Origin of the sequence: Pleurocapsa sp. PCC 7319 (assembly GCF_000332195.1) — a bacterium.
GTDB lineage: Bacteria > Cyanobacteriota > Cyanobacteriia > Cyanobacteriales > Xenococcaceae > Waterburya.
In genome coordinates this window covers 1,037,650-1,095,320 of sequence record NZ_KB235922.1, presented here as the reverse complement: position 1 = coordinate 1,095,320, position 57,671 = coordinate 1,037,650, and the positions used below count along the sequence as shown (strand labels likewise).

At 39.4% G+C, this 57,671-nt stretch carries 49 protein-coding genes and 1 pseudogene (2 of these 50 only partly in view); 29 read left to right on the top strand and 21 right to left on the bottom strand.

Annotated features, from left to right (window positions below):
* From PLEUR7319_RS0109020 to PLEUR7319_RS0109000, 5 genes are all read right to left on the bottom strand, one after another.
* On the bottom strand, window positions 1-641 hold the 5' portion of the coding sequence (locus PLEUR7319_RS0109020; protein WP_019504896.1) for a M48 family metallopeptidase. The gene continues 214 nt to the left of window position 1, outside the view; only the first 641 of its 855 coding nucleotides appear in the window; the start codon lies at window positions 639-641; the stop codon falls past the left edge of the window.
* A gap of 93 nt (window positions 642-734) precedes the next feature.
* Window positions 735-2,015, bottom strand: a complete 1,281-nt coding sequence (locus PLEUR7319_RS0109015) for an RNA-guided endonuclease TnpB family protein (RefSeq protein WP_019504895.1) — start codon at window positions 2,013-2,015, stop codon at window positions 735-737.
* A gap of 359 nt (window positions 2,016-2,374) precedes the next feature.
* The gene (locus PLEUR7319_RS0109010; protein ID WP_019504894.1) at window positions 2,375-4,165 is read right to left on the bottom strand and encodes a tetratricopeptide repeat-containing sulfotransferase family protein; all 1,791 of its coding nucleotides are present in this window, start codon (window positions 4,163-4,165) and stop codon (window positions 2,375-2,377) included.
* Between the two features lie 262 nt (window positions 4,166-4,427).
* A complete protein-coding gene (locus PLEUR7319_RS0109005) occupies window positions 4,428-6,263 on the bottom strand; it encodes a hypothetical protein (protein ID WP_019504893.1) in 1,836 nt (611 codons plus the stop codon).
* A 965-nt stretch (window positions 6,264-7,228) separates the two neighbouring features.
* Window positions 7,229-7,510, bottom strand: a complete 282-nt coding sequence (locus tag PLEUR7319_RS0109000; RefSeq protein WP_237743542.1) for a hypothetical protein — start codon at window positions 7,508-7,510, stop codon at window positions 7,229-7,231.
* Window positions 7,511-7,851: 341 nt separating this feature from the next.
* Between PLEUR7319_RS0109000 and rph the strand changes: the two genes are divergently transcribed.
* The 5 genes from rph to PLEUR7319_RS0108970 all read left to right on the top strand — a co-directional run bounded on the left by rph (window position 7,852) and on the right by PLEUR7319_RS0108970 (window position 13,894).
* On the top strand, window positions 7,852-8,574 hold the full coding sequence (gene rph / locus PLEUR7319_RS0108995; RefSeq protein ID WP_026102408.1) for a ribonuclease PH: 723 nt from the start codon (window positions 7,852-7,854) through the stop codon (window positions 8,572-8,574).
* A 118-nt stretch (window positions 8,575-8,692) separates the two neighbouring features.
* Window positions 8,693-9,313 (top strand): VWA domain-containing protein, encoded by a 621-nt coding sequence (locus PLEUR7319_RS0108990; RefSeq protein ID WP_019504890.1) that lies wholly within the window; start codon window positions 8,693-8,695, stop codon window positions 9,311-9,313.
* Window positions 9,314-9,479: 166 nt separating this feature from the next.
* Window positions 9,480-10,580 (top strand): circadian clock protein LdpA, encoded by a 1,101-nt coding sequence (ldpA, locus tag PLEUR7319_RS0108980; RefSeq protein WP_036798798.1) that lies wholly within the window; start codon window positions 9,480-9,482, stop codon window positions 10,578-10,580.
* A gap of 141 nt (window positions 10,581-10,721) precedes the next feature.
* The gene (locus PLEUR7319_RS0108975) at window positions 10,722-12,479 is read left to right on the top strand and encodes a R3H domain-containing nucleic acid-binding protein (protein ID WP_019504887.1); all 1,758 of its coding nucleotides are present in this window, start codon (window positions 10,722-10,724) and stop codon (window positions 12,477-12,479) included.
* Window positions 12,480-12,811: 332 nt separating this feature from the next.
* A complete protein-coding gene (locus PLEUR7319_RS0108970; protein ID WP_019504886.1) occupies window positions 12,812-13,894 on the top strand; it encodes a DUF2817 domain-containing protein in 1,083 nt (360 codons plus the stop codon).
* Between the two features lie 25 nt (window positions 13,895-13,919).
* On the opposite strand, the gene PLEUR7319_RS0108965 is transcribed toward PLEUR7319_RS0108970, so the two are convergent.
* Window positions 13,920-15,116, bottom strand: coding sequence for an esterase-like activity of phytase family protein (locus tag PLEUR7319_RS0108965; RefSeq protein ID WP_019504885.1), 1,197 nt, complete (start codon window positions 15,114-15,116; stop codon window positions 13,920-13,922).
* Window positions 15,117-15,176: 60 nt separating this feature from the next.
* Window positions 15,177-16,493 (bottom strand): Rieske 2Fe-2S domain-containing protein, encoded by a 1,317-nt coding sequence (locus PLEUR7319_RS0108960; protein WP_019504884.1) that lies wholly within the window; start codon window positions 16,491-16,493, stop codon window positions 15,177-15,179.
* A 132-nt stretch (window positions 16,494-16,625) separates the two neighbouring features.
* Between PLEUR7319_RS0108960 and PLEUR7319_RS0108955 the strand changes: the two genes are divergently transcribed.
* The 3 genes and pseudogenes from PLEUR7319_RS0108955 to PLEUR7319_RS0108940 all read left to right on the top strand — a co-directional run bounded on the left by PLEUR7319_RS0108955 (window position 16,626) and on the right by PLEUR7319_RS0108940 (window position 19,393).
* Window positions 16,626-17,483 carry a sugar kinase gene (locus PLEUR7319_RS0108955; protein ID WP_019504883.1) on the top strand — a complete coding sequence of 286 codons (858 nt, stop codon included), beginning with the start codon at window positions 16,626-16,628 and terminating at the stop codon, window positions 17,481-17,483.
* 116 nt (window positions 17,484-17,599) lie between these two features.
* Window positions 17,600-18,647, top strand: a pseudogene (locus PLEUR7319_RS43445) (ISAs1 family transposase).
* Between the two features lie 263 nt (window positions 18,648-18,910).
* Window positions 18,911-19,393 (top strand): GNAT family N-acetyltransferase, encoded by a 483-nt coding sequence (locus PLEUR7319_RS0108940; RefSeq protein ID WP_019504882.1) that lies wholly within the window; start codon window positions 18,911-18,913, stop codon window positions 19,391-19,393.
* 48 nt (window positions 19,394-19,441) lie between these two features.
* On the opposite strand, the gene PLEUR7319_RS0108935 is transcribed toward PLEUR7319_RS0108940, so the two are convergent.
* Window positions 19,442-20,236: a cobalt-precorrin-6A reductase gene (locus PLEUR7319_RS0108935; protein ID WP_019504881.1), complete on the bottom strand. Its 795-nt coding sequence runs from the start codon at window positions 20,234-20,236 to the stop codon at window positions 19,442-19,444.
* Between the two features lie 16 nt (window positions 20,237-20,252).
* Window positions 20,253-20,447 (bottom strand): hypothetical protein, encoded by a 195-nt coding sequence (locus PLEUR7319_RS0108930; RefSeq protein ID WP_019504880.1) that lies wholly within the window; start codon window positions 20,445-20,447, stop codon window positions 20,253-20,255.
* Window positions 20,448-20,745: 298 nt separating this feature from the next.
* Here PLEUR7319_RS0108930 and PLEUR7319_RS0108925 point away from each other — a divergent pair, with 298 nt between their 5' ends.
* The 4 genes from PLEUR7319_RS0108925 to PLEUR7319_RS0108910 all read left to right on the top strand — a co-directional run bounded on the left by PLEUR7319_RS0108925 (window position 20,746) and on the right by PLEUR7319_RS0108910 (window position 25,952).
* Window positions 20,746-23,259, top strand: a complete 2,514-nt coding sequence (locus PLEUR7319_RS0108925; RefSeq protein ID WP_019504879.1) for a mannose-1-phosphate guanyltransferase — start codon at window positions 20,746-20,748, stop codon at window positions 23,257-23,259.
* Window positions 23,260-23,366: 107 nt separating this feature from the next.
* Window positions 23,367-23,879: a single-stranded DNA-binding protein gene (locus PLEUR7319_RS0108920; protein WP_019504878.1), complete on the top strand. Its 513-nt coding sequence runs from the start codon at window positions 23,367-23,369 to the stop codon at window positions 23,877-23,879.
* Between the two features lie 188 nt (window positions 23,880-24,067).
* Window positions 24,068-24,607 carry a TRAP transporter small permease subunit gene (locus PLEUR7319_RS0108915; RefSeq protein ID WP_019504877.1) on the top strand — a complete coding sequence of 180 codons (540 nt, stop codon included), beginning with the start codon at window positions 24,068-24,070 and terminating at the stop codon, window positions 24,605-24,607.
* 1 nt (window position 24,608) lies between these two features.
* The gene (locus PLEUR7319_RS0108910) at window positions 24,609-25,952 is read left to right on the top strand and encodes a TRAP transporter large permease subunit (RefSeq protein WP_019504876.1); all 1,344 of its coding nucleotides are present in this window, start codon (window positions 24,609-24,611) and stop codon (window positions 25,950-25,952) included.
* A 50-nt stretch (window positions 25,953-26,002) separates the two neighbouring features.
* Here PLEUR7319_RS0108910 and PLEUR7319_RS0108905 read toward each other — a convergent pair whose 3' ends face one another.
* Window positions 26,003-26,749, bottom strand: a complete 747-nt coding sequence (locus PLEUR7319_RS0108905) for a sucrose-phosphate phosphatase (RefSeq protein WP_026102405.1) — start codon at window positions 26,747-26,749, stop codon at window positions 26,003-26,005.
* A gap of 346 nt (window positions 26,750-27,095) precedes the next feature.
* Here PLEUR7319_RS0108905 and PLEUR7319_RS0108900 point away from each other — a divergent pair, with 346 nt between their 5' ends.
* Entirely contained in the window at window positions 27,096-27,737 is a 642-nt protein-coding gene (locus PLEUR7319_RS0108900) for a microcompartments protein (RefSeq protein WP_019504874.1), read from the top strand.
* A gap of 177 nt (window positions 27,738-27,914) precedes the next feature.
* Window positions 27,915-28,811: a pentapeptide repeat-containing protein gene (locus tag PLEUR7319_RS0108895; RefSeq protein ID WP_019504872.1), complete on the top strand. Its 897-nt coding sequence runs from the start codon at window positions 27,915-27,917 to the stop codon at window positions 28,809-28,811.
* Between the two features lie 119 nt (window positions 28,812-28,930).
* Here PLEUR7319_RS0108895 and PLEUR7319_RS0108890 read toward each other — a convergent pair whose 3' ends face one another.
* The 4 genes from PLEUR7319_RS0108890 to PLEUR7319_RS0108875 form a co-directional block, all read right to left on the bottom strand.
* Complete coding sequence (locus PLEUR7319_RS0108890) at window positions 28,931-29,926, bottom strand: TIGR00341 family protein (protein ID WP_019504871.1); 996 nt, start codon at window positions 29,924-29,926, stop codon at window positions 28,931-28,933.
* A 44-nt stretch (window positions 29,927-29,970) separates the two neighbouring features.
* A complete protein-coding gene (locus PLEUR7319_RS0108885) occupies window positions 29,971-30,447 on the bottom strand; it encodes a phosphotransferase (RefSeq protein WP_019504870.1) in 477 nt (158 codons plus the stop codon).
* A 65-nt stretch (window positions 30,448-30,512) separates the two neighbouring features.
* A complete protein-coding gene (locus PLEUR7319_RS0108880; protein ID WP_019504869.1) occupies window positions 30,513-31,001 on the bottom strand; it encodes a hypothetical protein in 489 nt (162 codons plus the stop codon).
* 146 nt (window positions 31,002-31,147) lie between these two features.
* Window positions 31,148-32,494, bottom strand: coding sequence for a TldD/PmbA family protein (locus tag PLEUR7319_RS0108875; RefSeq protein WP_019504868.1), 1,347 nt, complete (start codon window positions 32,492-32,494; stop codon window positions 31,148-31,150).
* A 129-nt stretch (window positions 32,495-32,623) separates the two neighbouring features.
* Here PLEUR7319_RS0108875 and PLEUR7319_RS0108870 point away from each other — a divergent pair, with 129 nt between their 5' ends.
* Window positions 32,624-33,607 (top strand): alpha-ketoacid dehydrogenase subunit beta, encoded by a 984-nt coding sequence (locus PLEUR7319_RS0108870; protein ID WP_019504867.1) that lies wholly within the window; start codon window positions 32,624-32,626, stop codon window positions 33,605-33,607.
* Between the two features lie 110 nt (window positions 33,608-33,717).
* Here PLEUR7319_RS0108870 and tnpA read toward each other — a convergent pair whose 3' ends face one another.
* On the bottom strand, window positions 33,718-34,137 hold the full coding sequence (gene tnpA / locus PLEUR7319_RS0108865) for an IS200/IS605 family transposase (RefSeq protein WP_019504866.1): 420 nt from the start codon (window positions 34,135-34,137) through the stop codon (window positions 33,718-33,720).
* 64 nt (window positions 34,138-34,201) lie between these two features.
* Between tnpA and PLEUR7319_RS0108860 the strand changes: the two genes are divergently transcribed.
* Window positions 34,202-35,671, top strand: a complete 1,470-nt coding sequence (locus PLEUR7319_RS0108860; RefSeq protein ID WP_019504865.1) for an RNA-guided endonuclease TnpB family protein — start codon at window positions 34,202-34,204, stop codon at window positions 35,669-35,671.
* A gap of 124 nt (window positions 35,672-35,795) precedes the next feature.
* Window positions 35,796-36,287: a cupin domain-containing protein gene (locus PLEUR7319_RS0108855; RefSeq protein ID WP_019504864.1), complete on the top strand. Its 492-nt coding sequence runs from the start codon at window positions 35,796-35,798 to the stop codon at window positions 36,285-36,287.
* 12 nt (window positions 36,288-36,299) lie between these two features.
* Here the strand turns inward: PLEUR7319_RS0108855 and PLEUR7319_RS0108850 are convergent, their stop codons facing one another.
* The 3 genes from PLEUR7319_RS0108850 to ftsH all read right to left on the bottom strand — a co-directional run bounded on the left by PLEUR7319_RS0108850 (window position 36,300) and on the right by ftsH (window position 40,664).
* Window positions 36,300-36,881, bottom strand: coding sequence for a YqhA family protein (locus PLEUR7319_RS0108850; RefSeq protein ID WP_019504863.1), 582 nt, complete (start codon window positions 36,879-36,881; stop codon window positions 36,300-36,302).
* A 62-nt stretch (window positions 36,882-36,943) separates the two neighbouring features.
* A complete protein-coding gene (locus tag PLEUR7319_RS0108845; protein ID WP_026102404.1) occupies window positions 36,944-38,551 on the bottom strand; it encodes a serine/threonine-protein kinase in 1,608 nt (535 codons plus the stop codon).
* A gap of 163 nt (window positions 38,552-38,714) precedes the next feature.
* Entirely contained in the window at window positions 38,715-40,664 is a 1,950-nt protein-coding gene (ftsH, locus tag PLEUR7319_RS0108840; RefSeq protein ID WP_019504861.1) for an ATP-dependent zinc metalloprotease FtsH, read from the bottom strand.
* A 246-nt stretch (window positions 40,665-40,910) separates the two neighbouring features.
* Between ftsH and rsmD the strand changes: the two genes are divergently transcribed.
* The 6 genes from rsmD (at window position 40,911) to PLEUR7319_RS0108810 (ending at window position 47,553) form a co-directional block, all read left to right on the top strand.
* A complete protein-coding gene (gene rsmD / locus PLEUR7319_RS0108835; RefSeq protein WP_019504860.1) occupies window positions 40,911-41,450 on the top strand; it encodes a 16S rRNA (guanine(966)-N(2))-methyltransferase RsmD in 540 nt (179 codons plus the stop codon).
* Between the two features lie 25 nt (window positions 41,451-41,475).
* Window positions 41,476-42,486, top strand: coding sequence for a glutathione S-transferase family protein (locus tag PLEUR7319_RS0108830; protein ID WP_019504859.1), 1,011 nt, complete (start codon window positions 41,476-41,478; stop codon window positions 42,484-42,486).
* A gap of 194 nt (window positions 42,487-42,680) precedes the next feature.
* Window positions 42,681-44,288, top strand: a complete 1,608-nt coding sequence (locus PLEUR7319_RS0108825; RefSeq protein WP_019504858.1) for a YcjF family protein — start codon at window positions 42,681-42,683, stop codon at window positions 44,286-44,288.
* 195 nt (window positions 44,289-44,483) lie between these two features.
* On the top strand, window positions 44,484-44,813 hold the full coding sequence (locus tag PLEUR7319_RS0108820) for an NfeD family protein (RefSeq protein WP_019504857.1): 330 nt from the start codon (window positions 44,484-44,486) through the stop codon (window positions 44,811-44,813).
* 52 nt (window positions 44,814-44,865) lie between these two features.
* Window positions 44,866-46,236, top strand: a complete 1,371-nt coding sequence (locus tag PLEUR7319_RS0108815; RefSeq protein ID WP_036799571.1) for a flotillin family protein — start codon at window positions 44,866-44,868, stop codon at window positions 46,234-46,236.
* A 36-nt stretch (window positions 46,237-46,272) separates the two neighbouring features.
* On the top strand, window positions 46,273-47,553 hold the full coding sequence (locus PLEUR7319_RS0108810; RefSeq protein WP_019504855.1) for a flotillin family protein: 1,281 nt from the start codon (window positions 46,273-46,275) through the stop codon (window positions 47,551-47,553).
* Window positions 47,554-47,689: 136 nt separating this feature from the next.
* On the opposite strand, the gene PLEUR7319_RS0108805 is transcribed toward PLEUR7319_RS0108810, so the two are convergent.
* Window positions 47,690-48,166, bottom strand: coding sequence for a cupin domain-containing protein (locus tag PLEUR7319_RS0108805; protein WP_019504854.1), 477 nt, complete (start codon window positions 48,164-48,166; stop codon window positions 47,690-47,692).
* A 361-nt stretch (window positions 48,167-48,527) separates the two neighbouring features.
* Here PLEUR7319_RS0108805 and PLEUR7319_RS0108800 point away from each other — a divergent pair, with 361 nt between their 5' ends.
* The 5 genes from PLEUR7319_RS0108800 to tkt all read left to right on the top strand — a co-directional run bounded on the left by PLEUR7319_RS0108800 (window position 48,528) and on the right by tkt (window position 55,481).
* Entirely contained in the window at window positions 48,528-49,895 is a 1,368-nt protein-coding gene (locus tag PLEUR7319_RS0108800) for an NAD-dependent succinate-semialdehyde dehydrogenase (RefSeq protein ID WP_019504853.1), read from the top strand.
* A 369-nt stretch (window positions 49,896-50,264) separates the two neighbouring features.
* A complete protein-coding gene (locus PLEUR7319_RS37935; RefSeq protein WP_019504852.1) occupies window positions 50,265-50,942 on the top strand; it encodes a hypothetical protein in 678 nt (225 codons plus the stop codon).
* Between the two features lie 331 nt (window positions 50,943-51,273).
* Window positions 51,274-51,522 (top strand): acyl carrier protein, encoded by a 249-nt coding sequence (locus tag PLEUR7319_RS0108790; protein ID WP_019504851.1) that lies wholly within the window; start codon window positions 51,274-51,276, stop codon window positions 51,520-51,522.
* A gap of 226 nt (window positions 51,523-51,748) precedes the next feature.
* Window positions 51,749-52,999 (top strand): beta-ketoacyl-ACP synthase II, encoded by a 1,251-nt coding sequence (gene fabF / locus PLEUR7319_RS0108785; RefSeq protein ID WP_019504850.1) that lies wholly within the window; start codon window positions 51,749-51,751, stop codon window positions 52,997-52,999.
* Between the two features lie 454 nt (window positions 53,000-53,453).
* The gene (tkt, locus tag PLEUR7319_RS0108780; RefSeq protein WP_019504849.1) at window positions 53,454-55,481 is read left to right on the top strand and encodes a transketolase; all 2,028 of its coding nucleotides are present in this window, start codon (window positions 53,454-53,456) and stop codon (window positions 55,479-55,481) included.
* Window positions 55,482-55,623: 142 nt separating this feature from the next.
* Here tkt and PLEUR7319_RS40575 read toward each other — a convergent pair whose 3' ends face one another.
* Window positions 55,624-55,893 (bottom strand): hypothetical protein, encoded by a 270-nt coding sequence (locus PLEUR7319_RS40575; RefSeq protein ID WP_144054277.1) that lies wholly within the window; start codon window positions 55,891-55,893, stop codon window positions 55,624-55,626.
* Window positions 55,894-55,917: 24 nt separating this feature from the next.
* On the opposite strand from PLEUR7319_RS40575, the gene ispE reads away from it, so the two are divergent.
* The gene (gene ispE / locus PLEUR7319_RS0108775; protein WP_019504848.1) at window positions 55,918-56,871 is read left to right on the top strand and encodes a 4-(cytidine 5'-diphospho)-2-C-methyl-D-erythritol kinase; all 954 of its coding nucleotides are present in this window, start codon (window positions 55,918-55,920) and stop codon (window positions 56,869-56,871) included.
* Window positions 56,872-56,902: 31 nt separating this feature from the next.
* Here ispE and PLEUR7319_RS0108770 read toward each other — a convergent pair whose 3' ends face one another.
* Window positions 56,903-57,671, bottom strand: the 3' portion of a protein-coding gene (locus PLEUR7319_RS0108770) for an RNA-guided endonuclease TnpB family protein (protein ID WP_019504847.1). It continues 407 nt past the right edge of the window; 769 of the gene's 1,176 nt are visible here — the last part of the coding sequence; its start codon lies beyond the right edge, outside the window — the gene reads right to left on this strand; it ends in the stop codon at window positions 56,903-56,905.

Sequence of the window (57,671 nt, the reverse complement as noted above, 5' to 3'; positions counted from 1 at the left end):
TCTAATCCAAAACGGTCTGCTTCCAATTCATCCGAACGACTATTGGGACGGCTCACAGCTAACTCTACGCCAATTTGAATTGCATTGCTGCGATCTAATCCAGCTGCGGAGAGCAAACCCTGAGAAATTGCTCTCTGCTTCATTTGTTCAACCGAATGTCGACCAACGATATGACCAATTTCATGTCCAACAACGCTAGCCAGTTCGGCTTCGTTATCTGCTGCTTTAATTAAACCTGTATTGATATAAACGTACCCTCCCATAGTGGCAAAGGCATTGATACTGTCATCATCAACTACTTGAAAAGTATAAGGAATGTCTGGACGTTGGCTAGTTTTGGCAAGTCGCTGTCCAATTTGGTCGATGTAACTTGTGATTGAGCGACTCCTGTTATATATTTTTGCTTGACCAGAACTCAATAGCTCTTGGTTGATTTCTTTGCCTAATGCGACTTCTTGAGCATTAGAAATATTAGACAATTGAACAACTTGTATGCCGCGAATCATTAGCTCTAACCAAGAAATGCCATAGCTAGGCTGAATATTGGTAAAACCGATGGCTAAAGCTAATACCAAGCTAATTAAGCCATATCGCCAGTTGCGAGAAAAACGATTAAAGAAGTCAAACAATCGCTGGAACATATTTGTCAATAACAATCAATTGAAATAGGTTTGATTATGTAATATGACGACTATAACCTCGATTAAGTTTCTAGTCTTGACGTACTCCCGCCGTTAAGCTGACGCTATAACGGGGGATTCTCGCAGGACGTTAACCCTGACAGGCTGCGTCAAGCAGACCCTAGACACTCGGCTAAAGCCTTCGTGCTTACTTTTAAATCCGATATTCAAGCTACCGTTGCAATCTGCATTAATCAGATGACCATCTTTACTCTTATACAACCCACGCTTGACTCTCACACCAGAAAACTTTCTCTTGCTGGGATTATCAGCGTTGTATACAGGAATGTCATCTTTATCTATCGCAGATGCCCTGGAGGTATAACTCTCTTCTTGCTCGACATAGTTCAACCCGTATCGTTCGCAGAGGCTTTCCAGCTTGACACGAAGGGTAAAAATCGGAATGTTCACAAAGTTTTGGTTATTGCGTTTACCCATGTTGCTGTTTTGTTTCAGCGTTGGGTTGTATCCCACAATTATCGTTCCAATTTTTCTATTGAGGCAGAAGTCGATTATATATTTAGCAGACTTATTCAAGTAGTCATTAACTTGATTCTTTCGACGATAAGAAAGCCATGCTTCCTGTTTTGTCAGATGCTTAATACTTTGCTTGTCTTTGTGATGAACCAGTTTAGCTCGACGTTTATTGAACCATTGGTTTTTAGACTTGAGCCAAAGCCCATCAATAATAAAAGACTCGTTAGTAGTCGAAATTACTGTAGCAAGGTTATTCAGTCCCAAATCAATCGATATTGCGCTACTTTTATCCACATTTACTGGTTGGTCATTCGACTCATAAACAAATGCAGCATCCAAAAACTTACCTTTTTGCTTTGGCAGTATTCGGATTTCCTTGATTCGATACTCTCTCAAATTAGGAGGCACTGTAATGTAGACAGAGCCATTTTCTCTAGTATATTTGCGAGATGTTGGAATTTTAAACTTCCAGTCATCTTTGGCAAAATCATGACGCTTTCTAATTGGAATTATCAAAGGGAAGTACCCATCTTTAGCAAGATATCTTGGGAGATTGACACGCTCTTGATATGTCCCTTCTTTTCTCATAGAAAGCAATTTGAAAAATACCTTAAAACATCTGTCTACATACTTCAAGGTTTGTTGACCGCAATCTGTAGCCAAGAGTTGATAGTTTTCATTTTCTTTGCACAAATGGTAGTTCGACTCATAACTAAGATATTTTTGCTCTTGAAAGAAATATTGACGCACCATGTAAAGCCCAACATTAAACAAGTTTTTGGACAAGTGACACAGATTAGTCAAGATATCTTTTTCGACATTATTCTGTTTGAGTCTGACCGTTTGAGTCAACAACATATGTGAAGCGGTATTCTTTAGGATCAGCTTTGTCCGCTAGATACTGACTATTATAGCGGATTTGATAACCTTGTAAACATCATTAGAGGCGCGCATTCCTCTCGCGTTAAGTCCTACGTACCTGGGACTTTAACGGGAGTCCCCTGCGCGAAGACAGATGGCAACTTGGCGCAAGCCAACGGGTTATAGTCCTTAAGGTGTTGTATAGCCGTACAAAGTTGTATTAGGACAAGTTTATTTGATTGCTCATAAGTAATGAGTAATGAGCGTCCTAATGTAAGTCCGTATTGCTATATGCTTACAAATCAAAATTATTGCGATCATTCTTATCTATTTTTCTTCGAGAATTTAAGCACTGTTTAAGCTGTTTGGTAAGCAGGTGCGAATTCACCTAGTGCTTCCATCAAGGGAGTTAAAAACTTTTCATATTTGCGCCATTTATTAACCGAAGTTGTATAGATCGGTTTTCTAATTTGCTCCATACTGGCAGTTTTGATTTGACGTTGATTTTCGTGAAAATTGAGACAAGCATCGTCCCATTCTAAACCGACAAAATCGATTATTTTGCGGCTCATAGCTGCTGGATTTTGCACCATTTCTTCATATTGAACGTCTAAAATTGGCATAGGTAATACCTTTTGCCAGTGAGCCATTAAGCGTTCGTAATTTTGATAGTAGTGTCCTAAGTCTTTTAGGCTTCTGCTATAGCTCATTACGTGGGTAAAGCGCTGAGTGTAACAGGAAAGGCAACTATCCATCGGATTGCGACGACAATTAATTAATTTGGCTTTGGGCAATAATAAGGCAATCAGACCAAGGGAAAAGAAATTTCCAGGCATTTTATCGGTAATTCGCAAAATATTGGCTTTATTATCTGTTATTAAAGCTTTTAGCCGATCTACATAGCTTTCGCCTAAAGTACAAGCTTTGATTGCATCTAAATATTTCAAACAGGCGGGATAGCCAACATCATTTCTTTCATGAGAAAGAGTTTGCACTATTTGGGACAGATATTTTAATTCGCCGCCACCATGCACTTGGGAATGACTCGAAAGTATTTGTTCTACCAGAGTTGTCCCAGAACGAGGTATACCAAAAATAAACACGGGAACTTCAGATTCTGAGCCAAAGTGAGGATGAGTGGCAAAGAATTCCCGTGTGAAAAAGGACGTAAAAATAGAGCAGATTTTGTCTTGAGTTTCGGCATCGTATGGTTCTATCCGTCGATCAAGATCGTTGCCTTGTTGAAAGTGAGGAAAAGCTATATCTGGCTTGTGATGGGCTTCGTAATATTTAGCTATCGTAAAATGTAAAGCACTGCGATCCTCTTGTGATAGGTTGGAATCTAATAATAGAGATTCTAAACGCTCTATTTCCTCTGGACTAATGGCTTCGGCTAACCGTTTACCAGATAAATTAAAGTAAGGTGATAAGTGATCGGGATTATTGGCTAAAGCTGTTTGTAAGTGCGCCTCTGCTTCGGCGATTAAACCCAAACTTTTAAGTAGGTTGGCATAATTATTCCTGACCGAAGAATCTTGGGGTTTTTCCTCCAGTAATGCTTGATAAATTGTCAAAGCTTCTTCTGTATTACCATCTTGTTCTAAGGCATTGGCTAAACTAAATTTGGCTTCGTAATAATCTTTTCTCAGAGCGATCGCTTTACGTATTAGTGGTATTGCCTCTCTAGTTCGTTCTAGGGTAGTCAACATCACGCCCAGATAGTGATAAGCGGGGGCAAAATCAGGAAATACTTTAATAGTGAACTGAAATCTAGCCATCGCTTGCTGATAACGTTTGAGATCGCCGAGTACATTAGCTATTCCTAAATGAGCTTTGGTAAAGTTAGGATTAACTAGCAAAGCCTCTTGAAACGCTGTTAAAGCTTCGTGGTATTTTCCTAGACGGCGCAGTGCTTCTCCCAAGTTGCTGAAAAAGTTGGGATTATCAGCAACTTGCGCGATCGAACGTTTAAACCGCTCTACGGCTTGGGGATAATTATTCCTCATATAGTCAATTAAACCTAAAGCGTGAAGAACATAAGGATTATCTTTTTTTTCCGCTTCAAGTTGATGACAAATGGCTTCTGCTTCGTCAAGTTGATTGACTGAAATAAGCTGGGTGACTTGGTTGATTCTCGGATCAATCATAGTTTAATTTCCCTTATTTAATTATCGAACAGTACAGTTTGGTTTTTGACGACGGGTTATGTTGATATATTTAGGTAAGGTGGGCATTACTGCCCACCCAGGCGCGTCAATGCTAAATAAATGCGAATCAATGGGTCAGTTATTGCCATGCGTGCGGCCAGCTAGCATAGTTTTTGATCGTAATTGTCCGCTAAATTAGAGTAGACGCGCCGTCACTCATACTCCATCTAAGAAATGGGTATCGAGTTTAAATAAAATCGAGTTAAATAAAGTCAATATTAGTCTCGTCAATTGGTAGGGCTGGATCGAAACTGACAGCTAATTTTTGTTTTTTTCCTCCACTTCCGTCAGCATCGTAGTATAGTTTTCCTTGCGACTCATCATAAATCCAGTAATCATCGCCATCTAAAGCCCCAGTTCCCAGGACAAAAGTGCCCGTATCAAGAATGCCATCTGAGTCGGCATCTCCATTGAAAACAGTTCGGTCAAACTCTAGGTCTAGGATTGCTGTATCTGAACTAACCAAACCAATAACCTCATCCCCTAAATCCCCTAGGTGATCGTATTGAATATTGATGTCATTTTGACTGGTTCCTGTTAACACGCCAGTAATGTCTAACTGAATACGATCAGAGCCACTACCACCGTCAATTGTGACTATATTGCTGTAAACATCTGCAACATCCGTAGCATTTAGGTTAACGTCGATTGTGTCGTGACCACTGCCACCAGAGACATTAAGCAGATTATTCCTCACATCCGAATTTTCGGCAGCGGCTAATTCAACTGTAATTAGATCGTTATGACTCCCACCATCGATAGTCACAGTATTAGAATAAACACTAGAGGTAGCATTTAAGAGCTTGACTGCAATTAAGTCATTACCAGAATCTCCAGAAACGACAATGTCATTGCTGTAAATATCACTTTCAGCACTGGCAAATTCGACAGTAATTTGGTCGCTGCCAGAACCTCCGTCAACATTGACAGTATTAGAATAGACATCACTAGACTCGGCACTGAGAAACTTCACTCCAATAGAATCGTGACCCCGACCACCATCAATGGTCACGGTATTCAGGTACATCTCAGATGTGCCGTTGATAAAATCAACTGTAATACTATCGTTGCCACTGCCACCATCAATCGTCACATCATTAGAGAAAACGTCACTATCTTCACTATTGGCAAAAGTGACTCCAATAGTATCTGCTCCGCTACCGCCAAAAACGGCCACGGTATTGTTGTACATCTCGGATGTACCGTTGAAGAAATTGACTGTAATATTATCATCGTGCTTGCCACCATCAATCGTTACATCGTTAGAGTAAATGTCAGTAGAGTAACTAGCATCAAATGTTACTTCAATGGTATCTGCTCCGTCTCCGCCATTAACAGTTACGGTGTTTTCAAACATATCGTCTGTGCCGTTGCTGAAATGGACTGTAATATTATCATCGTGCTTGCCACCATCAATTGTTACATCGTTAGAGACAATGTCACTATCGGAACTGTTAATAAAAGTCACCTCAATGGTATCTGCTCCGTTTCCGCCATTAGCAGTCACGCTGTTATTCTTCATGTCAGAGGTTCCGTTTTGAAACAGAATGCTTATTCTGTCATCCCCACTGTCTCCGTCTACAGTTACGGTGTTGCTAGAAACTCCAGAACTATAAGGTTGGCTGACAATTACATCGATAACATCGTCATTGGCACCGCCAAAAACAGTAACATTATTATTTTGTAATTTGTCGCTACCAGCTTCCAAAGATAAATGAATTCTGTCGTACCCTGCACCCCCATCAACCACGACATTGTTGGTAAGAAGGTCTTGGCTAGCCTCTAAAATTAGACTAATCGTATCACTGCTCTTATTGCCTTCAATATTGATATCATTTCTGGCAATGTTGGTTTCAGCTACAACAGATAAAGAAATGAGATCGGGTCTATTTAGACCTTTGATGTCAATCACATTATCCTGAAAGTTACTATCATCAACGATAGTGAGGCTCAGAATATCTTCCTTATTTGTGCCCTCGATTGCAAAACTGGAAGATTGAAAATTTTGGTCAATAAAACGTTGACTATCTACTACCATGATTTGACATTCTCCATAAAAATTTACAGCTTATAATGACCAAATGTCTTACCAAGTAAAACTTTGGTCGGTTTGGATTCAAGTTAAATTGTCAAAACTGCTAACTGGGTAATTACGATTGATTGCACACAAAATTCGACTGAGAAGAAATGTTCAACTTCTCGCCGTCTAGTTAAGTAACATACAGTTTAAATCAAGCCCTACTTGTTTATCTCAGGCTATTTCAATATCATTGTTATCAGTTCAACATGGAGAGAATCTCCGCAGTTCGTTGGGACTATCTAGTTGGAATTTGAATAAAAGAAATTACCCTAAAACTGTATAAATTAGCAGTTTAATATAAACTTACATATTGAAAGACTTTTGTCAGCAGTGAATATACTGACCTATTTTCAAGAGGTCAACTAGTACTCTAACAAGTTTAAATTGAGGGGTAAATCTTTCGACTCTGAACTAACCTATAACTTCAAATTCCGAACTTTTTTAGCATCCATCAAAACAAAATTGGCAGACTACTAGAAAAGTCTTTCGTATTATTCTCAGAGGTCATGAAATTTTTAGCTTGATTCAATTCTAATTGCCTATTTTTAAACTAACTTTAATAAGTAATTAGAATGAATTTATAGAAAGTAAAGTCTGCGATCGCGAATAGCAATTGTAAGTTTAAAATTTTCCAGAAATAAAATAGCTCATTAAAGTTTATAGCGGTTCTCGTATTAATGAGATACACCTTGGTGGAGTCAGGGAATAGGGAATAGAGAATAGGGGTTTTCAGGTTTTTGACTAAGTTTATATTTATACCTCACTTATTTGAGAACTTTGAGAACCGCTATGAATTTTTCTATTAATATATTTTTTTAAAAAAAAGGTAAATGACTAAGAGCTAAAAGCTGATAGCTGAAAACCATTTAGTCCCAACTAAGCTAATTGAAATCAAGTATCTAAATAGCTAACAACTAAAATTATTAATCTCTAAGACTTTGATAGCGATAAAAATTCAAAGCATCTAATGAGATACCCACAATACTGACTGTAAAACCAAGAGTTAAAATACCTTGAATCGGTTTTCCGTTACCAAAAACAGCTAAGAAATCCAAAATCTGAAGAGAGAGTTGATTACTTAAATCCCAAAAACCAGGTACATAGCTGCTTATGTTTAAACAACCTAGCATAAACCCGATGAGAACGACTGGAGCAGCAAAACTCATGGAAGCAGCAAGAAATAGAGAAAGGAAAAAATTAGACACAATTTCTAAACAATTTCTTGTGAAAGTTATTTTTTAACAAGGACTGCTATTTAAACTGTCCTTAGCTATTTACACCATATAATCAAAAATTGACTTTGGAAGATAATTTTAAAAATCTTAAATAATGATAAACAATCTTGGTGAATATCGATTACGATTGGCTCATTTTTGCGAAAAGTTGCAACAATTAAGTATAATATCAATCCGATCAATTAGAATTGCAAATGACTTTTAATTTTAAGCTTAACTTGGTTAAGAACTATATCAACCTTGTAAATTATTGATCACCTTTCAGTTATTATTTGCAATATTTCATTTTGAATCAATTTGGTAGAGGTATTGTGTCCTGGAATCGTGCAGATAATCGCCGAGCCAATCAACTTCGTTCCCACAAGTTTGAATTAGATTTTATTGACAATCCACTTTCATCAGTGATTGTTGAGTGTGGTAAGACTAAAGTTCTTTGTACTGTAAGTATTGAAGATAAAGTCCCCAAATTTTTGCTTAACAGTGGTCAAGGTTGGTTAACAGCAGAATATCGAATGTTGCCTGGAGCGACCTCTAGTCGCCATCCACGAGAGTTGCTCAAACTTTCGGGACGTACTCAGGAAATTCAGCGTTTAATTGGACGCAGCCTGAGAGCAGCAATCAATTTAAAAGTATTAGGTGAAAAAACGATTACGATTGATGCCGATGTCATCCAAGCTGATGCCGGAACTCGTACTGCATCAATTACAGGCAGCTATGTTGCTTTAGCTCATGGAATTAATAAATTAATTGCAGCAGGAGAGTTAAAGAAATCGCCTTTACTAGAACCAGTAGCCGCTGTTTCAGTGGGACTGATTGAGCAAGAAGCATTTTTAGATTTAGACTACCCAGAAGATGTCGCAGCAGATGTGGACTTGAATGTAGTTATGAATGGCAAGCTAGAGTTAATTGAGATCCAAGGTACAGCAGAGTCAAATAGTATGACGCGATCGCAATTAAACCAGATGCTCGATTTAGCCGAAACAGGAATTAAAGAATTACTTGAAGCACAACAAGCGGCATTAAAATCAATTTGAGCACTAATTAAATTGATCTTAAAAAAATCTATGAAAATTCGTGATTTTTGGCAGTTGAGCCAAACCTTGTAATAGGCTGGATGAAGAAAATCAGCACAAAAAATGAGATAGTGACATCATGGTGGAAAGCTCTATTGTCGAAGATCGCGACTATACACTAATTATTGATAAAAGCGGCAGTATGTCGATTAATGACCGTCCAAAGGGGAAAACTCGTTGGAAGTCTGCTCAAGAATCTACCCTGGCTCTAGCGCAAGAGTGTGAAAAAATCGATCCTGATGGCATTACAGTTTATTTATTTTCTGGTCGCTTCCGTCGTTATGATAATGTTACTGCCGATAAGGTCAGTAGTATTTATGCGGAAAATGATCCTATGGGACGTACTGATTTAGCCAGCGTCCTGTCTGATGCAGTCAATAATTACTTTGAACGCAAAGCCGCAGGACAAGCTAAAGTCAATGGCGAGACTATTTTGGTGATTACCGATGGGGAGCCAGATGATTATAAGGCTGTAATGCGTGTGATTATTGAAGCTTCCCGCCAAATAGATCGGGACGAAGAACTGGGTATCTCTCTAATTCAAGTGGGAAATGATCGCAAAGCTACCCAATTTCTCAAAGCTTTAGACGACCAGTTAGAATCAGCCGGAGCGAAATTTGATATTGTCGATACCATTACCATCGATGATATGGGGGGTCTAACTTTAGCAGAGGTATTACTCAACGCGATTACAGGATAGCCTTGGAGGGATGAAGGATGAAGGATAAGTAGTGAATTTAGGTGATCCGGAACAGTAGATTGCAATCTATAGTACCTTTATGTTTCAATAATTGTACGAGTAGATAATAACTTGTCAGCGGCAAAAAAACTAACACTAATGACAGACAAAACATTAGGATGTAAGAGTGAGAGTTCAATCAGACCCTTTACATTCATTGTTGGATGGTAGCTGGTTCAAGTTAATTTGCGGTGCCAGCTATCAGCATCTTCCTGCAGTTCGCAGTTTGGCTTTAGCTTATAGTCTGGCTGGAGCTGACTGCATCGATGTAGCTGCCGATCCTGCTGTGATTGCTGCTGCTCAGGAAGGTATCAGCATAGCCCAAAAACTACAAGAAAAATCTAATCTCAATACTTTGCCCTGGTTAATGGTCAGTATTAGTGATGGGGAAGATCCTCATTTTCGTAAGGCAGAGTTTGATTTAAATCAATGTCCTAGTGATTGTCCGCAACCTTGTGTTCAGGTTTGCCCTGCTGAGGCGATCAATTTTAACTTTGGTGGGGTTATAGATGATCTTTGTTATGGTTGTGGTCGCTGTGTACCAATTTGTCCAGAAGAATTAATTGGTACTCGTTCTTTCGTATCCAGTCCTAAGGAAGTTGTACCTTGGATTGAATCGATGACCATAGATGCAATTGAGATACATACTCAGGCGGGGCATCATGATGACTTCCTAAGAGTATGGAAGAATGTTGCCCCTATAGTTGGGCGGCTTAAGTTATTGGCGATTAGCTGTACTGACGCGCCAAATATTATCGATTATTTGCGATCGCTCTATGAATTAATTAGTCCCTTACCTTGCCCTCTAATTTGGCAAACTGATGGACGCTCTATGAGTGGAGATATCGGGAGGGGAACAACCCATGCCGCGATCGCTTTTGCCCAGAAAGTTTTACAGGCGAAACTGCCTGGACATGTTCAGCTTGCTGGGGGAACTAACGACTATACAGTAGAAAAACTCAGACAGGAAAATATGCTGCGGCCCCAAAAATTGCGCTCTAAGTATAATTCTGTCTCTGGAGTAGCTTATGGTAGCTATGCTCGTGGTATTTTATCGCCAATATTAGCTAAATTAGAAATAACTGGACTGCAAAATACACAACTAAATTTAACTATAAATCGACCAATGAACCAGCTTAATTTAAAGCTAGAACAGGACATAGAGCTATTAGGGCAAGCTGTTGGGATGGCTAGCCAATTAGTCAGCCAAATTAAAAAAATATCTTAGCCATTAGCCCTTCGGGTTCAGCACTTTGCTCAAGTCGGGGAACCCGCCCAACGCAAGTGCTTCACCATTAGCCATTAGCTACTAGCTTTTTTTTGAATATTCTTACCAATTAATATTTATTAGCCAAAGATCTATTTTTAAATGCAGTCAGAAATACCTTCCCATCGGATGCAAATTACCGATAACCTGGATAAGTTACTCACCATTTTTCCCGATTCGATTCGCTCTAAGTTAGAAGAAAATCTTCAGCAGGATAGCAAAAACCTGATTGAAGTAGTTATGGATCTTGGCAGACTACCTGAGGCCCGTTTTAGCGATCGCGTTACCTATATTCGTGATGAACCTGTAACCAAGGCAGAGATTCAACACTGTATTGACCGTGTAGGGATGTTTAGCACTGATAATCGCGCAGGAATCGAACGAACTCTGCATCGCATTAGCGCCATTCGTAATCGTACTGGAGAAATTATTGGTCTAACCTGCCGTATTGGACGAGCAATTTTCGGTACGATTGTGATGATCCGCGATCTAGTAGAAACAGGACAATCAATTCTATTGCTAGGTCGCCCCGGTGTAGGGAAAACTACCGCCCTTCGAGAAATTGCCAGAGTTTTAGCAGATGATCTCGAAAAACGAGTGGTGATCATCGATACTTCTAACGAAATTGCAGGAGATGGTGATATCCCTCACCCTGCTATAGGTCGCGCTCGTAGAATGCAGGTAGCTCGTCCCGAACTACAGCATCAAGTGATGATCGAGGCGGTTGAGAACCATATGCCTGAAGTAATTGTTATTGATGAAATCGGTACAGAGCTAGAGGCTATGGCCGCCAGAACTATTGCTGAACGGGGAGTGCAGCTCGTAGGTACGGCTCACGGGAATACTGTTGAGAATCTAATTAAGAACCCTACCCTGTCTGATTTGGTAGGAGGGATCCAAAGCGTTACCTTGGGAGATGACGAAGCCCGCCGTCGTCGAACCCAGAAAACCGTTTTAGAAAGAAAAGCACCACCAACCTTCGCCATTGCTGTAGAAATGCTCGAAAGGCAGCGTTGGGTGGTTCATGATGATGTAGCAGCTACCATAGATACACTATTACGAGGTATTGAACCTCCCGCTCAGGTTAGAACTGTGGATGACAGTGGTGAAGTGACAATTATTCATGAAGACTCTCAGCCATCTTTTAAACCTTTAGCCACAAACAACAATACTACGGCAGTTACTCCATTACATCCCCAAGGTTTAAGAGCATCGGGGAAAATGACTCCCGTATCGATTCAAGGAGGGAAATCTAAACGAGGTAATTCAGAATTTGAGAGGATGCTAGAACGGTCTTGGCGGACTCAAGACCCCAATAGTCAAAAAATTCGTACTCCTGGCCCCAATGGAGAAGATTGGCCTGTTTATATTTATGCTTATGGAATTGGTCGCTCCCAGCTGGATCAGGTCATTGAGGTATTAGATTTACCAGTGATGTTAACCAAAGATTTAGACGAAGCGGATGCAGTAGTAGCATTGCGATCGCAGATCAAACATCATTCCAAGTTACGCAATATTGCTAAAGACCGTCATATACCAATTTATACGGTCAAATCAAATACGATTCCTCAAGTTACTCGGGTTTTTCGCCAAATCTTAAATTTAGACGATCCGAATATTCCCGAACCAACTGATTTACGATTGTTTAGCAAGGCTGGAAATGATGACGAAATAGAAGCCTTAGAAGAAGCTAGACTAGCCGTAGAGCAAATTGTGATTCCCAAAGGACAACCAGTAGAATTACTACCGCGATCGGCAAAAGTAAGGAAAATGCAGCATGAACTGATCGAGCATTACCGTTTACAATCCGATAGCTTTGGTGACGAGCCTAATCGCCGCCTGAGAATATATCCTGCTTAATGAATAAGTAATTAGCAATGAGTAATTGAGTTTAAGCGTTCTCTGCTCAATTACTCGAAACTCGAAACTCCTGATAAGTAGATCCACTTTATTAAACATGGAATGGTTAAGATCGGGGTTAGGTGATAGGGGTTAGGGATTAGGGAGAATCATCTTCAATTTTTTTACTGTTCTATTAGACGTTTTATTAGGTGGAGCTACTTACTCAGCAACATATTGCTTAAGTAATATCCGAAATGCTAGGTGAATATGATTGGGAGATGACAGTAGGGTTTTTGCCGAGCAATCTACCTTCGCTGTAGGAGATAGTCACCATCATCAATTATCCGCTAATGCAATACAGCAATTATTTTGCTCACTCTTATCAAGAAGCCCGTGATAATTTCATGGCTTGCTGTGCCGAGCGAGCAACCTTCGTCAAATCATGGCAACATTCCTTGAGAGGTATCGCGGGCGAAAAACTGTATGTTGATTTAGCTTGGTTTGGCGATCTAGCAGCCAAAAAAGTAATAGTCTTAGTATCTGGAACTCATGGAATAGAGGGATATTGTGGTTCGGGTATCCAAGTAAGTTCAATTCAAACAGGCTGGCATCGTCAAGCTGATCGCAATCTGGCAATCATAATGATTCATGGGCTAAATCCCTGGGGCATGAGTCATCTTAGACGGGTAAATGAAGAAGGAGTAGATCTGAATCGAAATTTTCGAGATTTTCAGCAGCCATTGCCCAGCAATTCCCTTTATGATGATTTATCCGAGGTGATTGTGCCTCCAGAATGGACAGAAGAAACTCAAGTTGAAACTCTAAATCAAATTGTTGAGTACTTATCTCAATCATCCTCTCACATTGAAGCTTTAGCCCAAGGGCAATATCACTATTGGTACGCACCTTTTTATGGTGGTGAAGTTCCTACTTGGTCAAATCGAGTCTTTTGCCAAATAATCAATCAATATTTGCAGAATAAGCAGGCAGTGGGTTTGCTTGACTATCACACTGGTTTAGGACAATATGCCACCGGTCAATTAATGAGTCTTGCCGCTAATACTGGGGAAACAGAGAATTTAGCGACGGCAGTTTGGGGAAATAAATTAGTAATTACTGGTTCAGCTAACTCCGTTGCTCCTTATCATCCTCAAGGAACTCTCATCGCAGCACTACAAAATAAATTGACTCAATCAAATTGTCTTGCTGCTGCCTATGAATTTGGCACCATAACAGAAGTAGAAGTTTTTAATGCTCTGCGAGCCGATCATTGGCTACAAGCATATGGAGACTTTAACACTCAGCAAGCTCAAAGGATTAAACAAAATATGCTAAATGCTTTTTATAGCGATCGCCCTGACTGGCAAGAATCGATCTGTAATCTGGCATTTACTGCCCAACAAGAATTGTTAACAGGTTTGAAATCAATGTAATCAATGTAAAACAGACAGATAATAATTAATTTTCTACTAAGCGAAACAAAAGCAATTGACTAATCTGTTCATCATTAAAATTATCATCACTGATTAAGAGTAAACTCTGGCTACCATCGGGTAAACGAGGTCCGAGGGTCATCCCTTCGAGATTATCCAAATAAATTCCCAATTCTTGTAAATCAAATAAAAGTTGTTTTTTTAAAGGTCTTATTTGAGTTAAGTCTCCTTTAAGACTAGAAATATTACTGGTATCGGTAGCATTGCCAATAACTACCTGAAAAATTTTAGCTCCTGCTCCAGTAAAGCCAAAAGTTCGCTCTAAACTAAGAAAATAGCCTTCAGTCTGTAAAGCTAGTAATTCTGTTAAACCATTGGAAATGATTTCTATGGGTGCTGATTCAAGCAGATATAAATGTTCCGCAACTAAAACTGGATTGCCAATGGGATTAATTACATAGTGTAATAAACGAATCCTGGCTTGTTCTTCACCTTCATAGGATTCATCTTGAATTAATGCCGATTCAGTAGCCGTAAATAAGCGAAAGGGGTCTTCAGGTAAGCCAATACGATTAATCGTTAAAGATTCAAATGCTAGATTTTCTTGTATTCCTTGAGGTTGATCTGGCTCTTCATTGTCAAGATAGCGACCTGGTAAACGGACATTTAAAAGTTTTTTGCCAGTCTCTAAATCAAATTCGGCAATAAAAGGCTCGATATTTTGGGTCGGATTACCTTCGCTAGAGATAAAAATTGTATTCCTGGGAGAAAGAGCAAGTCCCTCTGGATCGATGCTATCGACTGGAAAATTTTGACCTTGTTCGTCCTTGAGCAAAATAACCTTTTTGGGCTTAAAGCTGTCTATTTTGATTTGGTCATTATCAGTTTGTTTGACCTTTAGCTCAAAAGTATAAAACCGAGCAGGAGAGCGTACACCTCGATCGTCAGACAACACATAAAACCGATCTTGTTGACGCTCATAGGCGATCGCTGATAGCCCACCGATTATAGTATCTTTAAATGTTGCTTGGGAAATTTCATATTGATCTACAAATTCTAGAGAAAAATTGCGAAACATTCGCTCTGTAGCGCTGACCCTCTGAGGCGGACTACAGGCTGTTAGAGAAAAGAGAATCAGAACAAGTAATAAATTAACTAAAAATCTTAAGGGAAATCCCACCTGGCGATCGCTCACAGTCTTTTTTGGCAGTAAAACATACATTATTCAATCTACCAGGTTAATCGAGCAGGTAGACTAATTATTAGAGCGGGATTATCAACTCTATTTCTCTGCATGGATATAATCGACAAAATAAAACTGTGGTTGCAACCAATATTTCAACCAACTCCAAATACCTAAACCTATAAGTGAAATAATTATTAGTAGCAAACCTAAACTACTTCTTAAATCGTCATTCATTACTGCCACCAGAGAAACAGTCAAAATAAAATTACCGATCAAGATTTTTTGTAATAATTGAATATTTTTGAGGGTCTGACGACAGCTACTACAGTTTTGAGTATGCTGCGTATAGCGATCTAATAATTGGGCGCGGTCAATATTGATGGGAGAACCAGGACTAGCTTCAATTCCTACCTCATGCCAAGGTAATTTTCCGTTGCTATAGTGATCAAACCAATTACGAAATTCAATGACTAAGCGATCTGCACTGGTAGGGAGTTTATAAGCAGCTTTCCAGTTACCAGATTGTTGTAACAATTGCTCTTGTTGCTTCAAGAGAATCATATCGCCATCTAAAACTAGATTTCGTATCTTAATATGCTCCCACCAACGGGGAGTTAAATGTTGCAGTCTTTTAGCAAAATTTCGGGTAAATTGAGCGACAATTTTTGATTTACCAGGAGCAACGGGAATACAGTAAGTCACTAAACCTACCTGTTTTTCTTCACTAAAAGAGATCTCATATTCCAGGCGACAAGGAGGCTGAAAGGTAATAGTCGTTTTAAATGGCTTATTAACACTTGCTTCGACTAAATCTATAGTAGATTGAGTTATTTTGAGGGGTATCGGTTTAGCGTTTTCCCTGTTTCCCTGCACTCCATGATGAGCAAATGGTACATGACTGGGGTCGGCGACATTCTCTACTAGAGTTTGCCAATCATATTCTAAATCTCGAACCATAGAAGACCAAACAAAACCTCGTTTCGCATCGATTTGAGGAGATAGGGGTAAACTAGTTTTGGCTGCCATTTCAGCAGATTTAGAATCCATCCAGACCCAAAGTAAGTCATTAGCTTGGCGAGAAGGAAATACAGTAGCGCATAGCTGTTGATTGTTATTGGTTAATTGAGGATTTTCTGCTTGAGGAATATGAGTACAATTGCCGAGACTATCAAATTGCCAGCCATGATAGCTACACATAAGATTTCCGGTCGTTTCATCGATCCTGGCTTCGCTCAAGGGTGCTAAACGATGAGGACACTGATCCAAAAATATTTGAAAACTATCAGAATTTTGGGGCTTCCAGATAACTAATTGAATTCCCAATACCGTTACCTTAGTCGGAATTTTGGGATCTAAGTCTTCGATAGGAGAAAGAGGGTACCAGTTTTGCCAAAAATTAAACTCAGTTTCCATTGATCGATTATGTTATTTACTATTAACTATTAATTATCGCTCTTTATGGGTTTTAGGGATTTAAGCTAAAAACGTCGGCTGTTATTTACCTCCTGTTTAATATTCAAATACTTGGGCATATTTTTGTTAACAATGGGATATCAAGGATTATTTGTTGGTTTAACGACGTTGGATTTTATTTATTTGAGCGATCGCTATCCTCAGGCAAATCAAAAAGTAGTGGCTCTAGATTATTTATCCGCAGCAGGAGGACCGGCGACCAATGCTGCGGTTGCTTTTAGTTATTTTGGTAATCAAGGAAAATTACTAACTGTTTTAGGGCAGCATCCCTTATGTCAATTAATTAAAACCGATCTCGAAAATTATCCAATCGACATACTGGATTTAATTCCTGAAAAATCAGCTAGTCCTTCAGTTTCATCGATCATCGTTACCGCTTCTACGGGAGAGCGTTCAGTAATTTCGATTAATGCTCTTAAATCTCAGGCTAAACGTTCGCAAATACCTGAAGATATTCTAACTAACGTAGACATTATTATGATTGATGGACATCAAATGGAAGTAAGTTGGGAACTTGTTAAAGTAGCCAAAAGTAAACAAATTCCGATAGTAATTGATGGCGGTAGCTGGAAACCAGGATTTGAAAAAGTACTGTCTTTTGTCGATTATGCTATTTGTTCGGCTAATTTCTATCCTCCCCAATGCCATCATACCGAAGAGGTGTTTGACTTTCTACAGAATATGGGGATTTCTCAAATAGCTATTACCAGAGGGAAACAGCCTATTCAATATCTTGATCGAGGAAAGATTTCTACTATACCTGTTGCTTCAATCAATGCTTTGGATACACTGGGTGCAGGAGATATTTTCCATGGTGCTTTTTGTCATTATATTCTTCAAGCAAATTTTCCTACTGCTCTAAGTAAAGCAGCGAACATAGCTAGTAAATCCTGTCAATTTTTTGGCACTAGAAGTTGGCTTACATCTTAATTCATCAGAATAGAAATCAATCCAGGGCTATTTCATTCTAGGTGATATTGTAATTGTGGTAGTGTAAATAAACTAGAAAAGTGAGTGAAATAGCGATAATAGAAGCATTCTCTCGAATGCCAGATCGTAGAAGAAAACAGGGAACAAGGCATTCATTACAATTATGTTTGGCTCTGTTTACACTGGGGGTGACAGCAGGCAACCAAGGCTTTCTTGCGCTCGGAGATTGGCTAAAATCGTACAGTGAAGAATTAAAAGAGTTATTTGAAGTCAGAAGAATCCCTTCTTACAGCACAATTAGGAGAGCATTATTAAATTTGGATTACGAGGAGTATTCAGCTAGATTAGCAAGTTTTTTTGAAATCAAACCGTTAGCAGGTGAGACTTTGGCATTGGACGGAAAAGTGTTAAAAGGCTCATACTTACTTTCGTCAGACAACCCTCATTGTGAGCCACACAAGGCAATCACATTAGTTACGGCTTACCTAGTTGAAAGAGGACTAATCCTAAGACCAGAAAAAGTTAAAAACAAGAGTAATGAAATTACCGCAATACCCAAATTTATTGAGGCTTTAGCCGTTGAAGGGGTAGTTTTTGCATTTGATGCAATCAATACACAAAAAAACTATTGAAACAATTATCAATAGCGGAAATCACTATCTTGCTGCTGTCAAAGGAAATCAACCCAAACTAGATCAAGCTGTAAAAACGAAATTTGTCGAACATGACAGTTTTTACAATATTTTTAAAGGTCACGGAAGAATCGAAAAACGCAGAGTTAGTACTGCTTACTTAGATTTGAAGTTGCCTAAATGGTCGAGTATTAAAACGCTCATTAAAGTAGAATCAGAACGCCAACTCAAGTATAAAACGGAGTTTAGTACCAGATACTATATCTCTGATTTGACCGAATCAGCCTTCGAGTTTTATCAAAGAATTCGTGGTTATTGGGGTGTAGAAAATAAAGTTCACTATGTTCGCGATGTTACTCAAGGAGAAGACAAATCTAGAATTCGTACCTTACCATTACCTCAGATTTTAGCGATCGCACGTAACTTAGCTCTCAATTTATATCGAGATTCTGGATTTGACAATATGGCTCAGGCACAACGTAAATGCCAATTCAGTTTAAAACAGATTGCTTCTCTTTTTAGAATGAAATAGCCCTGGAAATCAATCAACTAAAACAACAAAATATTGTGATCGCTTATTGATATTGGTCTAATTAAATTATGTATTATTTATCCTTCCTAATCTTGATTCCTGGTACTATTTTGAGTTTTTGGGCACAAAATAATATTAATTCTACAGTTAGTTCAATACCTTTTGATCGCTAATTCTCGTAGACGCTAACATTTAAGAGAGATTGTTCTAGAGCGATCGCTTGATCTGAAGTTAATTAAATCAGGTAAATTAAAATTTTTGATATGCCTAACTCTCAAATTGCGATCGCCAAATCTTTACCAGAGAATGATGTTATTATTGCCCAGCATTTTTATCAGTTATGGTTAGATAACAAAGTTCCCTCGGATTCTTTGCGGGAAGATTGGCTAGAAATAACTTTGAAATTTATCGAACAAGCACGTCAAGAATTTTCTTTTCAAGGTTTTATTGCCCAAGATATAAATAAAAATCAAATTGTAGGTTCTGCAAGTTGTCAACTATTTCAGGGTCTTTATCCATCACCGTTTAAATTAGAAAAACGGAAATACGGTTATATCTGGAACGTATTTGTTGAATCAGATTATCGTCGTCAAGGAATTGCAACTCAATTAACCAATAAAACTATCGAGTATCTCAAAAATTTAGACTGTACTAGAGCCGTTCTTCATGCTTCTCCCTGGGGAAAACCAGTATATGAAAATCTGGGTTTTATTCCTGGAAATGAAATGATTTTGGATTTACTCTAAAGCAATAATCAAGGAGAGTTGGGAGTTCGGAATTCGGAGTTAGAAGTTCTAATTTTTACCACTGTCAATTTTGCTTACCCGGCTACAGAAAGCCAATACCTCTGGGATGATGGATGTTTTTTGAGGATAAGGTACTTGGGGACGAGCAATAATAATTAACGGAACTTCTAATTCGGCTGCCACTTGACGTTTAATATTTTCACCTCCTGCCTTGCCAGAGGCTTTAGTAACAACTAGAGATATTTGCCACTTGCGCCACAAAGCTATTTCTAAGTTAATGCTAATAGGTGGACGAATAGCTATCAAGCGATCGCTTGTAAAACCAGATTCTAGAGCTATTTCTAGAGATTCTATTTTAGGCAAGATTCTCGCAAACAGAGTGGCGCGATCCTGCCAAACTTGAAACAAAGGTAAAGATTTACAACCGACAGTTAATAAAACTCGCTGATTTTGCAGATATTTCCCCGAAAGGAGAGTTGTAAAACTATCTAATTGAATTATCGATGAGTTAATTGAAATAGAATCTGATGGTTGATAATTAATTCTTTCAAAACGTAAATAAGGAATCTTGAGTTGGGTAGTAACGGCGATCGCCTGACGGGAAACTTCAACTGCATAGGGATGAGAGGCATCAACTACAGCGAGGATCATTTGCTCCTCACAAAAAGACTGCATTTGAATTTGATCCATACAGCCCACTAAAATGTTGCTAGTAAGAGGATAAAGAGACTTAGCCGATTGGCTTGTAACAGTAATAACCAAAGGTATTTGGTATGAGGCGATCGCTTTGGCTAAGGTTACACTTTCACTTGTGCCCCCAATGAGCCAAATATTTCCTCTCATTATCAGCAATTAACGTTTATTGACCCTTCAAAGCTTTGCGAAAATTACGACGATAAGATTTATTAGCAGCTAGCAGAACTGGCCATAATAAAGCTAATGTAATTCGTCCAGGTAAACTAGAGTTAAAATTAGTGCGGCGAAAACCAGATAAAAATTTCCAGATTCCACCCACGTAAATCAAGAACAATATAAAACCAATAAAGTGCGGCATATCTATATTGATTAAACAAACTTACAGCAACTTACATTCTAACAATTGTCAGATTTTCCTTCCCTTAAGCCCAGATCTAAATTTGCCAAGCCATACTGGACTGGTCATTGTTCTACAATACACAGTGAATATGAGCAAAGAGTGTTACTTGATTTTGCTGAAATCGCTTTAATTTTGCTTTTTTGCTCAACAACTGCTTTAAATTGGAAGTTATAAGATACAAAAAAATCAAAAAGTAAATTATTAAACGATCACTAGTTGTCCAAAATTAACATTAACCGATAAACAAGGAGGTCTAATGCGTGCAGTGCTAATGGCTGGAGGTTCGGGGACTAGGTTGCGTCCTTTGACTTGTGATCTTCCTAAGCCGATGGTGCCAGTACTTAACCGTCCCATCGCTGAGCATATCATTAACTTATTAAAACGCAACAGTATTACTGAAGTTATCGCTACTCTTTATTATCTGCCTGATGTGATGCGCGACTACTTCCAAGATGGGAGCGACTTCGGAGTAGAAATGACTTATGCCGTTGAAGAAGAACAACCCTTGGGAACTGCCGGCTGTGTCAAAAATATTCAACAATGGTTAAATGATACTTTTATTACCATTAGCGGGGATGCCATCACCGATTTTGATCTACAAGCGGCGATCGCCTTCCATCGTGAAAAGAAATCTAAAGCCACTCTGATTTTGACTCGCGTGCCTAACCCTGTTGAATTTGGGGTTGTAATTACCGATGAAGACGGAAAAATAAACCGCTTTTTAGAGAAGCCTTCCTTGAGCGAAATTTTCTCTGATACTGTAAATACAGGTACCTATATCCTAGAACCAGAAGTCTTAGATTATCTGCCAGAAAATGAAGAATCAGACTTTTCCAAAGATCTTTTTCCGTTATTGTTAAAGTATCAAGAACCGATGTATGGTTATGTCGCTGAAGGTTACTGGTGTGATGTAGGTCATCTAGAAGCTTATCGGGAAGCGCAGTACGATGGGTTAGCTAAAAAAGTTAAGCTAGATTTTACATATCACGAGAAATTTGCAGGAATTTGGATTGGCAACAATACCTATATTGATGCTAGTGCTGTTATCGAATCACCAGCTTTAATTGGTGATAATTGTCGGATTGGAGCAAGAGTAAGAATTGAGTCAGGGACGGTAATTGGCGATAACGTTACCATTGGAGCGGATGCCGATCTTAAACGTCCGATAATTTGGAATGGGGCTACTGTGGGAGATGAAGCTCATTTACGTGCCTGTACAATTGCTCGTGGCACAAGAATGGATCGTCGGGCGCAAGCTCTAGAGGGGGCAGTGGTAGGGGCTTTGTCCATTGTGGGAGAAGAAGCTCAAATTGCTCCTGGAGTAAGAGTTTGGCCCAGCAAAAGAATTGAATCGGGTGCGATTCTAAATATTAATTTAATCTGGGGCAATACCGCCCTGCGTCAACTTTTCAGACAAAGGGGAGTCTCAGGACTAGCTAACATTGACCTGACTCCAGAGTTTGTAGTTAAGTTGGGTGCATCTTATGGTTCAACTTTAAAGTTAGGTTCAACAGTAATTGTCTCTCGCGACCAGCGTAGTGTATCACGGATGGTTGGTCGAGCAATCATTGCCGGGTTAATGTCAGCGGGAATTAATGTGCAGAATCTAGAGGCTACAGCTATTCCCATTGCCCGCGCCATAATGACTAATCTGATCGATGTATCAGGAGGAATTCATATTCGTTTAGAACCCGATCGACCTGATTATCTATTGATTGAATTTTTTGATAAACAGGGGATTAATATTTCTAAGTCTCAAGAAAAGAAAATTGAGGGGGCTTATTTCAAGGAGGACTTGCGCCGAGTTGCCGTACAAGAAATTGGCAGTGTTGGCTATCCTAGCGGTATTCTCGATACTTATAGTCGTACCTTTGAAAAATACCTCAATATTGAGGCGGTACGAAATAGTGGTTCCAAAATTGTGATTGACTATGTCTACGCTGTATCTGGAGCAATTTTACCGCAACTTTTGGCTAAATTTGGCTGTGATGCAGTAGTACTAAATGCTAGCCTAAAAGAAATTGCTATTTCGGCGACCGAAAAAGAACTCTTGTTAGATCAACTTGGTCAAGTGGTAGAAGCCTTAGGAGCTAATTTTGGGGTACAGGTATCAGCCAACGGGGAGCAATTTATTCTGGTTGATGAGTCTAGTTTGCCGATTCGCGGAGAAATTTTGACCGCCTTAATGGTCAATACTATTTTTACTGCTAATCCTCGAAGTACAGTGGTTGTTCCTGTTCACGCCTCTAGTGCGGTGGAAGAAATCGCCCGTCGTCATGACGGCAAAGTAATCCGCACCAAGGTTAATCCTACTGCTTTGATGGCAGCTTCCCAAGATAACCCGAATGTAGTGCTAGGTGGCAACAGTGATATGGGATTTATTTTCCCTCAACTTCATCCAGGTTTTGACGCCATGTTTAGCATTGCCAAGTTAATTGAAATGTTAACCATTCAAGAGCGATCGCTGGCTGATATTCGCAATGATCTGCCTAATATCTGTCACAAATCTTATTCGATACGTTGCCCCTGGAAAGTCAAAGGTGCCTTGATGCGATACTTAGTTGAAAATCATCCTCCAGAAAATTTGGAATTGATTGATGGCGTTAAAATTGTTAACCCCCACAACGATAAATGGATTTTGATTTTGCCCGATGCCGGGGAGCCTTTGGTACATATTTATGCTAACAGTCGCGATCGCACTTGGGTCGATCAGCAACTAGCTGAATATCGTCATAAAGTCCAAAGTTTTATCGATCGCGAGCAAGGTTAACCTATAAAATTGCGATTAAAATTGCTAGCAAGATGCAAGTCACAGCAACAAATAGTACAATTGTTCAGACAGTTGTTAGTAGTCAGATATAAAGGAGTAATAAACCGATGAATAGCTGTATTTTAATGGCGCAGATCGTTAGCGATCCTGAACTACGTTCTACTCAAGATCAAACTAGTGTATCTTCAATGATGGTAGAGTTTGAATCCACTAGAGAAGGAGAAGCACCAGGTAAAGTACAGGTAGAAGGATGGGGAAACTTAGCCGAAGAGATTAAGAATACTTATAGTGCTGGAGATCAAATTATTATTGAAGGTCGTTTGTCAATGAATTTGTTTGATATGCCAGAAGGATACAAAGAAAAGCGAGCCAAACTAGTAGCCTCAAGGATTTACCCTCTTGGTAATCCTAGTCCCAGTATCTCAGGTTTTGCTACTAACAACCAATCTGGGTATCAACCGTCTAGCAATAACCCTAGTAATCCAGCAGATTTTGATATCCCTCCCCAACCTAAACCTGCACCTGCTTATTCTGACCATACCCCAGTTGAAACTATTTCTGAGCCAAGTAGCGCACCTGCAAGCACTAGTAATGAGGACTGGGATGAAATTCCCTTTTAACGATCTACTTTACTCTAAGCTATCAGCTATTAGCTTTTGACCAATCTTTTATAACAGTTATTAAGACGGAGTAAGGTAGATTATCTGATAATTATACTTACTGCTTAAACAGTTTCATCACTAGACTTCAAACTCTAAAACCATTAGCATTAGCTACGAAGTAAAAAAGTTATGGTTGAGGAAAAAGTTTGAGCAAGCTATTAAAAATAGCCCATATAATTGATCTGATCAATGAATGGATTGGTCGCATTACCTATTGGCTAGTATTATTGATGGTTGCCGTAGGAACGTGGAATGTTTTAGGGCGATATTTAGGGCGTATGATCGGTACTAATCTTACTTCTAATGCCCTTATCGAAATACAATGGTATCTATTTGACGTGGTATTTCTTTGTGGTGCAGCCTATGCACTCAAATATAACGAACACGTTCGGGTAGATATTTTTTATAAAAACTGGAGTCGTCGTCGCCAAGCTCTAGCTAATTTTGTTGGCAATATTATATTTTTAATTCCGTTTAGTTGTTTAATAATTTATTATTCTTGGGGAACAGTAATTAATTCCTGGAAGATACGGGAGATGTCTCCCGATCCTGATGGTTTACCCCGCTATCCGATCAAATTTACGATTATTATTGCTTTTATTTTATTAATTTTCCAAGGAATTTCCGAAGCGATTAAGAATTGGCATATATATCAAGAAACTAATACCAGTCAGGAGGATAACTAAGATGAATTATGACTGGTTGGGAATGGCAATGTTCGCCGGAGCATTAGTCTTATTATCCTTTGGTTTTTCCGTTGCTTTTTCTTTGGGAGGGGTGGCTATTATATTTGCCCTGATTGGTGCAGCAGTGGGAGAATTTAGTTTTAGTTTTTTCAATGCTATGCCCAGCCGTATTTTTGGCATTATGGGCAACTATACCCTCCTGGCAATTCCCTATTTTATCTTTCTCGGTTCAATGCTGGAAAAAACAGGTATTGCTGAGAAGTTGTTAGAAACTATGGGTATTCTCTTTGGCAAAGTACGAGGTGGTTTAGCTTTAGCAGTAGTAATAGTTGGAGCATTATTGGCTGCTTCTACGGGAGTGGTAGCAGCTACCGTAGTGGCAATGGGCTTAATTTCTCTGCCGATTATGTTGCGCTATGGCTATAGTAAAGAATTAGCAGCCGGTGTAATTGTTGCTTCTGGTACTTTAGGACAAATAATTCCCCCCAGTGTAGTCCTAGTTGTTTTAGGAGATCAGCTTGGTATTCCTGTCGGTGATTTATTTATCGGTTCACTAATTCCTGGGTTAATGATGGCAGGGGCTTTTGCGCTTCACGTTGTGATTGTCGCTTGGCTCAAGCCGGAAGTTGCTCCCGCTCTTCCCCCTAGCGTCAGAATTGGTGGTAAAAAGCTATTAGTTCGAGTAATGACCGTGATGCTTCCCCCTCTTTTATTAATCATGGTAGTGCTGGGCAGTATTTTTCTGGGTATAGCTACACCTACTGAAGCAGGTGCCTTAGGGTCAGTAGGAGCGATAATTTTAGCAGCATTTAATCGTCAGTTGAATTGGGCAGCGTTGCGTGAGGTCTGTGATGCAACTATGCGCATTACTACCATGGTTATGTTTATTCTCCTGGGTTCAACTGCTTTTAGTCTGGTATTTCGGGGTTTGGGGGGAGACAGATTTATGGAAAACCTTCTCATCAATATCCCAGGAGGCGTAATCGGCTTTTTATTAGTTAATATGCTGGTGATCTTTTGCTTAGGTTTCTTTATTGATTTCTTTGAGATTGCTTTTATTGTAATTCCGATATTTGCCCCCGTTGCTCAACAGTTGGGGATAGATTTGGTATGGTATGGGGTGATTATTGGAGCTAATTTGCAAACATCTTTCTTAACTCCACCTTTTGGCTTTGCCCTCTTTTATTTACGAGGAGTAGCGCCACCAGAACTCAAAACCGAGGAAATTTATCGCGGGGCAATTCCGTTTATTTTGTTACAACTTTTGGTGCTAGCTCTAATTATTACTTTTCCTCAAATAGTTAATTTTTTGCCAGCTTTAAGTTCATCTCCAGCTCCAATCTAGGATATCTAAATACTAAGTAGAAAGAAATATGAATAATTTATATTTACTGCTTACAAAAAACCAAAATATTTTAAACCTTCTAAAATACCACCTGCATAGCCTGACTGAGCTAAGTAGAGCTTGTCATTTTTGTTATCTTCATACCATTGAAGTAATTCTGGCTTCGCATTACCCACAATCAAGCCTTTTTCTTGTCCCTGAAATAGAGAAATATCGTTACCAGAATCACCACAAACTATAGTTTGTTCGGCAGTGATATTCCATCTCTGACGTAAGAATTTTACGGCTAAACCTTTATCTCCATTTTGTGGTAATAAATCTAAATCTTGACCAGCACTATAGATCAGCTTGATCATATAACCTTGATCGCTCAGCGCAGATTTTAATCTGGTGATGATTTCTTCAGATACTGCTTCAGCCAAATAGTAACTAATTTTAAACGGATTTTGTTCTGATTTTGGCTGAGATTGTAATTCACTAAATTGGTTGGCGATCGCTATGATTTCATCTCGATCCCAACCCTGGGAGAGGATGTTTGCCCATTCTGGATCAAATTGTTCTTGATTTTGATCAAAATACATTTCTGTTCCCACAGAAGTAATTAGAGCATCTGGAGGTATCAAAGATTTTGCTTCTGCAAGTAAACGATACAAATAAAGAGAACGCCCCGTAGCATAGACAATTTTACTGCTGTATTTTTCACGGTGATTAGTCAACTGCTGGTTGAGTTTTGCTAGCGCGGGATCGTCTCCAACCAGGGTATTGTCTAAATCAGTTACAAATAATAAAGGGCTCATACTTGGGGAATTCATAAAAATATTCAAACTTTAAATAGCAATATTTGCTATTGAAAATACATACACTATATAAACACTATATTTAGCAAATTAAGGAAAAATTGCCCGATGCCAAAAATTATCCTCAGATTTAATCTTTTTAGTAAATAACTAAATAGTCGGGTAATTTCTCTCTATTATGCTCAAAAAAGATAAATTGTATAGTGATCTCAAATAAATACTATTTGGCAATAAAACAATCAAATTATCCCAGAGACTAACTCAACTCTTTACAACTGGAGACACAAACTGGTTAGCTGGAGATTGGTTGAGACAGTAATTTCGTGACAGCAAGAGGGCTGAAACTTTGGGCGTAGAACTTCGTAGTTACGTATATTTAGATAGATTGCAATCCCAGAATGCAGCCTACATCGGCACAGTGGCATTAGGATTTTTACCTTTACCAGGAGATGCTTCTTTATGGATTGAAATATCTCCTGGTATTGAAATAAATCGTATTACTGATGTTGCTCTCAAATCTGCGGTAGTACGTCCAGGAGTTCAATTTGTCGAAAGACTTTATGGACTACTAGAAATTCATGCTAGTAAGCAAGGAGAAGTAAGAGCAGCAGGAAGGGCGATCCTTCAAACATTGGGAGTGAAGCAACAAGACAGCTTAAAACCTCAGGTAGTTTCTAGTCAAATTATTCGTAATATTGATGCTTATCAGGCACAGCTAATTAATCGTGATTGCCGTGGGCAGATGTTACTGGCTGGACAGACTCTTTATGTCTTAGAAGTACAGCCAGCAGCTTACGCAGCTCTTGCTGCCAATGAAGCGGAAAAAGCAGCGTTAATTAATATTCTCAAAGTAACCGCAATAGGAAGCTTCGGCAGAGTCTATTTAGGAGGTGAAGAACGAGATATTATTGCTGGCTCGATAGCAGCTCTAGCAGCAATTGAAAGTATTAGTGGACGAGAAAGTTTGACTCAGAAAAATAATGAATAGTTGGCTGAAATGGGAATCTTAAAACAGATAGTAACTGATGTTAAGCAGTTACACCAGATTGCAATAGTTTCAGCAATTATTTTTGAACGAAATATTCAGGCTTTCAGTTCTGACGTGCGTAACATCAGATAATAAGTAAGAAATCAAATAAATGCGATCGCAATTAGAGGTAGATTCGTGGCGAATATTGAACATTTAACTAAACTTAGACAGGGGGCAATCAGTTGGATTAATTGGCTAGATAGTAGTCATCAACCAATAATCGATTTGATCAATGCCGATCTTCGGGGAGTAAATTTACCTGAGGTTTATTTAGTTAAAGCAGATTTAACTGGTGCCGATCTTTGTAGTGCTGAACTAGTTAAAGCGAATCTGACGGGAGCTAATTTAGAATCAGCAGAATTAATTGACGCTAATCTCCAACAAAGTAACTTAACGGGGGCAAATTTGCAGTCAGCCTATCTAATTGATGCAGATTTACATCAAGCGAACCTGATTGGAGCAGATTTAAGAGCAATTATGGGACGCAGTGCTAATTTTAGTCAGGCTAACTTAATTGGTACATCGATTAGACAAGCTCAATTGCGGATGGCAAACTTTATGCAGGCAAAGCTTAACCGTGCTAATCTCAGTGAGACAGCTTTAGCTCAGGCTAGTTTTGACCAGGCAGACTTATCAGGAGCCAACTTTTTTGAGGCAGAATTACAGTCCGCCAGTTTTTATCGAGCTAACTTATATCGAGTTAAAGCGATCGCAACTCACCTGAGTAATAGCTATTTCTTGGCTAGCAGTTTACTAGAAGCCAACTTGACACGCTGTGACTTACGTTGGGCAAATATGAGCTACGCCAACCTCCAAAGTGCAGATTTACAGGAAGCTAAACTACGAGGTACCAATTTAACCAAAGCTAATTTAACCGGAGCTAACTTAGCCAAGGCTAATCTAAGAGGCGCCAACTTGACTAACGCCAACCTCAGTCAAGCTAATTTAACAGGGGCAAACATCGAAGATACCATTTTTGACAAGGCAATCTTAACAAATACAATTATGCCTGATAGAACTATACATCTATAGACAATATTATTTACAAAGCGATCGCTTTTGATAATTCGAGAGTAAGATCGGGTTCTCTTAAAATTAATTTGATGCTCGTTTGTTGAGTAGTATTTTGCCCTGAAAAGACAGTGCTTTCGTTAGGCTTGGTTTATCTGAAACATAAAAATAACACTAATTAATATAGCTAGAATAACTAACCAAAAAGTAGTTGCAATCCCAGTTATTTTACTAGCCTGAAACTTTTGCCACCATTGCTGGGGACGAACATCTCGCAACCAAAAAGTGGCGATCGCAGCTAAATTGAGACAAACAATATTAGTTGACACTAAAACTGCTGTTTCAATCGCAGGTTGCCATAACTGAGAACCAATTAGCATTCCTAAAACTACTAAAGGAGGCAATAGTGCCACCGAAACCATCACTCCAACTACTGCTTTTTGTTCGTCAACTGTCAGAGAAATTGCTCCAGCTACTCCTGAAGCAAAAGCTAAAACAACATCAGAAAGATTTACGCTGGTTCTGATGGCAATCTCATTCATTCCCAGATTGACTGGTACTAATATGCCCAACAAAATTGACAGCAGTAAAGATATAACAATTTCTGTTAAACCAACCTTTATAGTTTTAATTGCTAGGGATAGATCGCCAAAGGTAGTAGCCACTGCTAACGCCATGTTGGGTTTCAGTAAGGGGGCGATTACCATTGCCCCAATTATTACTACTTCGCTTCCTTGTACTAAACCGATCGCGGCGATCACCGTAGATAAAATGACCAAAGAAATTTCTGTAGTGTCGAGGCGAATACCTTGGGAGATTTGAGTATAAACTTCTTGTTGGTCGACGCGATCATCTTTATCTGTTTCAGAGAATTTAGGCAATTTTACATTAGTTTGACTCGGTCTGGTTTCTGCTGGTAATACCAACAGTTGACAGTCTTCGAGGTTAGGAAATTTTTGTTTTAAATCGTCTACTACTGTCTCGACTCGTTCTTTCTTCAGTAAGATGTTGACCAAAAGTTGCTGTTGTGATTTAAAAATCGATTCGGTTTCTAACCCAGGATAAGAAGATAGCAGTTGTTGGATGTTTTGTTCTTCTGTCAAAGGTAGAAAAACTTTAATTAAGCATAAATCCATTAATTTTTAGCTCAAATTGTCTTTAATAAATAAGTAAATGCAGTTTAGCAACGTACTGATTCAATATTTTGAATCTGTTGAAGCGCATTTTTAGCGTAATCTAATTTAGTCGCTGTTACCCATTTATTTTCAGGTGCAAATATCCAAGAAGCGTAAAGGGTTGCAGATAGTCCGCGAAACATTTTCATTGTTGTTGAGTCAAATTTTATATTCCGCACAGCTTTGTAACCATTAATAAATTGCTCAATCATAGTATCGGCTTCATCGTAGTCATAAAACTCGTCAAACGTTACAGCTATGTCTAGCCAATAATGACCAAAACCTGCTTCGTCAAAGTCAATAATGGCTAATTGACCTGTTGAATCAATTAAAATATTGTTGAAATGTAAATCAGAGTGGATAATACCAAAGTTATTCGTTTCGTAACCAATATTAATTAGATATTTTTCTAAAGTGTCTAATCCATTTTTTATCTGGTTCAGTTGTTGCGTGGTGTAACCTACACTTTTTGCTCCATTCAAAATAATATTTGAGCAGTTATGAATATGATTCTCTCTAAAGACTACTTTTTAAAGACCAGTTAAAATCAGCAGGATTCTCCCCATTGAAAATCTCTTTTATACGGTAGCCCGTCAAAATCTTCTGGACATTGAAACTTTTCAACTTTTCCCTTAGATATCAAACCATAATCTAAAATGTAATCGGTTTGATAGACACCAAAACTTACTAGACTAATTGAATTACAATTATTAATTATTTGTGTAGCAAGAGAATTTAGTAGTACATCTGATTCCATAACAGAATTTGCTGCATTTCCCCTTATCCCTAATCTGTATTGATTGGGACGACCTTCGGGACCGTCGGGATAGGAGTGATTAATTGTCTCAGATATTTCAATTGTTAGCTGGTGATCCGCCTTTAATTGACCTTCTACAGATGCGATCGCATCCTCACATATTTTGTTATCTAAGTTAATGTTTTGTGCCTGAGGAGGAGGAGTATTACAGGAAAAGATACCTAACATCAATGAAGTAACAACAAAAGACTTATTCATAATTGCAACTGAAGATCCCATGATAGATTTCTCCTTAATCAAATTTGTTTTAATTGATTCTAAAGATTCAACAGAGGAAAAACATCTGAAAAACGTCCCAATCTAGCCTCAACCAAAGTGATAAGTAGATCTACTTCATTAGATGGAGCTACCCAGATTTAGTCAATCTAGATGCTATCTGTGATACTGCTAAAGTGAAAATTCTCAACTTTACAACCAGGAATAACACTACTGCCGCAGCGTTTTGCTTGACTTACTGCTACTACATTTTTCAGCATTTCGGGCAAACACTGATTAAAGCGCAAGTTTTTGATTGGGTGAGAGATCTTACCGTCTTCAATTAAGAAAGTACCATCTCTAGTCATGCCTGTAACTTCTAAAGTTCGAGGATTAACATAACGCACATACCAAGCCCGACTGACTAAAATACCTCTTTCAGTACTGGCAATCAAATCGGTAACAGTTTGATCTGAACCAGTCATCACAATAGGAGACAAAGATCCTGTAGGTTTTTTATCTTGTTCTTTTGCCCAATAGCGACTGTAAGAAAGAGTTTGGGGAACACCATCTTTGATAATATCTAGATTTTCATTGCTTAGACCACTACTAAAAAACCTGCCTCCTTGCAACAGAGGATGAGCAGGATTACGCTGTACTTGAACAATAGGATTAAATAACTTTTCGCCGACTTTGTTGCCGATAGGCTTACCCGTGTCATCGCTACGAGACATAAAAGAACGTCCTTCATCTGCTGCCCTGGCATCTAAATTCCAAATTACCCAAAAAACTAAACTAGCCATCGCTGACGGTTCCAAGATGACCGTATAGTCTCCTGGTTCAATTGTCTGAGGATTGCGAGAAGCGATCGCCCTGTTGATAACTTGTTCAGTTAATTCTGTAATGGGCAATTGGTTAATACTCCAAGCAGTGCAGCGATTCCAGCTAGAACCATTGTCAATACGAGCGGTAAAACTAAAATCCGCTTCAGTTGTGCGATCGCAACCCCGCAAACCAGCAGAGTTACCAATAGCATTGAGAGATGTCTTAGTACTAAGGGTTCCCGAACCGTTTACTCCTGCATCTTTACTTAAAGAACATACTTGTTGAATAATCTCGCCTTTTTTCAGAGGAGATAAAGTTGCTGTAGCTTGGTCAAAAGCAGGAAGGCGATCGCTATAGGTTTGCTTCGGTAATAATTCCACCCATTCAGGATCTTCAGGAGCAATGCGAGCTAAATCTTCGGCACGTTTTACGGTAGCAGCGATCGCTTCTCGCTCTAATTCTGTAGTAGAAGCAGAAGCACTACGCTTACCAAAATAACTAATAACGGTGAGGCTAAAAGTATTTTTACGAACGTTTTGGCTAATTTGATTCTCTGAAAAGCGACTAAGTGCAGTTTCACTAGCACTGAGGCTAACAAAAATTCCGTCGGCTTGAGATTGGGCGATTGCGAATTCAATTAAAGCCAGAGCTTCTTGTTGGGTGATCAGGGTATTGAGGGGTGTTAAAGTCATCTTCAAATAACAATTGGGGAATAAAGAGCTAGAAGCTTTTGCTGTTAAAGCCTAAACTTATATAAAGTTAAATAGTAACAACCTGGTAATGATAGTATTGATTTTTGGTGACTTAGGATAAAAATCGTTATGGCTGAAACTTTAATGTTTAACGCTTTGAGAGAAGCGACCGACGAAGAAATGGCAAGAGATAAAACTGTCTTCGTCTTGGGTGAAGATGTCGGACATTATGGTGGTTCTTATAAAGTCACCAAAGACCTGTATAAGAAATATGGAGATCTACGTTTATTAGATACTCCAATTGCGGAAAATAGCTTTTGTGGGATGGCTGTGGGTGCAGCTTTAACTGGCTTACGTCCCATAATCGAAGGGATGAACATGGGCTTTTTACTGTTGGCATTTAACCAAATTGCCAATAATGCCGGGATGCTACGCTACACCTCTGGAGGAAATTTCAAGATTCCGATGGTGATCCGTGGTCCTGGTGGAGTAGGTAGGCAGTTGGGTGCAGAACATTCCCAAAGGCTTGAAGCCTATTTCCATGCTGTTCCAGGCTTAAAAATAGTTGCCTGTTCTACAGCATATAACTCTAAAGGTTTATTAAAAGCAGCTATAAGAGACGATAATCCAGTACTGTTTTTTGAGCATGTATTGCTTTATAACCTTAAGGACGATCTGCCAAATGATGAGTATGTATTGCCTTTAGACAAGGCCGAAATGGTACGAAAAGGAAAAGATGTCACAATCTTGACCTATTCTCGGATGCGTCATCACTGTACTCAAGCACTTAAAACTATTGAAAAACATGGTTACGACCCAGAAATTATTGACTTAATTTCCCTTAAACCTTTTGACATGGAAACCATCAGTGAGTCAGTACGTAAGACTCATAAGGTTATCATTGTCGAAGAATGTATGAAAACTGGGGGCATTGGTGCTGAGCTAGTGGCATTAATTAATGAGCAACTATTTGACGAGTTGGACGCACCAGTGTTGCGTTTATCTTCTCAGGATATTCCTACCCCTTATAACGGCACATTAGAAAGATTAACTATTGTACAGCCAGAACAAATTGCGGAAGCTGTACAAAAAATGATGGAAGGAAGAATTTAACTCTGATTACTAATCATCCTTGATTTATTTTAACGTAATGTCGCGAGAATTCCCTATTCTCTATAGGTTAGGGATGAATCGCGACCAGCAATAAACCGCGAAGCGACTACCTATTCTTTTCCACCTGACTGATTATCAATATACTGTTTGATGACTTCTAATGGTACGCCTCCACAAGAAATAATGCACTTTGAGTCATGCCACAACTTAGCATTTTTGCCCCAGTAGTGTTGAGCTATTTCCTGAGAATATTTTTTTCTCAAAATTCTGCTACTCGCCGATTTGAGAGAGGATACCAAATTAGAAATATTGTTATTTGGATGCAAGTCAATAAGCAAGTGCAAATGGTCAGCTTCGCCTTCACAGTTAGACAAAATTGAGTAGTTAGATTCTAGAATTCTTTGAAATACTTTTTTGGCATCCTCAATCATTGCCCTAGTCAAAACTTTGCGACGATATTTAGTCACAAAAATAACATGCAAGTGAATAGAAAAAATAGAGTGTGAAGCTTTTCTTAGCTTAGTTGACATGACATCGACTGATTATGATATGATTTATCTTATCGACTGAAACAGTAAATCTATTAAATCACAGATGGCACTAAGAAGATACACATTTCGGCTGTACCCAAACAAAACTCAAGAAAGAGAATTGTTTGCTGCTCGTCGTCTTCATGGGTATCTCTATAATGCCTGTATCGCTCATCGCCGTTTTGAGTGGAAGAAAAATCAAAAAACTGTTGACTATTTCCAACAGCAAAATTGTTTACCAGCATTCAAAAAAGAATGGGTAGAATTTGCTCATCTTCATTCTCAAGCTTTACAGTCAACAGTAAAACGGGTTGATTTAGCCTATAATTCTTTCTTTAAAGGACTGAGGGGTTTACCTAATTTCAAGTCAATTAGAAATTATTCAGGCTGGACGTACAGTTCTAAATCTGGATGGAAAACGTCTACTAATGGTAAACATGGCACAGTTACTCTTAATGATTTAGGCATAACCCTAAAAATGAGAGGACAAGCAAAATCTTGGTGTACTCCAACTACGTTAACCATTGTTTATAAGCCACGTAAAAAACAGTGGTTTGCTAGTTTTACTTGTAATGTTTCAGTCAAAGAGGCAAAGTTTGGTTCTGTTTCAGATTTGAAATATGAGTCAATAGTTGCTTTTGATTTGGGTACTGCTACTGCTATCACTTGCTTTGATGGTATAAAGTTTGAAGAAATATCTAATCCTCGTTTTACTCAAGTAGCAGAAGAGAAAGTCAAGCAAGAATCAAAAAAACTCAGAAGAAAACGCGCACCAAATAGAAAGAAAGGTATAAAAGCCTCTAATCGTTGGAAAAAAGCGCGAAGACGAGTATCAAAATTACAGCGCAAAGTGGCATTGCAACGTGCTGATTGGCAGCATAAAATTACCTCAGATATAGCAAGTCGTCATGACATCGGGGTAACTGAAAAGCTAAATACCAAAGGCTTGACACGCAAAGCGGGCGGAAATGCTGCTTCGCAAGCAGCTTATTCCACGCCCGTCCGAAGGGCAAAAAAGCGGTGCGACCCCGCGTCGTCTCACGACGCTAGGGAACGCGCACCAAGACAAGGTGGCAAACGAAAAAAACAGAAAGCAGGACTTAATAAGTCTATTCTTTCTGTTGGCTTCAGCACTCTTAACCAAATGATTGCTTACAAAATTGAAGCCAAAGGCGGTTTGCTACTTCAATTAAACACGCGAAGAGTCAAACCTAGTCAACGCTGCCCAAAATGCGGAATTGTGCATAAGAACTGGGCTGACTTGTCTAATCGCTATCATGTTTGTGATAACTGTACTTTTGAAATTGAACGTGACAAGGGTTCTGTTCTTGTCATGTATAATGTTGCTACAAACCAGCAACAGGGGTGTGGGACGCATCTCTTAGACAGTGGATGTCTAAGCTCTACTTCCTTGACTAGTAAGCGCAAGCATACTGGCTCGATGAAGCAACTTGGGCAGATGAAACGTCAAAAATCTCGACTTAGTGCCGAGGAGTTGGAAACCCCAACTTCCGCGTCAGCAAAGTTGGGGTAGTTCATAGGCGTTTACAATGGGCACAACGCCTTTTTTTGTGTTTATTGTCAGTAGCCTGTCGGTTTCTTCAGCTATTTTCCAGAATTGGCATAATAATAAATAGCGAGGAAGCGTAAATATTGATATGACTGAGAAATCCCCTTATCTTTTACGGGCTAATGAAATAGCCGAACAAGAAGTTAGTTTCTCTCACCCCTGGAATCCTAACTCATCCATTCATGGAACTCAAATAAGTCGTTTGACAGGGCTACAAAGGGTAGGTGTAAGTCTTGCCAAAATCCCATCTAGCAAAGAATCTTTTATCTATCATTCTCACGACCGAGAAGAAGAGTGGATTTATATTATTTCAGGTCGAGGGATTGCGGAAATTGACGGTGAGGAATTTGAAGTCGGTGCAGGAGATTTTATGGGATTTCCCACACCATCTGTAGCACATCATCTACGCAATCCTTTTAACGAAGAGTTAGTTTATCTAATGGGTGGAGAAAATCTTAATTTTGAGATTGCGGACTTTCCTCGTCTAGGTAAGCGAATGCTTCGTCGTGGCGAAAATATAGAAATCTATGATACGTCAAATGCTAAAAGTTTTGCCCCACTAGAAAATATCAAAAATTAAAATTGGTATTTTCTAAAGATCGGAAGAATCATGATGATTATTCTTGATTATTGTCTGTTGATTCTTGGGACTATTATAATTTAAGTGTAGCAAGTATTGACTAATCGAAATGAGTAGAATTGCTGATGCAATATAAATTACATCGCTTACTTGTTGAACATCTAAGTTAAGCATCTGCTTAAATAAACTAACAATTAGAGCCACTACAATTACATTTACTAATTTAACTTTGAGTTCTTCTAAGGTGTGACTCTGCAAAATACTAGAATTATTTTTACGCCTAATGTTGATTTCTGAGATGAATAATTCATATATACCAAAGGCAAAAATAAATAAAACAATGCCAATTAAATAATAATCTACACCGCCAATAAGATAAGAAACTATCTTTAAAGTTGTTGCCCTTCCAGCCTCTTGCGGATCAAATCCCAAAATGAGACCAGACCAAATATCTAAGGTGCCAATAATAATGAAGCGCAAAGCACTGAGTAAACTGAAGATAACTGGAGCTAAGATAAAAAATCGAAAGTTCCAAATAACTGTTTCAAAAATTGACTCGATTTTTTGGAGTCTTGTAACATTTTTTTTATTCATTAATTAAATTCTAGATTTTATTAATGATAAAGTAAATTAAGTTTTAGTTACACTTTCTGTATTTACCAAAATCCTCTTTTCCCAGTGGGCATAATTGTCATCCAATTCGTTTTTGTTTCCTCTAATTGTTCTTGGGTCAAGTTAGTATTACTGAGATTGGCACCACAAAGATTAGCACCTTTAAATTTGATATTTTTGAAATTGGCAAAGCTGAGGTCTGCGCCACGTAAATCAGCTCCTTCAAGATTAGAAGAATTAAAAAAAGCTCTGCTTAAATTAGCATTGCGAAACATTGCTTGACGAATATCAGAATCAGTAAAATTGCTGGCAGTTAAATCTGCTCCCTGTAAGTTGGTTCTGATTAACTTAGAACGGTTAAATTTAGATTCTGATAAATCTGCTTTTTGCAGATCTTGCATACTAAGATCTTTTAGTCCAAAGTCTTTTCTACCATTTGCATACGCTTTCAAAACGTCTGCAGCCAACATTTTTACTGGTTTTTGAGTAGTTTGAGGATTACTTTTCGATTTTATCGAGGTATTGCCAACATTAGTTCTTGGATTGATATTTCTGGAACTATTTCGAGAATATCTGGAGGTAGAGGCACTTCTACTGCTAGTACGACGAGACATTCTATTTTCTATTTGAGATGCAGGTGATGTATTTCGGCGGGGAGAGTAGGCACTGCTTCTATTAGTTGCGACTGAGGTATGAGAATTTTTATCCTCGTTACTAGAGTAACTCAGCATACTTTCAGACAGGCTATCAACATGATTTTCCATTTCTAATGCCTGCAAAGCTTCGTTGGCGGTTTTAAAACGACTTTTAACTGCAACCTCTAACATAGTGGTTACTATTTCAGCAAAACTATCGCTAACAGTAAGGTTTTTAAACCAATCAATTTCTCCCGTTATGGGATCGCAATCCATATTTTTTGGAGCTTTTCCTGTCATCAGATACATACAAGTAACCCCCAACGCATAAACATCACTAGCATAAACGGGACGCATTGCTAGTTGCTCAGGAGGAGCAAAACCTGGGGTACCCACGGCAAAAGCAGTCAAAGCTGTTTGATTTGACCCCCCTGCTCCAACGCTATTGACTTGATTTTTGACCACTCCGAAGTCAATCAGAACCAACTTATCATCTATTTCGCGACGAATAATATTAGCGGGTTTGATATCTCGGTGAATTACTTTCTGAGCATGAATATCTCTTAAGATAACCAATACTTCTTTCAGAACTTGCCTAGCTTTTTCTTCGTTGAATACACCCTGTTTTTTTACTTCTTGCTGGAGATTATTACCCTTAACAAATTCTTGGATTAAATAAAATTGCTTTCGATCTTCAAAATAGTCCAATAGTCTTGGTATTTGTGGATGATTTCCAACTCGTCCCAAAGTCTTCGCTTCTCGCTCAAATAGTTCTCTGGCCATCGACAAAAAATTGGGATTATCTGTATTAGGCCGTAACTGTTTAATAACACATAACGGTTTTCCAGGTAGAGCAAGATCGGCTGCTAAAAAAGTTGCACCGAAACCGCCTTTGCCAAGACCTTTTACTAGATGATAGCGACCATGCAACAGAAGTTTTGACCCACAAGCTTTACATAATTTTGCTTTGGGGTGATTAACAGGTTTAGGACAGGATGGATTTAGGCAATAGCTCATTCAAAGTACCTATGAGACTCTGTCTGACAAATTATATTTTTATTAAGAGCGGACACCCTCCATAGCGGATCTTTCTTGTTTATAAGAATTTAATCCTATCTATGTTTCCACCAGCATATCCTAAATTTTCTGAAATCAGTTGCTAGAGACGAGTTAACAATACCTATTTTTTTAAAAGGCTATGAATCTTATCAGTTTTTTGTTCAGCCCCATAAACTGGCGAAAACTTGGCTAGGAGTTGGCGGAATTCCTCACCTTCAATAGTTTCCTTGTCAATTAAAATGTCGACAATCCGATCTACCGCTAAACGATTTTCACTAATAATATTTTTAGCTTTTTCATAGCAATCTAAGGCAATATTCCTGATACGAACATCAATCTGAGATGCAACTTCTTCGGAATATTTATTTCTATTACTGGAATCGCCACCAAGAAATACTGGTTGTTCCTGACCTTCTAAGGCTAAGGGACCTAAATCGGACATCCCAAATTTAGTTACCATTTTTCTGGCCAAGGAAGTTAGCACTTGAATATCTTGACCAGCTCCTTGAGTTATTTCGTCCTGACCAAATACAATTTCCTCAGCTGCCCTACCTCCCAAAGCAGACGTGATTTTAGCTAAGATTTTCGATTTGGTTTCTAACCCCATTTCTTCATCTGGAGTAAACCAAGTCAACCCTCCTGCACCTCCCCTAGGAATGATGGTGACTTTTTCTACAGGATCGTGATTAGGAGTCATAGTGGCAACGATCGCATGACCAATTTCGTGATAAGCAGTTAGTTTTTTGGCCTTGCTATCTACTAAGGGAATACCCTCCATTCCTGCCACAATGCGATCTACAGCATCATTAACTTCTTGCATAGTGACAGCTTCTTTATGTCTTCTTGCAGTGAGGATCGCAGCCTCGTTGAGGAGATTAGCTAAATCTGCGCCACTAAACCCAGGAGTACGTCGAGCGATCGCTTCTAAAGATACTTCGGAATCAATTTTCTTGCCGCGGGCATGAACTTCTAAAATACCTAATCTGCCTTGTAAATCAGGATAATCTACTATTACCTGACGATCAAAACGACCAGGACGCAATAAAGCCTGATCTAAGACATCAGGACGATTAGTCGCAGCGATAACAATAATGCCACTGTTTCCTTCAAAGCCATCCATTTCGGTTAATAACTGGTTTAAAGTCTGTTCTCGCTCATCGTTGCCTCCACCTATACCTGTACCTCTCTGGCGACCAACGGCATCAATCTCATCGATAAATACTAGGCAGGGGGCATTTTCCTTGGCTTTCTTAAATAAATCACGGACACGAGATGCGCCCACACCGACAAACATTTCGACAAATTCTGAACCTGAAATACTAAAAAATGGAACTGCCGCTTCTCCAGCGATCGCCTTAGCCAGTAAAGTTTTGCCTGTTCCTGGAGGACCAACTAAGAGTACTCCCCGGGGAATTTTCGCGCCTATAGCAGTGAATTTTTCTGGCTCTTTGAGGAAAGTCACAACTTCTTGTAATTCTTCCTTGGCTTCTTCGATACCCGCCACATCATCAAATTGAATTCCCGTATTGGCCTCCATTTGAAACTTGGCTTTGGAGCGACCAAAGCTTAAAGCTTGACCTGAAGCATTGGCAGAGCGACGCACAATCATAATCAGCCCTGACAACAGGATAAAGAAGATTAGCAAGTTGAGCAACACGCCTACGGTTTGGGAGCGATCAATAGACGTTTTAATACTAAAATCAACGTTTTTTTCGCGTATTTTGGGAAATAGATCCTGATTTTGCTCAAAAAGAACCACCTCTTTTGGGGGATCTTCTTTAGATTGACCTTTCAGAATTACGCTGGCTTTGTTAGTGGTTTCGTCAACTTCTACTTTTGTGACTTGATCTTTTTCTAACTTTTCTAAAAACTGGCTATAGCTAAGCTCATTTTTGGGCTTTTGCTGAGCTAAGGTGGGGGTTGCCAGGAAAAAGGTTTGGAGAATCATCCATCCAGCAGCTAATCGACCTATTGAAGTAACTCTTTTTGGGCTTAGCCGACGATTATTTAACCGAGACATAGGAATAAGATTCAATCCCTTTTCTGATTTAGTCTGACAACTTTTTTTCATAGTTATATATTTACTAGGTACATATATAAATTTTTTGATATTAACACCAGCCTAACTAAAAAACTTTTGTTTTTGATAGATTAAATTGCTGGTTAATCTATTTCTATTTTCAATTGATATTTTTGTAGTGCAAGAGTTTATTGCCAAAAAATGCTTAACTTTGTCTACACTCTAATTATATTAAGGAATTTTACAATAATGAGAAAGTAATCGGCACCCTTTTAGTGAGCAGTTTATAAAAAAATCATGAGAATTTATGGCAATCGACAATTAAAAACAATTCCCGGGCAGAGGACACGTCCTACTTCTGCCAGAGTTCGAGAGGCTTTATTTAATATCTGGCGCGAGCAAATTGAGGGCAGTTCTTGGTTAGATTTGTGTGCGGGAAATGGTTCCATGGGAGCAGAAGCTCTATGTCGAGGGGCTAGGAAAGTAGTGGGAATAGAAAAATATGGTAAGGCTTGCCAAATGATTGAGCAAAATTGGCAACGAATAGTCCAATCAGAACAGTCTTGCCAAGTATTACAAGGAGATGTATTAGTTAAGCTCAAAAGTCTCGCAGGACAACAGTTTGATTGGATTTATTTTGATCCTCCTTACGATAGTTATTTATATTTACCCGTTTTAAAAGCGATCGCCGCCTTAAAATTAGTCACCACCGAAGGGGCGATCGCAGTTGAACACAATCCTCAACTCTGGCAAGCTAAAGAAGTATCTGGATTGGAAATATATCGCACTAAATCTTATGGCAATACCACTCTAAGTTTTTACGCGTTAACCTCCTAACAACTGACAATTAACGATTAAGCTGATGGCTAAAAACAAGTCCCTACCAGGAAAGTTGATTATTAAACTGGGTAAATTTGTCTGGACAACAATGTGGCAAATTATGATGTCGCAACTGGCACCACGTAATCAGAAAGGAGAGTATATTCGTCCCTCAAGTCAGTTCAGAAATTTCATTAGTTCGGCAACAGATAACCCTTATCAACCAGATGCCAACCGCTACCGTTTATATGTTGGTCTGGGTTGCCCTTGGGCGCACCGTACTTTAGTCACTAGAGCTTTGAAAGGCTTACAAGAGGCGATCGCCGTATCAATTGTTTATCCTTCCCCCGATGCGGGAATTTGGGTCTTATCTGAGCCTGAAATGGGTTGCCAAACAGTACCCGAACTATATCAGCTCTCCCAATCAAACTATCAAGGACGTTCCACAGTGCCAATTTTATGGGATAGCCAGACTAATACCATCGTTAATAATGAAAGTGCCGAGATTATCGAAATGCTCAACTCGGAATTTAATCAATATGCTCAATATGCCGATTTTGAACTCTATCCAGAGTCCCTAAAAGAAAAAATAGACCAGTGGAACGAAAAAATCTATCACACAGTAAATAATGGAGTTTATCGTTGCGGTTTTGCGCAAACTCAGGCAGCCTATGATCAAGCTTGTAATGAACTCTTTACCACCCTCGATGAGATTGATGGGGTCTTAAAAACAAGTCGTTATCTATGTGGCGATCACCCTACTTTAGCAGATGTGCGTCTGTTTACTACTCTCTTCCGCTTCGATATCGTCTATTACGGGTTGTTTAAATGCAATCGTCGTCGTATCCAAGATTACGATCACCTAGGAGCTTATCTACAAGATTTATATCAGCTCCCAGGAGTTGCGGATACTTGTGATTTAGAAAGTGTTAAACGAGATTATTACGGCAATTTATTCCCCTTAAATCCAGGAGGCATTATTCCCTTAGGACCAGATATTACTAATCTTTTACAGCCCCATAATCGAGATGAATTAATAGCCAATCGCGGGTGAACGAAAAAAGGTGTGGGAGTTAAATAATAGAGACGCTTTAAGTAACGAGTAAAAAGTAACGAGTAACGGCAATTAAAATTTTTGCTACCGTAAATTTTGCTCACCCGCCAATCGCTAAATAGCTATTGGTCTTAGGTGAAATTTAGTCAAAATCGTTAATATGAGTAAATTACCTGAGTTCTGATAACTGTCTCATGCCTCTGTTACGACTGGTAGCTTTGTTTCTTGGTCTGAGTATTATTCTCGGACTATCGATCTGGTTGGTGACATCTTTGTCTCACCTCTATATGCAGATCTCCTTTACTGCACCTATTTTGGCTAATTTACTGCTGCTATTGGTAATTACCTTAATTGGGGCAATAATGGGAGGATATATTTACTATGTCAATAAATACACTGGTAAAAAACCTAGAAGTAAACGACGTAAACGCCGAGTTGGTAACGTCAGAGTTCCCGAAGAAAAAACTCAAGTAGCAGCTCAAAATCTGAAGGCTTTAAGAAAACAAGTTGGACAGATACAAGATACAATCGCTCAAAAAGCTCTACTAAATAGATCGCAGCAGATTGAGGCAGATTTACAGCGCGGGGAAGTCAAGGTAGTTATCTTTGGTACAGGATCGGCAGGAAAAACCTCTTTAGTTAATGCTTTGATTGGGGAGATCGTCGGCGAAGTCAACCCCATCATGGGGACAACTACTCAAGGAGAAACCTATAGCCTCAAACTTAAGGGAGTAGGAAGAGAAATTTTAATTATTGATACACCTGGGATCTTAGAAGCAGGAATAGCAGGGACAGAACGAGGAGAAATAGCCCGTAAACTGGCTACAGAAGCAGATTTACTAGTATTCACGGTAGATAATGATCTAAGACAGTCAGAGTATGAACCCTTGAAAACTTTGGCTGAGATTGGCAAGCGATCGCTATTGGTCTTTAATAAAATTGATCTCTATACTGACGAAGATCGAGACATAATTCTAGGGAGACTCAAAGAGAGAGTTAAAACCTTCATTCCTCCTAGCGACGTAACGGCAATTTCTGCTAACCCGCAACCAGTTCAGTTACCTAGTGGAGAGATCATTGAACCCACCGTCGAAATTTTACCTTTAATTAAAAGACTAGTGGCAGTACTGAGGGCAGAAGGAGAAGATTTAATTGCCGATAATATTCTCTTGCAATCTCACCGTCTAGGTGAAGAAGCCCGCAAAATTATTGAGATTCAGCGACGCAGAGAATCCGATAAAGTAATTGATCGTTATCAATGGATTGGTGCAGGTGTAATTGCTGTTACCCCAGTACCAGTGGTTGATATGTTAGCTACAGCAGCAGTAAATGCCCAAATGGTAATTGAAATCGGTAAGATTTATGGGGTAGAACTTGATTTGGAACGAGGCAAAGAATTAGCCTTATCTCTGGGTAAAACTTTAGTTAGTTTAGGGATAGTTAAAGGTGCGGTAGATATCCTTGCCAAAGCTCTGCAATTCAATCTGGCAACTTATGTTGTCGGTAAGGTAATCCAAGCAGTTTCTGCTGCCTATTTAACTCGCATAGCTGGTAAAAGTTTCGTTGAATATTTTAAACATAATTTAGATTGGGGAGATGGGGGCATAACTGAAGTTGTGCAGCAACAGTTTCAACTCAGTCGGCGAGATGAATTTGTTAAATCCTTTGTACAAGATGCCATTTCCAAAGTGGTTCAACCTCTGTCTGAAGCCTGGGGAGATGAAGAATTAGAGGAACTAGAAGAACTAGAGGAAAGAGAAGTTGTCGAAGAAATGGCTGCACAACTAGAAGATGATTGGTAATTTAACGTCAGTTTGATGGACTTGTTCCCTTTTCCCTATAGTTATTCATCCTCCTACGCAACTCGTCTAACTGACGTTAAACCAAGTAATATGAGTGTCTTAAAAAATACTTTAAATACGTACCAGTATTTCAATTCAAAGTTTAAGATCGAATGTATTAGCTAGGATCAGAAATCTTCGAGGCTATTGAAGCCAATGAATTATTTAATTTTAACTATTGCAGGTATATCGATCGCCATTGGGATTTTTGTTGGTGCATTAATTGTCTGGTTTATTTATTTTTGGCGACGGCGAGAAATTATTGATAGCCTCATGAAGCCAGAAGATTTAGTAGGTCTTTGTGGCATCGTCGAACTTCCATTTGATGCCGATAGTAAGGGGAAGGTACGAGTCGAAGTTAAGGGAACAATGGTAGATTTGGTTGCCCTCACCGATGATCGACAAGGATTTCAGGTCGGTGATCGCGTTTTGATTATTCAAATGCAAGGGAACAAGGTTTGGGTAGCAAGACACGATACCCAGTAACCGACGGGGAAACATTATGGAACAGTTAATTAAGCATTTCAGGAAAGTAATTATGGAAATACACAATAATCTAACCACTATAAACGTTCAAGAAACTCTGATCGCCCAAATTCCTCAAGTTAGACAGGACAATAATGCTAATAGCCTGTTATATACTTTTCTGCCCATTTCTTTAGGAATATTTGGCACCATACTTTTAATTTGGTTTCTCAATTCCTTCTTATGTGTCTGCAAACCCAATGAAGTAGTAATACTTTCGGGAAGAAAACGCAAAACCAAAGGAGGACAAGAGGTCGGCTATCGGGTTTTGGCTGGGGGGAGAGGTATTCGCATCCCCATCCTGGAAACCATTAAACGTATTGATGTTACTACTATGCCAGTAACGGTAAAAGTAACTAATGCCTATGCTAAAGGTGGAACCCCCTTAGATATTCAGGCGATCGCCAATGTGAAAATTTCTAGCAATCCCCAAGTTGTGGGCAATGCGATCGAACGTTTTCTAGATCAAGATCGCAAAGAGATTATTCGCGTCGCCAGGGAAACCCTCGAAGGTAATTTACGGGGCGTAGTAGCTACCCTTACTCCAGAAGAATTAAACGAAAACCGTCTGCAATTTTCGCAGCGGATTGCGTCTGATGTCAGTCGTGATTTAAACAAGCTAGGTTTACAGTTAGATATTCTCAAAATTCAAACCATCTCAGATAACGTAGACTATCTTAATTCTCTGGGGCGTAGACAAATTGCTTTAGTGATTAAAAATGCTGAGATTGCAGAATCTAATGCCCTGAGTGAAGCAGAACAAATTGAAGCTAAGTGTGAAGAAGAAACTGCAGTTGCCATTACCCAAGATCGGATTGTGATTCAAGATCAAGAAAACGAACTACGGAAAATTACTGCCGAATTAGAACAAAAAGCGCGCTCAGAAGAAGAACGAACTACCGCCGCAGCCCTAGAAGCTACAGCTAAGGCACAACAACAGTTACAAACAGTTCGGGCGCAATTAGAAAGATTGCGTTTAGAAGCGGAACAAGTTTTACCTGCCGAAGCCGAGCAGGTGGCTAAAGGATTATTAGCCAAGGGAGAAGCCGCAGCACTAAAAGAAAATGCTGAAGCAGCAGCTTTAGTCAACGAGATGCTGGGGGAAGTATGGCAGTCAACTGGTAAAGATGCTAAGGAATTATTCTTAATTCAACAGTTAGAAACAGTGCTAGAAGAGGCTGTAGCCATTCCCGAAAGACTGAAATTAGACAAAGTAAATGTGATTGACAATGGTGATGGAAAATCTCTTGCCAGCTTGGTTAATGTCTATCCCGAAATTGTTGCCCAATTCCTCAATAGTGTTAATGACACTTTGGGAATAGATGTAATTGGTACTCTTAATCCTCAAGCTAAAGATACTGGAAAAACAATCAGTAATCAGTAATCAGTAATCAGTAATCAGTAATCAGTAATTAAGACAATGGAAATTATTGCAACTTTATTAGGAATTTTTGGATTGGGTACGGGTGCGGGCTGGTTTATGATTCGCAATCTTTACTATATTTGCCAACCCAGTGAAATCTTGATTTTTGCAGGCACAAAAACTCGAAGTCATGATGGGAAAGAAGTGGGTTATCGCTTAGTCAAAGGAGGTAGCAGTATCAGGATGCCTTTAATTGAACAAGCCTTTCGCATGGATTTGACCAACATGATCATTGAGTTAAAAGTAGCCAACGCCTACAGTAAGGGAGGTATTCCTTTAACGGTAGAAGGGGTAGCCAATATCAAAATTGCTGGGGAAGAACCAACTATTCATAATGCGATCGAAAGGTTACTGGGAAAAAGTCGTCAACAAATTGAGATGTTAGCGAAACAAACTCTAGAAGGAAATCTGCGGGGGGTACTAGCTAGCTTAACTCCCGAACAAGTTAACGAAGACAAGATTGCCTTTGCTAAAAGTTTATTGGACGAAGCAGAAGACGACCTGGAAAAACTAGGATTAGTCTTGGATAATCTGCAAATCCAAAATATTTCTGATGAAGTTCACTATTTAGACTCTATCGGACGACAACAGCAAGCAGAACTGTTACGAGATGCTCGTATAGCCGAGGCTTCAGCCAAAGCAGAATCTACAATTAAAGACTCGGAGAATAAAAAAGCTACTTCCCTCAGACAAATTACTCGAGATCTAGAAATTGCCAAAGCCGAAGCGGAAAAAAGAATCCGTGATGCCATAACCAAACGAGAAGCCTTAGTCGCAGAAGCTGAAGCGGAAGTTGTCGCTGAAGTGGCAAAAGCCGAAGCTGAAGTTGCCGTTCAAACTGAACGCATTAAACAAGTAAAACAACAGTTACAAGCTGATGTAGTTGCCCCAGCCGAAGCCCAATGCAAACAGGCGATCGCCAAAGCGAAAGGGGATGCAGCTAGTATTATTGAGGATGGGAAAGCCCAAGCCGAAGGGACACAACGTTTAGCGGAGTCTTGGAAAGCAGCAGGAGCCAACGCCAAAGATATTTTTCTGTTCCAAAAATTAGAAACCCTAATGAAAATGATGGCGGCGGGTGTTCCCGATGTGCAGGTAGAAAGTCTGACTGTAGTTGATGGCAAAGACGGTAGTAAAGCTACTCAAATTGCTTCTTTTGTCGAACAGTTACGCCAAACCACTGGAGTTGATGTGGCAGAAGTTGCCCAGAATTTGGCTGGTAATGGTGCGGTTAAACCCATAAAAAAACTAGAGGCAACTGAAGTGGATGAACTGTAAGCAATGGATAATGCCTTTTAATATCAATTTGGGAAATATCTTAGACAAATAATATTTTCGTGAGATCAAACTGTTGTCAGTCCTTACAATCAGTCTTTCGTACATAGCTTCTGATAGCTGATAGCTATTTGACAAGTCAAATTTTCCTACCAACAGTGGGATGAGAAATATCGCTAATATCGACCAGATCATTTGATTGACCGTAACGGTAAAGTCTTTTGCCCAGCCTCGGATAATCAGCGACGTCGTGCTGAAGCCTTTGACCAACAACAATGCAACGTAGGATTTCAGAGCCTGTATTTTTCATTGTGTGAGGCAAACCACCAGCAGGATAGCCAATAAAATCACCAGCGCGTACCTCGTAATTAGCCTCATCAATTGTTACCGTAGCAGTACCAGAAAGAACGTATACGCATTCTTCCTCAAAATGATGTACATGATACTCTGTGGATTCGTATCCAGGAAAGACCTCAATGATATGGAAACCCAAGTTTTTTAAGCCAACCACATCCCCAAGTGACTTGTTCGTCCTTTTGGCATTCTCATTCAGGAAATGGGTCTTGGCTAAACCTTCCATTGCCTCGATTTCATTACTGCGTATGATGTAGTTCATAACTTGTTATTTTTTCCAGGGTAATTTTGTTCCCATTTCCGTGGCGGCAGAAAAAATCAAATAGATAATCAGGAAGCAAACTCCTACTAAAAAAGGTATTAAATCGTTATTCATAGTGATTGTAATAACTGAATTTTAGAGCGATATTGTGATTTTAACAGCTATAAGCTCTAAGCCTTTAGCTATAAGCTCTAAAGTTTATCTGAAGTTTTTAGTTTTTAGTTTTTAGTCTCAGGGGGTGAAAACATTTAGTAACGTAACTCCTTTATCCTCGACAATAATTACATTTTCTATAAGAATAGCCATCGTCTATAAGCGGCAAGCTAGCCTAGTATATATAGCTCGGGAGGAAATGTTAATCATGGCGATCGCAACTATTAATCCGGCAACAGGAGAAACCCTTAAAACTTTCACTCCTCTAACTGATACTGAAATAGAAACTAAACTATCTCTGGCACAATCGGCTTTTGAACAGTATCGTCAAACAACTTTTGCTCAACGAAGCCAATGGCTTAAGCAAGCAGCAGATATTTTAGAACAAGATCACCTTAAGTTTGCCCAGATCATGACTACGGAAATGGGGAAACCGTTAGCGAGTGCGATCGCTGAAGCGAAAAAATGCGCTTTAGTCTGCCGTTTCTACGCCGAGAAAGCCCCAGAATTTCTGGCAGATGTTGTCATTGAAAGTGATGCTAGTCATAGCTATATCGCTTATCAACCTCTCGGAGTCATCTTGGCGGTAATGCCCTGGAATTTTCCCTTCTGGCAGGTATTTCGCTTTGCTGCTCCCGCATTAATGGCTGGTAATGTAGGCATTCTCAAACACGCTTCTAATGTGCCTCAGTGTGCCTTGGCGATCGAGGAAATTATCTCTCGGGCTGGTTTTCCTCCCAGAGTATTTCAAACTCTATTAATTGGAGCAAGTCAAGTTAAATCAATTGTCGAAGATGACCGCGTGAAAGCAGCTACTCTGACCGGAAGTGAGCCGGCAGGAGCAGCTTTAGCTTCGGCTGCGGGACAACAAATCAAAAAAGTAGTTTTGGAACTAGGGGGAAGCGATCCTTTTATTGTCCTAGAAAGTGCTGACATTGAAGAGGCGGTGACCACGGGCATTAAAGCACGAATGCTTAATAATGGGCAGTCTTGTATAGCGGCAAAACGTTTTATTGTTGCCGATAGTATTGCAGATAAGTTTGAGTCTCAATTACTTAGTAAGTTTAAAGCTTTGACTATTGGCGATCCAATGGAGGAGGGAACAGATATTGGACCTTTAGCAACTGAGACAATTCGCTCCGACTTAGACCATCAGGTACAATCAGCAGTTAAACAGGGTGCCAAGGTGTTAATTGGAGGAGAGTCCATGACAGATCGTCCTGGGAACTTCTATCCACCTACTATTTTGACCAATATTTCCCCAGATTCTGCGATCGCCAAGGAAGAATTTTTTGGACCGGTGGCGATGTTGTTTCGTGTCCCGGATATTGATCGAGCGATCGCTCTGGCAAATGATATTCCCTTCGGCTTGGGTGCGAGTGCCTGGACTAATAATCCTGCTGAAAAAGAACGTTTAATTTCTGAAATTGAAGCGGGAGCAGTATTCATTAATGGTATGGTCAAATCAGATCCTCGATTGCCTTTTGGTGGAATTAAGCGATCGGGTTACGGTCGTGAATTGAGTAGTCAAGGAATTCATGAATTTGTCAATATCAAAACCGTCTGGATTAAATGAAATTAAATTAATATAACTTCATTGATTTTGGCTGTAATTAGTCTATAGCTCGCAATTATAATTAATTTTTGTAAAGTATGATTGCGATAGCTTTAATTTTCTGGCTTGATTTAAGAATAGCAAATAAGTTTCTTTTGTTTCGTGCATTTTTCTGGTTCTTAACTGAACTGAATGGCTAGTTAAATTAGAGATAGCCAGATTTACTCTAATTTCTGCGAAATAGAATGTAATCACAGTGAAACTTTAGCCAAGAAAATATATTACTAAAATTGTGAGTTATTAGATTTTCTTCATCAAGAAAGGCTATCAATAGTAATTTTCATCTGCTCAGATACCTTAGTTTCATTTTTAGGAGTTAACTTAAAAATCATGCAAATGCTCAAAAAACTGTTCAAGTCTGATAAAAAATACTACCTGGAATTAGATGCAGTACAAGATAAAGCATCGGAAGTAGTGGATGCAGTGCAAGATAAAGCAGCAGAAGTAGCTGATGCAGTGCAAGATAAAGCAGCAGAAGTAGCTGATGCAGTGCAAGATAAAGCAGCAGAAGTAACTGATGCAGCACAAGATAAAGCAGCAGAAGTAACTGATGCAGCACAAGATAAAGCAGCAGAAGTAGCTGATTCTCAGCCTGTAAAAGAAGCAGTTGAAACTGGTGAGCAGGTGATAGATGAGGCTCAAGAAAAATTACAGTCAGCTACTGAGAAAGAATCACGGTCAGAGAAAAAAGCTGCTAAAGCTCCATCTGGCAAGAGCAAGAAAGGAAGCAGTAAAAAAGCTGCCAAAGACTCTCAAAAAGAAACCGCAGCTCCATCTGCAGCTGCACTTAAAAGTTCTGGTGCTTCTTCTTATGAACCTCCATTTTGGGTTGCTGCAATGTATAAGAGCAACAATAGTAGTGGCGAGAATAACTCAAATAGCCAAGCAGGGCAAACTTTTGCCACCGATAATTTGATGCCCACGATTACCAAGTATCGTCGCCGTCCAGGTCCTAGCCTAAACAAATTTAAAGACATGGCTAGTAAAACTAGAACTCGCAGGGGTTAGATGCTAATACTAGATTCTTAAAATTAAGATCAAAACTTTTTTTAAAGCATAGTAGACGGAAGAATTATCTTGCTAAAAGTATCCTTCCGTCTTTGTCTTTCGCTTTACAATTTTAGGACAAAGATTATATTCAAATAATTAAAGGATAAGCAAAGTAAATTATAGAATTATAATTAATTCTACTTTGTCCCTCTTTCAGATAAGATGAGAATTGCTGCTTAAAACTTAAGCCAGTGTTGATTTGGGAAATGGTAAAGCCCGCCGAGTTTTCCTGAATTATAAATTTATATTTGTATTGTGTTAAAACGGGTTATTTAGCGAGAGAAAATCAATGAATCAAGAAATTTTTGACAAGGTTAAAAATATTGTTGTCGAGCAACTAGAAGTTGAGGCAGATCGAGTTACACCTGAAGCTAGCTTCGCCAATGATTTGGGTGCAGATTCACTAGATACGGTGGAATTGGTTATGGCTTTAGAAGAAGAGTTTGATATTGAAATTCCTGATGAGGCAGCCGAACAGATTGATACAGTAGGAAAAGCGGTAGAACATATCAGTTCTGAAACAGGAGCAGCTGCCTAGTTTATTCATTTCATAATAATTAAATTTATTAGGTTTGACGATGGCTGCTAAGTGCTGGCTTACAATATAGTGAAGCCTGATTGCTCTTTCCCAAACATACAAAATTCTGTATTAATCACCCTGCATTAGCCAAGAGATAGTATGTAGGGGGATCAAGCTAAACAGCAGCCTCACAAAAATAAAATACTGGCTATAGAAAAAGTATTTAGAGAGTTAGAGAGCAAAGATGACAAACTGGCAGAATAAACGAGTCGTAATTACAGGCTTGGGTGCGATTACGCCCATTGGCAATAATTTAACAGAATATTGGAATGGTCTATTGCAGGGACATAATGGAGTTGGTCCCATTACTCTATTTGATGCCTCTAAACATGCCTGTCAAATTGCTGCTGAGGTCAAAGATTTTGACCCCCATAACTATCTAGATAAAAAAGATGCTAAGCGTATGGATCGCTTTGCTCAATTTGGAGTATCAGCTAGTAAACAAGCGCTCGCTGATGCTAATTTTGTGATTGACGATCTTAATGCCGACCGAGTAGGAGTTCTAATTGGAAGTGGGGTAGGTGGTATCAAGGTCTTAGAAGACCAAAACAAGAATTTAATTACCAAAGGTCCCAGGAAAGTCAGTCCTTTTACCATTCCCATGATGATCGCCAATATGGCAGCAGGTTTGACGGCAATCCATACAGGGGCTAAAGGTCCAAATTCTTGTACTGTGACGGCCTGTGCAGCAGGTTCTCACGCTATCGGAGATGCATTTCGTCTCATTCAAAGAGGTTACGCCACAGCAATGATTTGTGGTGGTGCCGAAGCAGCAGTCACCCCTTTTTCGGTTGCTGGCTTTTGTTCAGCTAAAGCATTATCTACTCGTAATGATGATCCAGCCCATGCCAGCCGACCTTTTGATCGCGATCGCGACGGGTTTGTTATGGGAGAGGGGTCTGGCATTCTGTTTTTAGAAGAGTTAGAGCATGCCAAGGCTCGCGGAGCTAAAATTTATGGCGAAATAGTCGGTTATGGGATGACTTGTGATGCTTACCATATGACTTCTCCCGTACCAGGAGGACAAGGAGCAGCTAGAGCAATTGAATTAGCTCTTCTCGATGCCAATCTTACTCCTGAACAAGTAGATTACATCAATGCTCACGGAACAAGTACTCCTGCCAATGATTCCAATGAAACTAAGGCGATTAAAAAAGCTTTAGGCAAAAGTGCTGAAGAAGTTGTCATTAGTTCGACCAAATCCATGACTGGTCATTTGCTGGGAGGCTCAGGCGGAATTGAAGCTGTGGCGACAATAATGGCGATCGCCAATGATCGAGTTCCACCAACAATCAATTTAGCTAATCCCGACCCTGAATGTGACTTAGACTACATACCAAATACTAGCCGTGAACATCAAGTAAATGTTGCCTTATCTAACTCTTTTGGTTTTGGTGGTCATAATGTTACTTTAGCTTTTAAAAAATATAGCTAATTGACTAATTGTTTATAAATTCTAGATTCTCAAAAATTGTTCGATTACAATCAAGAAATAGAATTGAAATTTTTTAGTACTTGGTCAACAATTAATCTTAGCTGAAAATAAAAACCTAAATTGCTCAGAAGACTTGCAGAGTCTCTTATTCAAGATTTTTCTTGTTACAAAACTTAAAACCATTACAGTGTATATGGTTTCAGCTGCTTATAGTAGCTTACAAAGGGGATTTCCCGACAGGTCTGAAACATCATTAAATTATGATCATTAGGAAATTACATACCAAAATAGGAATGGTAGAACTTGCTAGCCGTTCCTTTGGGATGAGAATATAGGTAAAAGACCTGATGCAACTTTTTTAAGATTAAGTATCAAAGACTTTTGCTCCTTATATTTAGAGGTGCAATGAGCTAGCTCTAATTTTGTTTTATCGTAGTTCATTTATATAACGAATATGGTAGTCGCCACCCAATCAAGTAAATCAGTTGAAGAACTTTGTATTAATTCAATTCGTTTTTTAGCAATAGAAGCAATAGAAAAAGCTAAATCTGGGCATCCAGGATTGCCTATGGGTGCTGCTCCCATGGCTTTCGTGCTTTGGGATAAGTTCATGCGCTACAATCCCAAAAACCCCAAATGGTTTAATCGCGATCGCTTTGTTCTCTCTGCTGGTCATGGTTCAATGCTACAGTATGCTCTACTGTATCTTGCCGGATATGACAGTGTAACAATTGAAGATATTAAACAATTTCGTCAGTGGAAGTCCGCTACTCCTGGGCATCCCGAAAATTTTATGACTGCTGGGGTGGAGGTTACTACTGGTCCTCTAGGTCAAGGTATTGCTAATGGTGTTGGTTTGGCTCTAGCAGAAGCGCATTTGGCTGCTAAATTTAATAAACCGGATACTAAACTTGTCGATCATTACACCTACGTAATTTTAGGTGACGGTTGCAACATGGAAGGCATTTCTGGTGAAGCCTGTTCTTTCGCTGGACACCAAGGATTAGGTAAATTAATCGCACTTTATGACGATAACCATATTTCTATTGATGGTTCAACTGATGTAGCCTTTACCGAAGATGTATCCAAGAGATTTGAGTCTTATGGTTGGCATGTACTTCATGTAGAAAATGGCAATACTGACCTTGATGCCATAGCTAAAGCAATTGAACAAGCGAAGTCTGTCACCGACAAACCTACCATGATTAAGGTAACAACTACCATCGGCTATGGTGCACCCAATAAACAGGATACTGCTGGTATTCATGGTTCTGCCTTAGGTGCAGATGAAATCAAGCTAACCCGTGAGAACTTAGGCTGGACTTATGAGCCTTTTGAAGTTCCTCAGGAAGCTATTGATTATATGGGTAAAGCAGTTGAACGTGGTGATGGCTATGAACAAGAATGGAATCAAATTTTAGCTAGCTACAAATCTAAATATCCTAAAGAAGCAGCAGAATTTGAGCGTTTCATTAGTGGTAAATTACCTGATGGCTGGGACAAAGTATTACCTACCTACACCCCTGAAGATAAAGCTTTAGCAACCCGTAAATATTCTGAAGCTTGTCTCAATAAATTAGCTCCTGTAGTTACTGAATTAATTGGTGGTTCTGCGGATTTAACTCACTCTAACCTTACTGAGCTTAAAGGCTTTGGTGACTTCCAAAAAGGTGCACACCAAAACCGTAACGTTCACTTTGGTGTCCGTGAACATGGTATGGGCGCGATATGCAACGGAATATTTTTACATGGTTCGGGTTTGATTCCTTACGGTGCAACCTTCCTGATCTTCACTGATTACATGAGGGCTGCTATTCGTCTATCTGCTCTTTCTGAGGTCGGAGCAATTTGGGTCATGACTCACGACTCCATCGGACAAGGGGAAGATGGTCCAACTCACCAACCAATTGAAACTTTGGCTTCTTTGAGAGCTATTCCTAATCTAACTGTAATTCGTCCTGCGGATGGTAATGAGGTTTCTGGAGCCTATAAAGTTGCGATTGAAAATTCCAAACAAAGTAAACCAACTTTAATGGCATTTTCTCGTCAGGGAGTACCTAACTTGGAAGGAAGTTCTTTAGAAAACACTACCAAAGGCGGTTATGTTCTTTCCTGTGGTTTTGCTCCTGAAGAACTCGATCTAATCTTGATTGGTACTGGTAGCGAACTTCAGCTTTGTGCTGGTGCTGCCAAAAAACTAATTGCTGAAGGTAAGAAAGTACGAGTAGTTTCTCTGCCTTCTTGGGAGCTATTTGAATCTCAAGATGCAGCTTACCGAGATTCTGTATTACCTAAAGTTGCTGCCAAACGCCTGTCTGTAGAAGCTGGTACAAATTTTGGTTGGTCAAGATATGTCGGTGCTGATGGTGGATCTGTTGGTATCGAAACTTTTGGTGCCTCGGCTCCTGGCGGAACTTGCCTGGCAGAATTTGGCTTTAATGTTGATAATGTAGTTGCCAAAGCTAAAGAATTAATCGGTTAATTCTTTTCTTGAATTTATTCTTTGATTTAGAACAAACTCCAATCAACAGAATAATCAATCGTAGTTAATTGTGCAGCCCTGTCTTATTACAGGGCTTTTTTCAATAGTAATAGTACTACTCTTACATTAGGACACTTATTACTCACCCTTCGGGAGGTGCCCTAAAGGACTTCCTTCGGTCGCGCATTCCCTTGCCCAGATAACGCTCCTGGGTAAACGCCTTACGTCGCCCTAAAGGATACCCTAAAGGGTTCAGCAGTTTCTTTAAGCGGGACAAAGGCCAGGCGTATGGCCGCATCGTACCCCGCCAACGAACTGCTGAACCGCTCCGCATAACGCGGGGTCGCACCTTTACTGACGAGCAATCAAATAAACTTGTCCTAATACAACTTTGTACGGCTATAGTATTCACGATGGATAAATTGTTTAAGATGTTATGCACTCCTATTCCTTAGTTGCACCAGCGAAAATCAATCTATATCTTGAGATTATTGGCGATCGCCCTGATGGGTTTCACGAGTTAGTGATGATTCTGCAAAGTATTGAACTAGCAGATCGGATAGATATCAAACCCAGCGATACTCAAGACATCTATATTTACTGTACTCATCCTCAAGTACCTACTGATGAGAGTAACCTTGCCTATCGTGCAGCTAAGTTAATGTGCGACACTTTTCCCGATCTTTATGCTAACTACGGTGGAGTAAATATCAAAATCAAGAAAAATATTCCTGTGGCTGCTGGATTGGCTGGCGGTTCTAGTAATGCAGCAGCAGTTTTAGTAGGAATTAATCTGATGTGGGAGCTGGGGCTAACTCAACCTGAATTACAAGATTTAGCCGCTAAATTAGGCTCCGATATCCCCTTTTGTATCTCTGGAGGTACAGCGATCGCTACTGGCAGAGGAGAAAAATTAGATGCTCTGAAAGATTTAGATAATATGTGGCTGATTTTAGCTAAATATGACAATACCAGTGTTTCTACTCCCTGGGCATACAAAACCTATCGCCAGAAATATGGTCAATCTTATATTTCTGATCGCGCGGGAATTAAGTCTCGTACTGCTGAATTACACTCTAGCCCAATAGTTAGTTCTATTGCGCAAAAAAATATTGAGGAAATTGGCAAACTACTATCTAACGATTTAGAAAAAGTAGTTTTACCCGAATATCCTCAGGTGGCAGAATTAAAATCAGCTTTTGCCAAGCAAAACGTATTAGGGACAATGATGTCTGGTTCTGGCCCTACTGTATTTGCGTTGTGTGAATCAGAGTCAAAAGCGATCGCTGTCAAACAGCAGGTGAGAAACCAAATCACCGACCCGCAACTCAATTTTTGGGTAACAAGACTATCTAGTAATGGTATTCAAATTGACGACTCCACCAGTTAGCTCCCTATCGGTCGCTAGAACAGGTGGATTCTCACTTCCTTAGAATTTGCTCAGTCGTAGATTTTTCACGTCCACTCCCTAGTCTGACAATTCCTCCATGAGCAGTAGCCTTGCGCCCCAAGGCTAATAATCGTAGTGCTTCGTCTCTGATGTTCTGAGCTGCGTTGACATCCCTATCTATGTGCTTTATACCGCAGTTGGGACAATCCCAATATCGTACATCGAGAGGAAGTTTGTCTATGTGATATAGACATTTATTATGTAGCTTGCTGCTGGGAAAAAACCTGTCTACTTGCATGTAGATTTTTCCTGACCATTCAGCCTTGTACTTGAGCATGGTATTGAGCATTCCCCAACCCACATTGCTGATCGCTAATGCTAACTTGGGATTTTTGACCATGCCTTTGACGTTAAGATTTTCCACCGCAATGACTTGGTTCTCGTCAACTATCCTACGTGATAGCTTGTGGAGAAAATCTAACCGACAATTACTTACTTTTTCATATACCTTTGCTGCTAGTTTTTTGGCTTTATATCTTCTATGAGAATCTTGTTGTTTACGAGTTAACTTTTGCTGTTTACGCTTCAGGTTTTGTTGATGCTTCTTGAACCAGCGAGGATTGTTATATTTAGAGCCATCGCTAGTTACACAGATATCAGATATACCCACATCTAGACCCACAACTTTACCTTGGTCACTGGCTTGAGGAATTTCAATTTCATGATCAACCAATATCGAGGCGTAGTATTTACCACTTGGCACTTGAGATATCGTCACCGTTTTGACTATGCCCTCGATT

Excerpts from the sequence above, each read along its gene's own strand:
- PLEUR7319_RS0109015 (WP_019504895.1), bottom strand. The coding sequence starts at position 2,015 with ATGTTGTTGACTCAAACGGTCAGACTCAAACAGAATAATGTCGAAAAA.
- PLEUR7319_RS0109010 (WP_019504894.1), bottom strand. The coding sequence starts at position 4,165 with ATGATTGATCCGAGAATCAACCAAGTCACCCAGCTTATTTCAGTCAAT.
- PLEUR7319_RS0109005 (WP_019504893.1), bottom strand. The coding sequence starts at position 6,263 with ATGGTAGTAGATAGTCAACGTTTTATTGACCAAAATTTTCAATCTTCC.
- PLEUR7319_RS0108990 (WP_019504890.1), top strand. The coding sequence starts at position 8,693 with ATGGTGGAAAGCTCTATTGTCGAAGATCGCGACTATACACTAATTATT.
- PLEUR7319_RS0108975 (WP_019504887.1), top strand. The coding sequence starts at position 10,722 with ATGCAGTCAGAAATACCTTCCCATCGGATGCAAATTACCGATAACCTG.
- PLEUR7319_RS0108970 (WP_019504886.1), top strand. The coding sequence starts at position 12,812 with ATGCAATACAGCAATTATTTTGCTCACTCTTATCAAGAAGCCCGTGAT.
- PLEUR7319_RS0108965 (WP_019504885.1), bottom strand. The coding sequence starts at position 15,116 with ATGTATGTTTTACTGCCAAAAAAGACTGTGAGCGATCGCCAGGTGGGA.
- PLEUR7319_RS0108960 (WP_019504884.1), bottom strand. The coding sequence starts at position 16,493 with ATGGAAACTGAGTTTAATTTTTGGCAAAACTGGTACCCTCTTTCTCCT.
- PLEUR7319_RS0108955 (WP_019504883.1), top strand. The coding sequence starts at position 16,626 with ATGGGATATCAAGGATTATTTGTTGGTTTAACGACGTTGGATTTTATT.
- PLEUR7319_RS0108940 (WP_019504882.1), top strand. The coding sequence starts at position 18,911 with ATGCCTAACTCTCAAATTGCGATCGCCAAATCTTTACCAGAGAATGAT.
- PLEUR7319_RS0108935 (WP_019504881.1), bottom strand. The coding sequence starts at position 20,236 with ATGAGAGGAAATATTTGGCTCATTGGGGGCACAAGTGAAAGTGTAACC.
- PLEUR7319_RS0108930 (WP_019504880.1), bottom strand. The coding sequence starts at position 20,447 with ATGCCGCACTTTATTGGTTTTATATTGTTCTTGATTTACGTGGGTGGA.
- PLEUR7319_RS0108925 (WP_019504879.1), top strand. The coding sequence starts at position 20,746 with ATGCGTGCAGTGCTAATGGCTGGAGGTTCGGGGACTAGGTTGCGTCCT.
- PLEUR7319_RS0108920 (WP_019504878.1), top strand. The coding sequence starts at position 23,367 with ATGAATAGCTGTATTTTAATGGCGCAGATCGTTAGCGATCCTGAACTA.
- PLEUR7319_RS0108910 (WP_019504876.1), top strand. The coding sequence starts at position 24,609 with ATGAATTATGACTGGTTGGGAATGGCAATGTTCGCCGGAGCATTAGTC.
- PLEUR7319_RS0108905 (WP_026102405.1), bottom strand. The coding sequence starts at position 26,749 with ATGAGCCCTTTATTATTTGTAACTGATTTAGACAATACCCTGGTTGGA.
- PLEUR7319_RS0108890 (WP_019504871.1), bottom strand. The coding sequence starts at position 29,926 with ATGGATTTATGCTTAATTAAAGTTTTTCTACCTTTGACAGAAGAACAA.
- PLEUR7319_RS0108880 (WP_019504869.1), bottom strand. The coding sequence starts at position 31,001 with ATGGGATCTTCAGTTGCAATTATGAATAAGTCTTTTGTTGTTACTTCA.
- PLEUR7319_RS0108875 (WP_019504868.1), bottom strand. The coding sequence starts at position 32,494 with ATGACTTTAACACCCCTCAATACCCTGATCACCCAACAAGAAGCTCTG.
- PLEUR7319_RS0108870 (WP_019504867.1), top strand. The coding sequence starts at position 32,624 with ATGGCTGAAACTTTAATGTTTAACGCTTTGAGAGAAGCGACCGACGAA.
- tnpA (WP_019504866.1), bottom strand. The coding sequence starts at position 34,137 with ATGTCAACTAAGCTAAGAAAAGCTTCACACTCTATTTTTTCTATTCAC.
- PLEUR7319_RS0108860 (WP_019504865.1), top strand. The coding sequence starts at position 34,202 with ATGGCACTAAGAAGATACACATTTCGGCTGTACCCAAACAAAACTCAA.
- PLEUR7319_RS0108855 (WP_019504864.1), top strand. The coding sequence starts at position 35,796 with ATGACTGAGAAATCCCCTTATCTTTTACGGGCTAATGAAATAGCCGAA.
- PLEUR7319_RS0108850 (WP_019504863.1), bottom strand. The coding sequence starts at position 36,881 with ATGAATAAAAAAAATGTTACAAGACTCCAAAAAATCGAGTCAATTTTT.
- PLEUR7319_RS0108845 (WP_026102404.1), bottom strand. The coding sequence starts at position 38,551 with ATGAGCTATTGCCTAAATCCATCCTGTCCTAAACCTGTTAATCACCCC.
- ftsH (WP_019504861.1), bottom strand. The coding sequence starts at position 40,664 with ATGAAAAAAAGTTGTCAGACTAAATCAGAAAAGGGATTGAATCTTATT.
- rsmD (WP_019504860.1), top strand. The coding sequence starts at position 40,911 with ATGAGAATTTATGGCAATCGACAATTAAAAACAATTCCCGGGCAGAGG.
- PLEUR7319_RS0108830 (WP_019504859.1), top strand. The coding sequence starts at position 41,476 with ATGGCTAAAAACAAGTCCCTACCAGGAAAGTTGATTATTAAACTGGGT.
- PLEUR7319_RS0108825 (WP_019504858.1), top strand. The coding sequence starts at position 42,681 with ATGCCTCTGTTACGACTGGTAGCTTTGTTTCTTGGTCTGAGTATTATT.
- PLEUR7319_RS0108820 (WP_019504857.1), top strand. The coding sequence starts at position 44,484 with ATGAATTATTTAATTTTAACTATTGCAGGTATATCGATCGCCATTGGG.
- PLEUR7319_RS0108815 (WP_036799571.1), top strand. The coding sequence starts at position 44,866 with ATGGAAATACACAATAATCTAACCACTATAAACGTTCAAGAAACTCTG.
- PLEUR7319_RS0108810 (WP_019504855.1), top strand. The coding sequence starts at position 46,273 with ATGGAAATTATTGCAACTTTATTAGGAATTTTTGGATTGGGTACGGGT.
- PLEUR7319_RS0108805 (WP_019504854.1), bottom strand. The coding sequence starts at position 48,166 with ATGAACTACATCATACGCAGTAATGAAATCGAGGCAATGGAAGGTTTA.
- PLEUR7319_RS0108800 (WP_019504853.1), top strand. The coding sequence starts at position 48,528 with ATGGCGATCGCAACTATTAATCCGGCAACAGGAGAAACCCTTAAAACT.
- PLEUR7319_RS37935 (WP_019504852.1), top strand. The coding sequence starts at position 50,265 with ATGCAAATGCTCAAAAAACTGTTCAAGTCTGATAAAAAATACTACCTG.
- PLEUR7319_RS0108790 (WP_019504851.1), top strand. The coding sequence starts at position 51,274 with ATGAATCAAGAAATTTTTGACAAGGTTAAAAATATTGTTGTCGAGCAA.
- fabF (WP_019504850.1), top strand. The coding sequence starts at position 51,749 with ATGACAAACTGGCAGAATAAACGAGTCGTAATTACAGGCTTGGGTGCG.
- tkt (WP_019504849.1), top strand. The coding sequence starts at position 53,454 with ATGGTAGTCGCCACCCAATCAAGTAAATCAGTTGAAGAACTTTGTATT.
- ispE (WP_019504848.1), top strand. The coding sequence starts at position 55,918 with ATGCACTCCTATTCCTTAGTTGCACCAGCGAAAATCAATCTATATCTT.